Annotated in this window: 29 protein-coding genes and 1 pseudogene; 7 read left to right on the top strand and 23 right to left on the bottom strand. The window is 50.5% G+C overall.

Translation table 11 applies throughout. The annotated features are described in order from the left end of the window. The 6 genes and pseudogenes from BLQ82_RS27985 to BLQ82_RS27960 all read right to left on the bottom strand — a co-directional run. Positions 1 to 1,911 (bottom strand): annotated as a pseudogene (locus BLQ82_RS27985) (HNH endonuclease); the annotation flags it as partial. A 160-nt stretch (positions 1,912 to 2,071) separates the two neighbouring features. After that, entirely contained in the window at positions 2,072 to 3,592 is a 1,521-nt protein-coding gene (locus tag BLQ82_RS27980) for a hypothetical protein (RefSeq protein WP_062521534.1), read from the bottom strand. A 279-nt stretch (positions 3,593 to 3,871) separates the two neighbouring features. Further along, positions 3,872 to 4,663 (bottom strand): glycoside hydrolase domain-containing protein, encoded by a 792-nt coding sequence (locus tag BLQ82_RS27975; RefSeq protein WP_062521532.1) that lies wholly within the window; start codon positions 4,661 to 4,663, stop codon positions 3,872 to 3,874. A 43-nt stretch (positions 4,664 to 4,706) separates the two neighbouring features. After that, the gene (locus BLQ82_RS32445; protein WP_020429235.1) at positions 4,707 to 4,973 is read right to left on the bottom strand and encodes a hypothetical protein; all 267 of its coding nucleotides are present in this window, start codon (positions 4,971 to 4,973) and stop codon (positions 4,707 to 4,709) included. Between the two features lie 110 nt (positions 4,974 to 5,083). Then, positions 5,084 to 11,659 (bottom strand): HYR domain-containing protein, encoded by a 6,576-nt coding sequence (locus tag BLQ82_RS27965; protein ID WP_074648734.1) that lies wholly within the window; start codon positions 11,657 to 11,659, stop codon positions 5,084 to 5,086. 97 nt (positions 11,660 to 11,756) lie between these two features. Further along, the gene (locus tag BLQ82_RS27960) at positions 11,757 to 12,161 is read right to left on the bottom strand and encodes a hypothetical protein (RefSeq protein WP_062521528.1); all 405 of its coding nucleotides are present in this window, start codon (positions 12,159 to 12,161) and stop codon (positions 11,757 to 11,759) included. Positions 12,162 to 12,429: 268 nt separating this feature from the next. Here BLQ82_RS27960 and BLQ82_RS27955 point away from each other — a divergent pair, with 268 nt between their 5' ends. The 3 genes from BLQ82_RS27955 to BLQ82_RS27945 all read left to right on the top strand — a co-directional run bounded on the left by BLQ82_RS27955 (position 12,430) and on the right by BLQ82_RS27945 (position 14,108). Next, the gene (locus tag BLQ82_RS27955; RefSeq protein ID WP_062521526.1) at positions 12,430 to 12,801 is read left to right on the top strand and encodes a hypothetical protein; all 372 of its coding nucleotides are present in this window, start codon (positions 12,430 to 12,432) and stop codon (positions 12,799 to 12,801) included. Then, complete coding sequence (locus BLQ82_RS27950; protein WP_062521522.1) at positions 12,741 to 12,959, top strand: helix-turn-helix domain-containing protein; 219 nt, start codon at positions 12,741 to 12,743, stop codon at positions 12,957 to 12,959. The genes BLQ82_RS27955 and BLQ82_RS27950 overlap by 61 nt, the downstream gene beginning before the upstream one ends. 189 nt (positions 12,960 to 13,148) lie before the next feature. Continuing rightward, the gene (locus BLQ82_RS27945) at positions 13,149 to 14,108 is read left to right on the top strand and encodes a serine hydrolase domain-containing protein (protein ID WP_062521550.1); all 960 of its coding nucleotides are present in this window, start codon (positions 13,149 to 13,151) and stop codon (positions 14,106 to 14,108) included. Positions 14,109 to 14,561: 453 nt separating this feature from the next. Here the strand turns inward: BLQ82_RS27945 and BLQ82_RS27940 are convergent, their stop codons facing one another. The 10 genes from BLQ82_RS27940 to BLQ82_RS27895 form a co-directional block, all read right to left on the bottom strand. Beyond that, positions 14,562 to 14,849 (bottom strand): hypothetical protein, encoded by a 288-nt coding sequence (locus tag BLQ82_RS27940; protein ID WP_062521519.1) that lies wholly within the window; start codon positions 14,847 to 14,849, stop codon positions 14,562 to 14,564. Positions 14,850 to 14,966: 117 nt separating this feature from the next. Further along, entirely contained in the window at positions 14,967 to 15,728 is a 762-nt protein-coding gene (locus tag BLQ82_RS27935) for a CPBP family intramembrane glutamic endopeptidase (RefSeq protein WP_062521517.1), read from the bottom strand. A gap of 98 nt (positions 15,729 to 15,826) precedes the next feature. Further along, the gene (locus tag BLQ82_RS32220; RefSeq protein WP_157243777.1) at positions 15,827 to 15,994 is read right to left on the bottom strand and encodes a hypothetical protein; all 168 of its coding nucleotides are present in this window, start codon (positions 15,992 to 15,994) and stop codon (positions 15,827 to 15,829) included. 775 nt (positions 15,995 to 16,769) lie between these two features. After that, positions 16,770 to 17,693 carry a copper amine oxidase N-terminal domain-containing protein gene (locus tag BLQ82_RS27925; RefSeq protein ID WP_062521513.1) on the bottom strand — a complete coding sequence of 308 codons (924 nt, stop codon included), beginning with the start codon at positions 17,691 to 17,693 and terminating at the stop codon, positions 16,770 to 16,772. A 117-nt stretch (positions 17,694 to 17,810) separates the two neighbouring features. Continuing rightward, positions 17,811 to 18,416, bottom strand: coding sequence for a hypothetical protein (locus BLQ82_RS27920; RefSeq protein ID WP_062521511.1), 606 nt, complete (start codon positions 18,414 to 18,416; stop codon positions 17,811 to 17,813). 191 nt (positions 18,417 to 18,607) lie between these two features. Further along, positions 18,608 to 19,159, bottom strand: a complete 552-nt coding sequence (locus BLQ82_RS27915; RefSeq protein ID WP_062521509.1) for a hypothetical protein — start codon at positions 19,157 to 19,159, stop codon at positions 18,608 to 18,610. Between the two features lie 215 nt (positions 19,160 to 19,374). Further along, a complete protein-coding gene (locus BLQ82_RS27910; RefSeq protein ID WP_244281035.1) occupies positions 19,375 to 21,363 on the bottom strand; it encodes a chemotaxis protein CheA in 1,989 nt (662 codons plus the stop codon). 15 nt (positions 21,364 to 21,378) lie between these two features. Further along, positions 21,379 to 21,807, bottom strand: coding sequence for a chemotaxis protein CheW (locus BLQ82_RS27905; protein WP_244281033.1), 429 nt, complete (start codon positions 21,805 to 21,807; stop codon positions 21,379 to 21,381). A gap of 19 nt (positions 21,808 to 21,826) precedes the next feature. Beyond that, positions 21,827 to 23,413: a methyl-accepting chemotaxis protein gene (locus BLQ82_RS27900; protein ID WP_062521504.1), complete on the bottom strand. Its 1,587-nt coding sequence runs from the start codon at positions 23,411 to 23,413 to the stop codon at positions 21,827 to 21,829. Positions 23,414 to 23,679: 266 nt separating this feature from the next. Continuing rightward, on the bottom strand, positions 23,680 to 24,525 hold the full coding sequence (locus BLQ82_RS27895) for a GNAT family N-acetyltransferase (RefSeq protein WP_062521502.1): 846 nt from the start codon (positions 24,523 to 24,525) through the stop codon (positions 23,680 to 23,682). A 216-nt stretch (positions 24,526 to 24,741) separates the two neighbouring features. Here BLQ82_RS27895 and BLQ82_RS27890 point away from each other — a divergent pair, with 216 nt between their 5' ends. Then, positions 24,742 to 25,779, top strand: coding sequence for an asparaginase (locus BLQ82_RS27890; RefSeq protein ID WP_062521500.1), 1,038 nt, complete (start codon positions 24,742 to 24,744; stop codon positions 25,777 to 25,779). A 52-nt stretch (positions 25,780 to 25,831) separates the two neighbouring features. Here the strand turns inward: BLQ82_RS27890 and BLQ82_RS27885 are convergent, their stop codons facing one another. Both BLQ82_RS27885 and BLQ82_RS27880 read right to left on the bottom strand, forming a co-directional pair. Continuing rightward, positions 25,832 to 27,196, bottom strand: coding sequence for a sensor histidine kinase (locus BLQ82_RS27885; protein ID WP_244281031.1), 1,365 nt, complete (start codon positions 27,194 to 27,196; stop codon positions 25,832 to 25,834). Then, positions 27,193 to 27,909 carry a response regulator transcription factor gene (locus BLQ82_RS27880; protein ID WP_062521499.1) on the bottom strand — a complete coding sequence of 239 codons (717 nt, stop codon included), beginning with the start codon at positions 27,907 to 27,909 and terminating at the stop codon, positions 27,193 to 27,195. Before BLQ82_RS27880 ends, BLQ82_RS27885 begins: the two co-directional genes overlap by 4 nt. 158 nt (positions 27,910 to 28,067) lie before the next feature. Here BLQ82_RS27880 and BLQ82_RS27875 point away from each other — a divergent pair, with 158 nt between their 5' ends. Continuing rightward, positions 28,068 to 28,760 carry a hypothetical protein gene (locus BLQ82_RS27875; RefSeq protein WP_062521497.1) on the top strand — a complete coding sequence of 231 codons (693 nt, stop codon included), beginning with the start codon at positions 28,068 to 28,070 and terminating at the stop codon, positions 28,758 to 28,760. A 192-nt stretch (positions 28,761 to 28,952) separates the two neighbouring features. Here the strand turns inward: BLQ82_RS27875 and BLQ82_RS27870 are convergent, their stop codons facing one another. Continuing rightward, positions 28,953 to 30,065 (bottom strand): NADH:flavin oxidoreductase, encoded by a 1,113-nt coding sequence (locus tag BLQ82_RS27870; RefSeq protein ID WP_062521495.1) that lies wholly within the window; start codon positions 30,063 to 30,065, stop codon positions 28,953 to 28,955. A gap of 239 nt (positions 30,066 to 30,304) precedes the next feature. Here BLQ82_RS27870 and BLQ82_RS27865 point away from each other — a divergent pair, with 239 nt between their 5' ends. After that, positions 30,305 to 30,922, top strand: coding sequence for a TetR/AcrR family transcriptional regulator (locus BLQ82_RS27865; RefSeq protein ID WP_062521493.1), 618 nt, complete (start codon positions 30,305 to 30,307; stop codon positions 30,920 to 30,922). Continuing rightward, entirely contained in the window at positions 30,919 to 31,479 is a 561-nt protein-coding gene (locus BLQ82_RS27860) for an AAA family ATPase (protein ID WP_062521491.1), read from the top strand. Before BLQ82_RS27865 ends, BLQ82_RS27860 begins: the two co-directional genes overlap by 4 nt. Before the next feature lie 521 nt (positions 31,480 to 32,000). Here the strand turns inward: BLQ82_RS27860 and BLQ82_RS27855 are convergent. The 4 genes from BLQ82_RS27855 to BLQ82_RS27840 all read right to left on the bottom strand — a co-directional run bounded on the left by BLQ82_RS27855 (position 32,001) and on the right by BLQ82_RS27840 (position 41,608). After that, positions 32,001 to 33,434 carry an amino acid permease gene (locus BLQ82_RS27855; protein ID WP_074648732.1) on the bottom strand — a complete coding sequence of 478 codons (1,434 nt, stop codon included), beginning with the start codon at positions 33,432 to 33,434 and terminating at the stop codon, positions 32,001 to 32,003. A gap of 121 nt (positions 33,435 to 33,555) precedes the next feature. Further along, the gene (locus BLQ82_RS27850; protein ID WP_062521487.1) at positions 33,556 to 38,979 is read right to left on the bottom strand and encodes a diguanylate cyclase; all 5,424 of its coding nucleotides are present in this window, start codon (positions 38,977 to 38,979) and stop codon (positions 33,556 to 33,558) included. A 13-nt stretch (positions 38,980 to 38,992) separates the two neighbouring features. Continuing rightward, on the bottom strand, positions 38,993 to 40,159 hold the full coding sequence (locus tag BLQ82_RS27845; RefSeq protein WP_062521485.1) for a hypothetical protein: 1,167 nt from the start codon (positions 40,157 to 40,159) through the stop codon (positions 38,993 to 38,995). Positions 40,160 to 40,504: 345 nt separating this feature from the next. After that, positions 40,505 to 41,608 carry a winged helix DNA-binding domain-containing protein gene (locus BLQ82_RS27840; protein WP_062521484.1) on the bottom strand — a complete coding sequence of 368 codons (1,104 nt, stop codon included), beginning with the start codon at positions 41,606 to 41,608 and terminating at the stop codon, positions 40,505 to 40,507. Positions 41,609 to 42,135: the final 527 nt, after the last annotated feature.

Below are 42,135 nucleotides of genomic sequence, written 5' to 3'. Positions count from 1 at the left end.
GCCCTTTTTCTCTTCCTTCGCTTTTTCTTCCTCGTGTTTTCCGTCTGCTTCCTTCTTGGCTTTGCTGTAGGCCCGGGTGGCTTCCCGTTCCGCTTCGGACTGCTTTGTCTGCGCTTCGCGCTCTTTTTCCGCCCGGACGCTGTTGATCTCGCCTTTTTTCTGCTGTGCTGCGGCTCCAGCCTGACCGGCATAGTCGGCTTCGGCCGCATCCAGCTCGTTTTTCCATTCGCCGCGCAGCTGATCCACTTCCGCCTTCGCCCCGGCCTGCTGGTTAAGCTGCTTGTCCTTGGCCTCGGCCTCCGCCTGCTGGATTTGCGCGTGGCTGTCTGCTTTGGAGAGCTGCACCTTGCTGTCGAACTTGGCTTTCTCCTTGCTGTATTCAGCCTGCTTGGCACCCAGCTGTTTCTTCATTTCCGGAGCCAGGCTGTGATTCAGCCCGGCAGTCATGTCCGCCGGCACTCCCAGTACAGGCAGCTTTTTGGCTCCGGGAGCATGGCCGCCTTGCAGCTCTGCGGAAGCTTTCAGTGTGGAGCCGTCCGGCTCGGGGTAGATGTCATTTTCACCAAACGGGTGGTTAATCTGACCCAGCTCCGCCCGCTTGGCTGCTCCTACCTGCTGGGATGCCTCCTGGCTGAAGCCTTCGAGCTGGGACGGGTCTGCCTCGCCGGTCAGGCTGATTTCCGGCGACACCGCCGCAGCGGAACGAATTTCGCCCAACATGGCTTCCGGATTTCCGTCTGAACCTGAGGACCCGATGTCCATTCGTCCAAGATTCCCTGGTTGCGCGTTTCCGCCAGACCGTTCGCTTTTATAGCCGTCCGGAACGTCATGTTTCAGCGGCGCTATTTTCCTCCGGGCTTGCAGCGCTTTTCCCTTCAGTCCCGTGGGAGCGGGAATCACCGGCATTCCCTGCTTGGTCTTCTGCTTCTGCTTCGCCAGTGCTCCTGCGGACACATCTACAGCCTGGGCGTAAGCATCCCCTATCTCGGTGGGCTGAACATGGGTCAGCTGATCGAGAATTTGCCCCGGATCCTCCCCGCGGATGTTCACCTTCTTAGCCTTGGCCGGCTCTTCCTTCCCCTCTCCCGCCAATGCGCCCAAGGCATCTCCCAAGGATGGTTCCTTCGGTGCTCCCTTCTGTGCGGATTCCCCTTGGAAATCCTCCGCCTTAGAATTCTTTTCTGACTTTGTTTCCTTTTCCCCCTTAGACTCTTTGCCTTCGTTCACATTCTTCGCATCTTGGGCTTCGGCCACTTGCTCTTTCTCAGTTTCTTTAGCCTGAGAAGCTGCTGCTTTCTCTTTTCCGTCGGGCCGCTCTTCATCTGCTTTTCCTTTGCCCGCTTCAGCCCCCGAAGGTGAACTTTTCGCCAACGGTTTGCCCTGCTCTTTGAGTGTAGAGCTAACCTTTGCTATATTGCTGGGCTTTTCATTCTGCTGCGCTTTCGATTCAGTCTGAGCGCTAAGTGGTTTTACCTTTGCTTGTGCCGGTTCCGGCTTCTGCTCCTGAGGCTGCATCTGCTTACTTGCACTCGGCTCCGTGATGACTGAGGGCGTCGCTGGAGCCGGTTCCGCAAAAACAGGCTCCTGCTCAGCCGGAATATTTTCCGGGCTTCCTTGTCCTTGTTCGCCTTGCTTCGCCTCAGAAGAATTATCCGTCTTCTTCTCTTCCTTACGGCTATCCTTCAGGCTGGATAACAATTGAACTACGGCACGGTTGCCTAAGGTACGCTGGAGCGCCAGCTTGTCCTCCCGGCTCAAAGAAGCCGGATTTTGCCGGACACGCCGGATAATCTCCACCGGGTCCGGCATCTTTGTTGCTACTGGCCGTACGAACGTCAGTGGATTGGTGTATGGTTTATGGCTGCCCGATGTTTTCTCTTTCTCCTTGGTCGCGGTTGCTTGGGTCTGCAAACGGAGTCCCCCCTCTGTAAAAAATCGATCCTATAGAAGATGTAAAATCTATAGCGATTTTTACAGCCGGGATGACAAAGAAAACTATTTTTATTTTTAAAAAAATAAAGCCACCCCAAGTGGCCGTAAGCGGGCATATTTATCTATAACTGATTTCGGACTAAATCCGGGTAATAATCAAATAATTAGTACTTCCACCCAGCAAAGTTGTGTCATTAGCAGATAACATTCTTAAATCCATTTTAGACCCTGCATTAACTTTTACTTCTACTGAACCGGATACAGCTCCTCCTCCTGCAACAGGACTCGTTCGGTCATCCAAAAAAGTCCAAGGTGTTCCTCCCGTTGAATCGCCCGTATTTAAAAATAAAGCAAGCTGAAGTCTGTTCCCAGCCTGTTGAACACCTGTCATCTGCAGCGATGTAATGCGATAGTATCCGGTATGTTTTGCTGTCCATTGATAATTGACGTTATCAAATTCTCCGAGCTCATCAAAAGCGCTCTTATCTAATGCGATCCTTGTCCATAAGCTGCCTGTTACACGTTGAGCCGAACCAGCTTGAGCTTTTATTCTGGTAAGCCCCATTACAGTTTTGCCGTTCTCATCGTATTGCTCAATGAAAATAGCAGCTTTTCCAGTCCCATTCTCGTCATGGTATTTCCCATCAGAATAGGGAACCGTATTGGCTAACTTTATATATACATCTTGGATTAAAGCTCCTCCTGAAAAGCCCACTAATTTTTTCAAATTTCTCAGATAACCGCCTGCTTCATCTATCACTATTGATCTGCCTGTAACAACTTCTACAAAATAGTTCACTTGTGGTACGGTCCCGTTGATTTTATCTCCAATGGCTAATGTACTTGAACGAATTACAATATTTCTGCATTCTGAACTTGCGCCTAGTCTTATATATGCAGGAACTGTTGCCCCATAATTTCCTGTGGATTCATACCAATTTCCGGCAAACAGCATTGAGAAGCATCCGTTAAGCTCAACCGGATAGGTACCTTGAGAACCTTCCTTAACAAATTGACAATTTAAGAACCTACCTCCGGTACAATTAACCATAGTAATCGTATTATCGTTACCGAAAGTATATAGCCCTTCGCCTAGAAATTGATCGCTTCTTTCTTCCATATAAATTGCACACTTATTATAAAAAAGCTGGAGATTGTTAAACCGGTTTATATCACTTTGAGTTCCCCATACCCCGTATTCAAAATGTTCAATTTGAGCATCAATTAACTTTATCCCTCCGCCTCTCCAATCCCGTATTCCATAGGTTCCTGTTCCATACCATCCGTTTGATGCACTCACAGCGAACGGATTTTTTAAATTACCTCTTCTTTGACCTTTATAGAATAGAGTAATCTGTCTTAAAGTAAATCCCTGCTGACCAGAGAAACTGGGATTAGATGAATCTCCAAGACAAATAAACTCACCTTCTCCATAAAACTCAAGAATGGTGGCGTTTTCCTGACTTCTTCCATTGTTGTGACCGATAAATTCTACAGCCCGATTATTAATTTGAATTTTTCTATCGACTCTTATGGTGCCTTTTGGAAAAATAAACTTAGTGTTGCCCGAAGCAAGCGCCAGATTAATATTTGCTGATTGGTCCTCTCCGTTTGGTTTAACTCCATATTGTGAAATATACACGCCTAAAGTATCGTCCATGGGTTAACCTCTTTCTTTTTTATAGACTTATAAAAAATAATTACTATATAGAGTAAACTTAAGATATGTACATTAGGGACTTCGTCGGGACTACGGAGAATGTTTGGACTTCCAGCCGCTGTTGTCTGCAGATTTCTTGATTATAACCGCTGTTCGCGGTGGAAATCCGCAGACAAAGGCGGACGCTACCGCTCCTACAGTTCCAAACTTCCCCTCCATCCCTTTTCCCTTTTGTTAGTTTTTTTAGTTCACTCTATATAACAAATAAACGCCAGCCTCCTACTTCTCCCCGTCCACTGCTTGTCCCGATGCTTTGCGCAGTTCGTCTGCCAGGCGGTGGAATTCTGTTCTGGACTCCGCACTGCCTGCAGCCATGTAGGCGGCTTGAATAAAGGCAATAATCTTGTTGGCATCCTCTTTATTCAGCATGTAATCAATCACCTCCCCGGCCCAGCCGTCCGGCTGTTGGATCGTAGTCAGCGTGTTCCACCACCCCACATCGCCGCTGGACTGATTCAAATCCACATTCACACCATTAATCGGCTGCCCCAGTCCTTTGGGGCCATTGTCGTACTGATAGATGTGGATCCCCTCGGCCTTCCGGCCCCTGCTCCAGGCATAGGTCTGCCAGAACCCTGTGCAGGCTTTGGCCGCCATCGCAGCCTCAACAACTGCCGCGCTGCCGTAAACGCCAGTCCGATAATTTCGGGCGGCTTCACCTGCTGCCTTAAGATACTGAATTATCGTGTCCATCTGCTCCGCTGAAGCATCGAAATCTACAGCAAAGTAGATCCGGCTTCCTGCAGGCTGACCTACAGCTAGCGCCGTTTGAGCAGCGGCCGCTCCGTCAGCCAGACCCGCAGCGCGGCCTCCCAGCGCACGGCTCACGGTCGTTTCAAACACAGAGACTATTTGCAGTCCCCCTGCGCTGATGGCCGCCGCCTCTGACTTGGTAAGCCTTTTCCAGCCCGACGGCACGAGGTAACGGCAGGCGAATTCATATCCGCCCTCCCGGAACTGCTTCGCTAATGTCTTCGTCAGCGGTGCCGCGCAATCAAATCCCTTGGCCATTCTCCACCATCTCCTTTTCACATCATCTGGCTGTCTTTCCCTGCTATCCGATTATTATTTTCAGCAAAAGCCCGGCAGCCGCAATAAACAGCCCCGCACTGCTGATGATGGTTCCCACCAGCCACCGCTGGCTCTCCCCTTGCCGTACCTTCAATCTGGCCAGCTCATCCCGCATCTCATCCACACGCAGATGCGCCGATTTACTGCTCTGCATCGCTTCAAGTGCGATATCCCTGGCGCTGTTCATAATATCGAGCTTTGTTTCTACGCGGGTCAACCGTTGAAGAATTTCGTTCATGTCGTCTGGCATATCGTACCCCCGAACTGGAGCTGGTTGATCTCTCTGAATATAGACTCCAGGCTGCAGCCATTTGTGCAGGGCGGCAGCCTGGAAGCTGTTACAATAATGCACTTACACGCTTACGGTTCCATACCTGCAATCAGCTTGCCTGAGGAATAAACCGTGATTTTATTGGTGTCTGTATAATCTGTAGCCCATGTGTTGAAGGAATAATCGTTAGTCTGCGTATAAGCTGAATAATTTGATTTCCAGAACGTGCACTGGATTTGCACTTTTTCACCCGGCTTCAGGCTTCCGGCACCGCTGGAGAAGCTGATCTCCAGATAATAATCGCTTCCGTTTTTGCTTGCAGTCTTTTGAAAGCTTCCTTCGGTGTAGGATAGAATGTTTCTGCTGCCGGAGCCTGATACCCGTGAATAATCGGAATAGAAGCCCTGCATTCTCTCTCCATCAATGGTGTAGTAATATCTGAGCTTAATGTTTGACAGCTGGATGGTGCTGCTGCTAGTGTTCTCGAAGGAGATTCTTGGAGAAATCTTACTCGTGACACTGTTTCTGTTGCCGTTATACGATTGGACTTTGAATGCCTGAGTAACGGTTACGTACTGGACTGCCGTAGATACATTTCCGTTTGCATCGGTAGCGGTCCAGGTGACAGCTGTTTTTCCAATCGGGAAACCATCCGCAGGAGCATCATTCTCTAACGTGTACCCGAAAATATCGCTCACTGTCGCCTGACCCAAGGATACAGGAGTTTTGATCCCTGTCGCCGCGGCAGCTATGTCTGCTGGTGCTTTCAGCACCGGCTTCGTAGTATCCACCACCGTAATCTTCTGCACGCCTGTGGTTACATTGCCGTTCGCATCAGTTGCTGTCCACTTCACTTCTGTAGTGCCCAGCGCATAATCCTCTGGAGCATTGCTGGTGACGGTTACCTTGAAAATGTCCGTTCCTGTCGCCAAGCCAATGTCCACCGGAGTCTTAACCCCGGTCGCCTCGACTGTCTTATCGACCGGTAAGATCAGACCCGGTTTCGTGGTATCCACCACCGTGATCTTCTGCACGCCTGTGGCTACATTGCCGTTCGCATCAGTTGCTGTCCATTTTACTTCTGTAGTTCCCAGGGCATAATCCTCTGGAGCATTGCTGGTGACGGTTACCTTGAAAATGTCCGTTCCTTTTGCTTGGCCAATGTCTACCGGAGTCTTAACCCCGGTCGCCTCGACCGTCTTATCGACCGGTAAGATCAGACCCGGTTTCGTGGTATCCACCACCGTGATCTTCTGCACGCCTGTGGCTACATTGCCGTTGGCATCTTTTGCCGTCCAGGTGACTTCCGTTGTCCCCAGCGGGTAATCCTCAGGAGCGTTGCTGGTGACCGTCACATCATAGATATCTGTTGCAGTTGCTTGGCCAATCTCAACGGGTGTCTTCACTGCAGTGGCTTCTAAAGTGATATCTGCCGGCAGCTTGAGCACGGGCTTGACCGTATCCGTTATGGTTACTGTCACGATTCCAATTATGGCATTTCCGTTGGCATCCTTAGCCGTCCAAGTGACCTTTGTTGTCCCTAGCAGGAACTTCGCTGTGATGTGATCCCCTGAAGTGACCGGATGTTGATCGCCATATCCTGGAGCATCTGTAGTTAAAGTGAATGGAAACAGTTCCTGCACCTCAGGCACTTCCAGCTCCACTGGCGTTGCCAGGGCGGTTGCTTCCTTGGTCAGATTCAGGGAGCCTTTGAATTTCAGCACCGGCTGTGTGGTATCCACAACGGTAATGCGCTGCACCCCTGAGATCTTATTTCCGTTCTCATCCGTAGCCGTCCATGTGACCTCCGTTGTACCCAGCGGATAAGCTTCCGGGGCATCATTTACAAGCGTATATTTAAAAATATCCGATGCCGCCGCCAGACCAATCTCCACTGGTGTCTTGACCGCCGTAGCTTCCACGGTTTGATCCTCCGGCACAATGAGCACCGGCTTCGTCGTATCTACAACCTTGATCTTCTGCACCTTCGTGGACACGTTTCCGTTCTCATCCGTAGCCGTCCAAGTGACCTCGGTTGTACCCAGCGGATAGGCTTCCGGGGCATCATTTACAAGCGTATATTTGAAAATATCCGATGCCGCCGCCAGACCAATCTCCACTGGAGTCTTGACCGCCGTAGCTTCTACAATCTGGTCCTCCGGCACAGTCAGCACCGGCTTCGTCGTATCCACGACCTTGATCTTCTGCACCTTCGTGGACACATTTCCGTTCGCATCCGTAGCCGTCCAGGTGACCTCAGTTGTACCCAGCGGATAGGCTTCCGGGGCATTATTTACAAGCGTATATTTGAAAATATCCGATGCCGCCGCCTGACCAATCTCCACTGGAGTCTTGACCGCCGTTGCTTCCACGGTTTGATCCTCCGGCACCGTGAGCACCGGCTTCGTCGTATCCACGACCTTGATCTTCTGCACCTTCGTGGACACGTTTCCGTTGACATCGGTCGCGGTCCAAATGACTTCCGTTACCCCCAAAGGATAGGCTTCCGGAGCGTTGCTGGTAATCGTAACTTTATAAATGTCTGTCGCTGTCGCCTGACCAATCTTTACAGGAGTCTTCACTGCCGTGGCTTCCACCGCCAGATCCTCCGGCACAGTCAGCACCGGCTTCGTGGTGTCTGTCACTGTAATCTTCTGCACACCTGTGGACACATTGCCATGCTCATCCGTGGCCGTCCAAATGACCTCGGTTACACCTAAAGGATAGGACGCGGGAGCATTGCTTTTTACAGTAACAGCGAATAAATCCGTCGCCGTAGCTGTCCCGGTCTCGACAGGTGTCTGCAATGCCGTAGCCTCTGCCTGCACATCCTTCGGCACGCTCAGAACCGGCTTTGTCGTATCTGCCACAATAACCTTCTGCATGCGGGTCGACAGATTGCCGTTCTTATCCTTAGCCGTCCAAGTCACTTCTGTAACACCGATTGGAAATGCAGCCGGAGCGTTACTGGACATGGCAGCAATTCCGAAAATATCCGTTACTTCCGGCACCGCGAGCTGAACCTGCGTTTCCCGTCCGCTTGCCTCTACCGTCAGATCCGCGACTTCGGCAATCGCAGGGGCGGTTGTATCCGCTATGGTTATGGTCTGTGTTCCGCTGCTGATGTTGCCATTCGCATCGGTGGCTTTCCAGGTCACAATCGTTTTGCCCAGCGGATAGCTTGCCGGCGCATTGCTTGTAATCGTTACTGCAAACAAATCGGTTGCCGTCGCCTGTCCGATGTTGACAGGTGTGTTAACCGCTGTGGCCTCTTTGCTGATATCTGCCGGAACCTTCAGCACCGGAAGTGTTGTATCGGCAACAGTCACTTTTTGTTTGCCTGCAGTCACATTTCCGTTGGCATCCGTGGCCGTCCAGGTGACTTCAGTCGTACCGACCGGATAATCTGCCGGCGCATTGCTGGTTACCGCAACCGGAAAAATATCCGTGGCCGTGGCGATGCCAATCTGGACCGGTGTTCTTACGTCAGTGGCTTCAACCCGGACATCCTCAGGCACATGGAGTTTTGGACTTGTAGAGTCTATAACCTTTACATTCTGTGTGCTTATAGCCACATTGCCGCTTGCATCCGTAGCCATCCAGGTCACCTTGGTAACCCCTACCGGAAAGTCAATTGGCGCATCATTAATTACAGTAACTTTGAACAGATCAGTTACAGCGGGCTGACCGAGGGAAACTATGGATCTGACCGCCGTCGCCTCTACGGTGAGATCCGCAGGCGCTGTGAGCTTAGGTTTGGTCGTATCTACTATCTTGATCTTTTGCGTGCCTATGGTCGCATTGCCATTCTCATCGGTAACCGTCCAGGTCACTTCCGTCGTTCCCAGCGGGAAATCCGCGGGTGCATTATTGGTTATGGTTACCGGGAATATTTCCGTCACCACCGGCTTACCGATGTCTACCTTTGTTCTTTCCCCGGTCGCTTCTGCCGTCTTATCGCTTGGCAGCGTAACCAGCGGCTTGGTGGTATCAGTGATGGTAACTGTCTGCGTTTTCTTGGTGACGTTGCCATTCTCGTCGGCAGCTGTCCAGGTCACAATCGTTTGTCCGACAGCATAGCTATCCGGGGCATTATTGGTAACAATCACCTTAAAAATATCCGTAGCTGCCGCCTCTCCCAGTTCCACCGGCGTCTTAATTCCAGTGGCTTCTGCTGAGACATCCTTAGGCACTGTGAGCACTGGGTCAGTACTGTCAATAACGGTAACATTCTGAACCGCACTCGTGATATTGCCGTGCTCGTCAGTAGCCGTCCAGGTCACCTTGGTAACCCCTACCGTAAAATATTCCGGGGCATCATTGACAAGCAGCACATCGAATAAATCTGTGACCTGAGCCTTTCCAATCTCCAGCTCCATCCGCGGGCTGGTTGCCTCGATGGTGATGTCCTGCGGAATGGCCATTACAGGCTTGGTAGTATCTTTAACCGTAATCAATTGCTTGGCTGTAGAGACATTCCCGTTCTCGTCTTTAGCCGTCCAGCTGACCTCGGTCGTTCCTACCGGAAAGTCTGCCGGTGCATTATTCGTGATATTCACTTTAAAAATATCTTCCGCTGTCGCCGTACCAATGGAAACCGCAGTTCTTCTGCCTTCAGCTTCCTTGGTGATGTTCGCAGGTATTGTCAGCACAGGCTTGACCGTATCGACAACAATAACCTTTTGGGTAGCTGTAATGATGTTGCTGTTCGCATCCGTAGCCGTCCATGTGACCTTTGTCGTGCCGATAGGGAATTCCTTCGGAGCATCATTTACCACAATGACCGGGAAAATATCGGTTGCCGATGCCCCGGTGACCACAACCGGTGTTTTTACAGCAGCCGCTTCAACCACGATATCCCCCTGCACAGTAAGCACAGGTTTGGTTGTATCCTTCACTGTGATTTTCTGCACCTGTGAAGAGGTGTTCCCTACCGGGTCCACTGCGGTCCATTTCACGGTTGTTGTTCCGAGCGGATAATCCGCCGGGGCATCGTTTGTGATGGAAACATCAGGGACCGAAATATCCTTCACGGAGGCTTGCCCGATATCGGCAGACGTTCGAATCCCCTTTGCCTCAATCGTGATATCTGCCGGTACTGTGACTACCGGAACCGTTTTGTCTATCTTCACTTCAGTCTTTTGTACAGGAGTACTATTCCCCGCCTGGTCTACAGCCCAGAACGCAAGCGGTGTGATCCCTTCAGTCTGGACAGCAAACGCTGCCGTTGTTCCCGTTACAATCTTCTCTTCCCCGGCTGCACCCAGGATGTAGTGAATTTCCTTAACCCCCGAGTTTACATCCGAGGCCGTGAGGGAAACCGTAACATTGGTGCTGTTCCAGCCTTTTGCATTCGCCTCAGGGCTAAGAATGCTGGACATGACCGGACCGCTTTTATCGATTTTAACTGTTGCTGTCTGGGCAGCTTCGGCATTCCCGGTTTTATCCACAGCCCAATAGGTGACCGTAGTTGTTCCTTCTTGGCTAATCTCAACATCTGCACTGCTGCCTGACGTTTTCACGGCGTCATTCTCACCCAGCTTATAATAGAGGGAGTCGACACCTGAATACAGGTCCTCTGCGGCCAAATGAAGCTTCACCTTATCAAGGCTCCAGCTGCCGGATTCCGCCCCCGGCGCACTTACCGTTGTAACCGGGGCGCTTTTATCAATGTTAATGGGTCCAAAGGCCGTGATGGAATAATGGTTCTTATCCTCATCACTCGAAGCTGCGCTGTCCACAGCCTTACCCGTTGCCATCTGGCCCGCTCCTTCAGCGGTAAAGCTCTGATCGGAGGTCAGTGATTTAATCGCGGATAACGTATCGGTTGCCGTGTAATGAACCGTCACGGAATGATTGGTCCATGTTCCGGCAATGTAAGGAGCTCCGGCATCGTTTCGCGCCGTTGCCATAATCGCGGGCGGCGTGGTGTCGATCAGGTTGGAGCCCACGGCACCGATTTCCACCTTGAAGGTGACCGGCGGCAGACCCGGGACCGTAGCTTTTACATCCAGGGTCTTAATGACACCGGTACTCTTCGAGTAGACCTGATACCCTTCCCCCGCATAACCCGTGAAGGTGTTGGCGGCAGAGGCATACCCGTTGGCATCCGTTAAAACTGTGATTCCAGTACTGTTAAGCCCTCGCATAACCGCTGTAATCGTGCTGTCTTCAGAAGCTGTAAAAGTAACAGGAACCCCGGCAAGCGGGTTGCCTGCCAGATCCTTGACAGCTACCACCTGCGGGAGCATAAATCCGCGTCCGCCCGGAATGACCCCCGAAGCCTGGGACAATCTGATCTGCTGGAGCAGTGGTGACACTTCGGTCATTGACCCCTCCACATCACTTACGGCAAGCAGGTTCATCTGATAGGCCGCGTGGTGCAGGATGACTCCGAGTGTCGGGTCCAGCCCATACACTGAATCATATACGGATTGGTAGACAGAATTTCTGACCGTCTGCTTAGCGGGAGGTTCGGTATCATACACCGCCGCATACACTTTTCCTGCCCCGGCACCCGCCGGGTCGTCCAGGAACATTTTTCCCGATCCAAACACAGCCCCGGGAGCCAGCAACAAGATCAGGAGCAAAAGGCACAACCATTTGGTGATGATGCCTAACCTTCCTTGCTGCACATGCTTTACTTTTCTTTTTGAATGTTTCATCATGCATCCCCTAACTTTTTTTGTGTGTGATGAGCGTATCTATCTTGGCGAAGATTTGCCCCTCCTTTACTAATCAAAGGGAAATCCGGACAGGTTTTTACAACTGTTTATTCCGGTTCACATAAACTTCTATTTTGGTTTCAATCCAGGCTTCGAAATCACCGAGGACAAGGCTCAGCTCCGTTTTGGCCGTTTCCCCGAGCAGGGTCACAGCCTTTTCTTTAGCCAGCATGAACGCCTTCTCCATCGCCGCCGCATCAAAAGAACCCTGCTGCTTCAGCGCCTCCACGAACGTCTGGTTCACCGCAATCACCGCGGACTCAATGACATCCCCCGCCCGGTTCAGCAGCGTGTTCACGGCCTCGGCTCCGATCTTTTCTTCCAGGTGGGCTATTTCGCGTTTGGTATATGCCACAATAGCTTTTGCCATTAAACCCAGCAGCGGAATAACCAGCACAGTAAGAATGGTATTGATGATTTCCGGTGTAAAGTAATCCTTCATCCCCAACGCCTCCAAAAATGAAATTTCGACAATCAAAACTTATTCACCATCGTAAATAATGGTAATTCAAAGATTATTTTTACAACTATTCGAATAAAAATAGTAATCATGTAAATTTATGTTTTTGATAGTTGTGGAATCTATGGAATATTCTACTTGTTATATAAGGAGAGAAATCAGTCGATTCGCCCACACGGAGGATCGGGCCTGGGGGAACAGGCTGCACTGGCCAATCTGTTTTTGCAAAACTGAAAATGGGGGAGTAGTCATGATTACCTATGATGACGAGCTAGTTGAAACCTGCAGAAAACTGTTAAAACGCTCAGCATGGAGAATCCAGTACAAAACTCGCATTCAGCTGATCCGGGAAAGCAGCCCGCTGTATGACAATCAGCTGTATGACAGCAGCTCTGACAGCAGCTTTGAGACCATGGTGATTTCAGAGCTGTTTGTGGACGAGCTTCTGGAAACGATTCCTTGGGAGAAGTGCAGGTATATCATTAAAAAAACGGTGATAGAAGGCATGGCAGAACACGAGGTTGCGAGAGAGTTACATATGACTCAACAGGGGGTTAGCAAATGGAAGCGCAAGGGGCTAGAAATCCTGAAGGAATATCTCATCATTTCGTCGAAACAGTGAAAAAAGCGCAAAACGGTGACAAAGAATCCATGGAGGATATCCTAAGTCTTTTCTCAGTAGATATCGAATATTTGTCCAGGTTCATCATGCTGCCCCGGGAAGAGGCCATCCAGACCTTGAAGATCGAACTTATAAATATTGTTTATCAGGAACTATGAAGCTAAAACAAGAATATTCATTTCGTACACACTCTCCACATGAAGCTGTCAGTGCGACTGGAAATTGATTATACAAAGCTGCCAGGATTTGCTCCGGGCAGCTTTTACTGTGATGCCGGTTGTCCGCAAGCCAATTTGGGGTATGATATGAACCAATGGTATGATACGTCTTATGAAAGGATGAGCCGGATGAATCAGATGACCTTACAACAAGCTATTGCCCCGCTGAATCTGAGAAGCTGCCTAATCAGCACCCATGGCGAGCTTAGGTTTGAGCATTATCGGGATGACCGCACCGCTTCCGAGATTGCCAAGATCAATTCCTGTACCAAAAGCGTGCTTTCCTCGCTGATCTGCATTGCAATGGATCAAGGCCTGCTGCCGGCCCCTTCGTCAAGCGCTGCCGAATTTCTCCCGCAGCTCCGCCGGGACAAGGACACACGTAAACAGGAGATAACCTTGGAACATCTGTTGACCCTGTCTGCCGGTTTTCGCTGGAGCGAATTCGGCGGGCTCAATTCCTTCCCCAAGATGACCCGCTCCCCCGATTGGGTGGAGTATGTGCTGGAACAACCGCTTGCGGATGCTCCTGGGACACGCATGGAGTACAACTCCGGGATATCGCAGCTCTTATCCGCCATTCTGGTTCAAGGCTCGGGGATGACCACGGCACGGTTTGCCGAGCAATATCTGTTTGGACCGCTTGGAATTGAGGAATATCAATGGGAGGCTGATCCTCAAGGCATTCATACAGGCGGGTTCGGGCTTAAGCTGACGCCGTCAGCTCTGTTGAAATTTGGACAGCTCTATTTGCAGCAAGGGTGCTGGGAGGGGGCACAGCTGATTTCGCGGGAGAGGCTTGCACGTTCAGTGACAACGGCCATGCATGCGGAAGCTCCCCGCCGCGGAGGGTACGGCTGGCATTGGTGGACAGATTCCTATCCTCATGCTGCTGGTGACGGGGAGCCTCCAGCCGCCATTCCATTTTATTACGCCAGGGGGTATGCCGGACAATTTGTGTACGTATTGCCGGAGCCTCAGACGGTCGTCGTTCTGACTCAGGATAACAAGCACGGCAAAAACAATCCGCCTGCGGATGTCTTCAGCGAACACATTGCGCCTCTGCTTGTGCATCCTGACTGGCTGTAGATGCCTGTATACGCTGTTTCCTTTGGTTATTCCTCACTATGTACGCATAAATCCCCGTTAACCTTAAGTATAAGGCAACGGGGATTATGTGCTAACTCCTGTATCCAATTCTATCATTTCCTCCAAGTAACAAGCCATATCCCTGACATGGTGATTGTTCTCAAATTCAACTTACTTTTACCCGTACTCTCCTGTTCGGAGCATTAATCCATGTCCTGCATATGGGGGTGAATTCCCGCGTACACGATTCCACGAAAAACGTTTTCACCGGCGTTTTTCCTGTTGTGAATATCGTATTCGTACGCTTCGCTAACCTTTTTCAACGGAATCACGCTCTTTCTTCCGCAAGATGGCTCTTGCTTGAATGAATAGCTTTTTCCCTTACAAAAGATTTGCTGCCCTGGTTACCCGCATCCCCACGGTCTGCCGAAAGATGTTGTCACGTCCACCCTTCTACCCGCAGCCGATTCCGGCATGCTTCGCTAACTCAGTACATTGGATTCTCTCCTTTCCTACATTCATTGCTAAATTTAGGAATGAGACAGTCACCCGGGTAACCCCTGATCTTTGCTTAGGTAGGTTCCTGTGGTGATGTCTACATTCTAACGCATAAAGGATAAAATTTAAAACTTCAAAAGCCTGTATATTCCCGCCTATTTCCTGAAAATTCGCCATTTCCTTGCCTGATCTTCCCAAGCCTAAGAATTGCTGAGGATTATTGCGTTTTGTTTGCGTTTTCATTTCCAGCTAACCCTTTTCAATTCCGACGGCCTTCGTTAAGAATAGGGATGTGGGGATGTTGTCCAGAAAAAACGGCCAGCCCGCAGGAATACTCCTGTTGGCTGACCGCTTCTTTTTTTACATAGACAAGCTCTGGGCTTTGTTTCTCCGCAACAGCACGGCAACTAGATAGATTCCATACAGCAGATACAGGATATTTAATACTGAAACCACCAGAATCTCCTGGTCCAAATTTTCATTGCTGACCATAGCGAGCGCATCATAAATAAAATGAAATGTAATCAAAGGAATGATGTTGTCCGTTGTTTCAATTAACAGCGCCAGGATACAGCCCAGCAGCAGCGCATTGATCACCTGAAGAACAATATGTATAAGATCGGTTCCGTTCAGCGCATTGGCCATATGCAGGATGCCAAAAAACACTGAAGAAAAAACAATATAAAACACAGGTCCCTTGAACCGGAGCTTCTCCCGGATGATCCCCCGGAAAATCGTTTCTTCTGTAAAACCGACACAGACGGTCAGCAGAAGAATGCTCCCCACCTCAATCCAGGAAAGCTTAGTGTTAATCCCGGCCATTGCCGGCTGAAGCAGCGCGATGACCAGCAATGGAATGTAGTAAAGCGCCCGCTTTTCCTTTGCCCCCTCGAACCTTTTGAATCCATAGCTGCCACGCGGCCTGCGGCTTCTGCTCATATACACCGTAACTATCACGGCCATGAGGAAAAAGGCGCAAGCCTGGGCGAACCGGATTCCCGTGTCGTCAAGCTCCATGATGCTCGCTGCCGCTGAAGCTGCCGATACCAGCAGAGTCAATACTATGCCCAGCATGAGTGAAAATAAAACCGGATGTCCTTTTTTTGCCAAGTGCTCTTTCATAGCTCGTCTCCCTTATAATCATTTGCTGTTTCCATTGGCCCATGAGGTCAATAACGGATTAATTGTAATACTTCTGTTGGAATTATTCTATTAAAAAGTCAAGAAACGGGCAGTGATTGCCTGTTTCTTGACTTGCCTAGTGGCTGGCCCGCTTCGACACTGATATCGATCTTATGCCCGACCTCAGTGGTGACATACACTTTCCAGTGTCCGGTCACCCCGCTGCCGTCAGACATGCGAGAGGTTCTTGTCAGGCTTTCAGGCATTTTCAACCTTCATATAGCTAATTTGGAATCCAATCGGAAATATACCCCGCAAGGATTTTGGAAGTGATAGCAAAATACATGCGAACAACACATCCCGGACCGAATTTCCCCTGGGGGAATTTAACAACTCCTAGCTTACGATCGATCCGCGGCTGATGCGGACAGGAAATCCCTTAATGGGGAGGATTCCTCCATTCCGCAACACAAACGGACTGAGATTCCGCTGTTTGGCTTTTTCTCCCCTCATTTTAGGCATATCAAACGAAATAACGGCTTCTGAGTCCGAAACAACCAGAAAAGAAGACTTTTTCACAAAACTTCACTCCGCTGGTAGAACCTAATCCTCCTGCACCGCCTATATCTTCTGAAGCTTCCAAGATATCCGCATTGTTTCCGCATTGCCTAATTCCCTAAACAGTAAAATAACCGGAAGGATAACACAGCATTTCACTGTCTCCTTCCGGCTATTTATCTGATATCTGCAAGTGATCATTGGAGGTCTTTCTATAAAGAGAAAAATAAATAGGTCAGACTCATAATAAAACCAGGTGAAGGTTGTAAATTCTACTTTTTTACAGATGATATTCAAACTCTTTGCTTGTACCAAGTCAGAAAATGAGACCTTACACTACGTGCAGCTATCCTTTGGGTATACCTCTTTGAGAGTGTCCTGTACGCCTATGTTAGTCCTAAGATGAAAAAACAGACTTCGGTATATAACCGCGCGCTGTTCACTACCAATTAATGTTACGTACATTTTATAGTTCTAAAAGTGTTATTCATTAGGTATTGTAAAAAAGTCCTCTATTGAAGTGATATCATCATTAGTCCCCAGTTCAGTAACCTTGCCTTCCGAATTGACTAGTCCGTACCTTGCAATCCCGCCCATAATAGCCATGTTATAATATACGTACTCACCAGTAATTTTAGGCCGTATCCCCTCTTCCGATACAACACCAACATTTCCTTTAAAAGCCAAGCCTTCTTTGTTATTTATGAGCTGAATAGAATCATTCGAGGTACCAATCTTAGCCTGCCAAGTCTTGTAATCGATGTTGTTTTTTATTTGATGATATTCGATTACATCACCATATAAATAAAAGTATTGATTAGATTCACCTTTTGGAAAATAAAAAACGTCATTGTTATTTACCTTACGATCAGCAGAAGGAGAGGTAAGGGCATCAACTTTGGGTGTCTCAGAAACTGCAGCTTTCCTTCTAACGGACAAGTTGCCCGACTCCAAATCTTGAATTGTTTGATTAGTTGGTTTGGCAATATACACAGTCTGCTTTTGTTGTTCCCAGACGACAACAGCTCCAGATGCTTCACTGATAACCCGAAGCGGAACAAGGACTCTGCCATTAATAATAGAAACAGGAACCTGAATTTCTTTGCGCTCATTACCAATCATGACATATTTGCTGTTTAATTTGAATGTTGACGTCTGCAGCGTTATCTTATTGACTACAGTAACTGTCTTTGATGCATTGTCCCAGGATATTGTTGTATTGGGAAGTTCGCCTATGGTTTTTACAGGGACTAATGTAACCCCATTTTTAAGTATTGGGATGACCTCTGTTTTTACAGTTTTACTATTAACGATAATTGAAGGAGTGTTCGCAGCAAATACATCAGTTAAAGGCATTAAGCTTAAAAATGCAGCAAGAGTTCCTGATAGGATTTGTCTTTTATTCATAAAATGAGCCTCCTTGTTTTTAATGTCACTTTTTATTAGACGCTTATTTATGGTAAAAAGTTTCATTAAATAACAATACCTGCACATTCTTGTGCAGGTATTGTTATTATTACTTATTTAGTTTGCGTTTAAGGACGCACTCAGTGGGACATAAGAGTTCAGATTAAAACTTGATGCCGAACCGCTGGGCAATGGAGTATAAGGAACGCTGCTATTCCAATCAATCCAAGTACCATCCGTCTTCTGGAGTTTAAGCAATGTGAAGCTTCCTTGGCTATAGCTGGAAGCCCCTTGGTCATCAAGACCGAAAACCATTTTAGCAGTGCTGGCACTCCCCAGTACGTCATTACCATGTGAATCAAGAATTGAAATGGAATTCCATATCTTTACACCATTAATCCAGACAGAAATAGTATGATTCACTCTGTCATGCAACAACTGAATAGGAACGGTAGCACCTGGGGTAATACCAGTGATATCATCTTGACTTGTACCAATTATTGGTTCTCCGCCAGGAGATGTAATCTTAATGGGAGTACGGAATTTGGTACCTGTATACGAAATGCCAGCCTCTACGATTGCGTTCCCAAGTCCAAAATACCAATCGACATAACCTCCTGAAACATTCAAGGTTGTTGGAATCTTTATACTGCCTTTGATGCCAATATAGCTAGCGTTTGTAGCAAATACACGAAGTGTTGTCTCGGGTCTGGGTGTTGACATATAAATTCCTCCATAATATGAGATGAGGATTAAGGACAAAGCAACGATTGTGTGTCCTCACTTTCGTTACCACTAATCATCCTCTCACTTATTAGGGGAATTTTAGTAATCATAATACAACCTACTTTTTTGCTGGCACTTTACAGGATTCACCTCTAAAAGGTAGAGGAACTGCCCGCTTCTTGACTTGCTTAGTGCTGGCCCGCTTCGACACTGATATCGATCTTATGCCCATCCTCGGTGGTGACATATACTTTCCAGTGCCCGGTCACCCCGCTGCCGTCAGACATGCGAAAGGTTCTTGTCAGGCTCTTACCAGGCTTCACATCCACAAAGCCGTATTTGTACGAGCCACGGGTTACATTTGCAATAACCGTTCCCTGGCTACCGTTATTTGTAATATTTATCACTAACTCCTTTCCGTAATCCGGAACGGTCTTGAAAGTATTCGTAAAGCCGCCGCCTCCCCGTTGTCTGGTCTCCCGGATAAACAAAACACCGTCATGAGGAACTGGACCAGAACCATTCTCCATTTCCAGCGCTTCACCCGCAACCTCCGTTAATCCGGTGTCAGCGGATATTTTCTCTTCCGCCACATTCCCTGCGGCTCCTGCCGTCTCTTTGTGTTTTCCTGCCGGTTCCCAGGCAAATATTAGAACCAGGAGTATCGCAATCACAGAGGTTGTCACAATGACATAGATACGGAACCATCTTTTGCTCATAATCCTATTGGTTTCAGGCATATTATCCTCCTTACAGCTAATTTGGAATCCATAGGTAAATATACCCCGTATTTAATTGTTTTTAAGTTCATTTTATATCATAATAGTATAATTTCGGAAATGATAGCCGAATATGTACGAATGACACCCCCATAAAAAACAATAGCCGGAAGGATAACACAGCATTTCGCTGTGTCCTTCCGGCTATTTTCTGATAGCTCCAAGGGTCTATTGAATTAATGGCTTACCAGGTAAGCGGCATCCAGGATGAGCGCAACCCGGCCATTCCCAAGAATAGTCGCTCCCGAGAGATGGTTCAGGGTTCCCAGATAAGCTCCAAGTGACTTAATGACAACCTCCTGGTTGCCGATAATTTCATCCACGGCAAAAGCGGCGATCTTATCGACAGACCTGACGATGACCAGCGGAATGGTCTTGGTGTTCCGCTCCCCCCGGGGATAATGCAGTTTGTCCCTCAGCCAGGAGAGCGGCACAATCCGCCCGTGGTTGATTATAGCCTGCTCTCCTTGAACGACCTGAATCTCTTCCGGGACGATGCGCACAATTTCGGCGACATTGTACATCGGAAGAATTAGGACCCGGCCGGCAACCTTCACAAGCAGTCCCTTGATAATAGCCAGCGTGAGCGGGAGCCGGATCGTAAAGACGGTCCCCTTGCCCGGCTCTGTCCCGATATCGATAATACCATTCAACCGTCCGATCTGACTGCGAACAATATCCATGCCGACCCCCCGGCCGGAGACCTCGCTGACCGCTGAGGCCGTCGAGAAACCGGGTTCAAAGATCAGATGGACCGCCTCCTGAGCGGTCAGGTACCCGGCCTGTTCTTCGGTAATGATTCCTTTACCGAGTGCCGAAGCTTTGATTCTCCCGGCGTCGATGCCTTGCCCGTCGTCTTCCAGGCGGATAACCACATGATTCTCTTCATGAAAAGAAGTCAGGGTAATCCTTCCCTTAGCCGGCTTCCCTCCAGAGACACGTACTGCGGGACTCTCGATCCCGTGGTCCGCGCTGTTGCGGATCAAATGGATCAGGGGATCGCTCAGCTCTTCAATGATCATCCGGTCCAGTTCGGTTTCACCGCCCTGGATCAGCAGCTCAATGTCCTTGTCCAGCTTCTGGGCCAGGTCCCGGACAAGCCGGGGGAAACGGCTGAACAGCTGATCAATGGGCAGCATTCGCGTCTTCATTACACCTTCCTGGAGCTCCTTGATAATACTGCCCATGTGATCCGACACGCTGCCTATGTCCGGAAGGACTCTGGCCGGATCTGAACGCTGCCCGGCAGTGCTCAGATCGGCCAGGGAGGTCTGCTGTATCAGCAGCTCACCCACTAGATTCATCAGATGATCCAGCCGCTCCACGTTTACCCTCACCGTTGGGGTGCCTTTTCCACGTTCTTCGGCCTTCGGGTTCGCCTGCTGGGCGGATACCTCAGGAGTATCAATCATCCTTTCTGCTTCTTTGGAAAACTTAATCTTATATGGAGCAATGTGCAGACGCTGAATATCAGAATCATCACCAAGCTGGTCCTGAATCACCTGCAGCTCCTTCGTAGCGGCAGCCACAACGGTAAATTGGCCGTAACGTTCATCTTCATCTGCACCCTGAGTTACCGCCGGGAAAAGAGAGACAGATATGACCGTTCCACACACAGCCTCGATTCGCTGCAGCAGGATAAAATGTCTTGCGGCCTTCATCAGACAATCTTCTTTCAGCGTAATGCTTACAGCAATCAACTGCTCTCCTGCGCCCACAGCCGCCTCCGCCAGAAGCGTCTCCGCAGCGTTCAGAGCCGGGAGCGTGTTCCGCTCCGGTCCGGCAGGCTTGCCGAGGAGTGCCTTGATCTCGGACACTACACTGCTGCAGTTGGTATATTCACTGCCGCTGATATACTCTGTCCGCAGCAGCTTCATCGCATCCAGCGCACGGAACAAGGTGTCAATCAGCATGGAGGTGATCTTGGGTTTCTTTTCCCGTACCCATTCCAGAATATATTCCACTTCGTGAGTCAAGTCACTCATTTCCTTGAAACCCATGGTGGAGGAAGACCCTTTAATGGTATGCGCAGCACGGAAAATAGTCTGGATCAGCTCTGAGGACGGCGATTGCTCCAAGGCCAGCAGCGACTGGTCCATCCGTTCCAGCTGATCGTTCAACTCTTCGATAAAAATATCGCGGTAGGCAGACAGCTCCATCATCATCAATCGTTCTCCTTCCTAACCGCCCAATATTTCCTCAAGCTTCAGAATGCCGATCAGCTGGTCCTCGCGTTGACCGATGCCCAGAAATACCCCTTCCCGGCCCCGGCCTTGTCCAGTGGAAGGAGGATGGATCTCTCCATAAGTGGTGACTTTATTCACCTTGTCTACAATGAGTCCCACAAATTCATCCCGGTAACGGACCACTACAATCCGTGTGGCCCGGGTATACGGCTCATCAGACATGCCCAGCAAATTACGCAGGCTCATTACGCAGACCACCTTGCCGCGGAGATTGACGACCCCCTTCACTTCATTCCGGCTGAAGGGAATATCCGTAATACTGAGCATTTTGATAATTTCATGCACTTCCTCAATGCGGATGGCGCAAGTTTCCTGGCCTACGGCAAGCTCTATATATTGTTCCTTCTGCAGTGTTGACATCATAACACCTTCAGTCTGTAGGTTAGTGGGTTTTGAACGCGGCTGCGGACTGGGCAAGCTCCTCGGCAAGCTGGGCCAGGGACTGGCAGGTCGCTGCCGTCTCTTCCGATGCGGCGGCTGATTCTTCACTAGAGGCCGCAATGGATTCAACCGAATTCATCACTTCGGCCGCTTGAGCGGATTCCTCTTCGCAGGCCGCAGCAATTTCATTGACTTTGAGTGAAGACGTATTCACCATGCTGATTATTTGCTCAAAAGCCTGACTGGTCATCGAAGATTGCTCAACACTTTCGGCAACAGCCCGGACACTTTGTTTGGTGTTCTCCTGCATGGCTTTAATGATCTTGGTGATTTCCTTGGTTGCGTCACTGCTTCGTTCCGCCAGCTTGCGTACCTCGTCGGCAACAACCGCGAAGCCTCGGCCCTGCTCCCCGGCACGGGCAGCTTCAATGGCTGCATTCAGTGCCAGAAGATTGGTCTGCTCGGCAATATCGTCGATAACCTCAATGATATCGCCGATTTTGCGGGAGTCTTCTTCGAGCTGTGTCATCTGGTGATTCACGGCCTGCATTCCCTGCAGCGAGGTTTCCACCACATTACCGCCTTCGCGTGCTGTTCTTACCGTGTCATTGGACAGCTCGGCTGCTTCCTCCGCACTTACTGCTACTGAGTTGATGGCCAGGGACAGCTCTTTGAACAATTCGGTAATACTTGCGGACGCCGCGGATTGGCTTGTGCTGGTACTGGCAATTTCTTGTGTACTCGCGGAGATTTCCTCGGAAGAAGCGGCAACACTCTGCGAATTCATCACAATGCCATTAATCAGATCCTTCAAATTATTGACCATCCGGTTCAGCGCACCCGCCAGTTGTCCCACTTCATCCTTGGTTGTGATCTCTGCCTGTTGGGTCAGATTGCCGTTTGCCACCTCGGAAGCCAATCCCAGCATCACCATTAGAGGTCTTGAGATCGATCTGGCAATAAAATAACCAATAAGAATACTGACAATTACCGCGCCGATTACTACAGAGATGGTCAAGATCAGCGCGGACGAATACGCGTCTTGGGAGTGTTTGTTCGTTTCGTCTGCGAGCCGCACATTCTCATCAGTTAAACCATTCATATAGACAACGACTTTTTCTCCTTGCTGCGCCAGCTGCAATCTAAATCTATTAAATTCAGTGGGGTCGTCTTTCTCTGCTAAAATCAGCCCCTGGCTAAACATTTTCATGTAAACCTCATACTCTTTATCAAAATTACCCAACAGTTCCTGTTCTTTCGGAGTAGTAGCAAGCGTCCGGTAATTGTCAATGTACTTCTCAATTTCCCCGATTGCTTTTTCAATCTGTTCCTTGTATCCGGATATTTCTTCAGCCGCTGTGGCAATGCTCATATCCCGCAGGAATACTCTAATAGCCTGGTACTTGATTTGGGCAGCCGATAAATCCCGGACTGAAATCAGATTGTTGTTGTACATCTCTTTCATATTCCCGTTCGAACTGCGCAGCGTAAAGATCGAGAACACGCCAAGTCCCGCAAGAATCAAGGATACAATCAAAAACGCGGAAATGATTTTTGTTGCTGTTTTCAAATTACCGAACCATTTCATTTGAACTCCCCCTAAGGTTAACATCGTTTCGTCCAGCTGATGGACATGCCTGCCTGCTTACCCCAGCGTGCCATCAAGACATCTTAGCTATCTTTCGACATTTTTCGCGATACTATTAATAGTTAATTTTTACTATGGTAAAATCAATTCAATTCCCCCATTTAACCTATTGTGCATCCCATATGTATATTGTAAGCGATTACAATTAAACCAAACAAATCCCCTTTAGCATGCTGCAACATCCTAAAGGCGATTCGAGAAGCTCCTTACCTATGCACCAGCCGGTAATAAGGCAGTGTCAGCGACGGCTTGAAGCCCAGCTTCTGTGCCAGATGATAAGACCCCTGATTCTCCAGGCGGCAGGCCCATACCGGCTCCAGACGATGGTCGAGGCAATAATCGATCAACGCGGCGCATACGGTAAATGCATACCCTTTTCCCCGTGAAGCTTCCGCTGTCTCTATCCCGATTTCGAGCTGATCCGCCGTGATACAGGACGAAAACGCAGTAGAAGCAACTCCGCCATCCTCCAGAATACTGTAGCCGGCGCCTTCAGCCACAAAATGTTCTTCATCCCGCCAAAAAAAACGCGGAAGCACTGAACCGGTCTGAGCAAAAAAATGCTCTTTTCCCGTTCGTACCAGGTCTGCTTCCTGCTTGAAGAACTGCGCGCGGGCTGCGAAATAGGCTTCATGGTCTAAACGGAAGTTCACTCTGGTATTCTTCTGTATTGCCCGCTGATCGTCCTGTTGAGCCCCCCTGCCGCTTACCGGCAATGCGCTGTTATGCACAGCAGCTATAGCATCGATCCGTTCACTCCATGCTCCGGCCGGATCACCCTGCAGCCACTCCGCCTGTACCCGCTTTTCCGCTCTGTCCGTTATGTAATCCGATAACCAGTGATAAAAGTCCGGGGCCGCAGCATTTCCATAGACCAATGACATTCCATAAGGGTGGACCACATAGAACGCACCCGGCTTAGCTTTGCTGTCGGCATACACTTTCCCCGGAATATGCTGCTCCAGCACAGCCCTGGCAAAAAGTGTGTTGATTTTCACTTCATCCAGCGCGGGCAACCCTTTGTAATAGTCTTGAACCTCCAGTTCAATCATCTTTTAGCCCCTTCCAAGAAATCAATAATTTTCCTCAGTATACTATAATCTTATTTGCACTATGAGTTGGAAAGTTTGGCGAAACACGTCTCATATCTAGCAATAATGGGATTAAAAAACAGCCTTACACCGTTAATCGTATGTTATAATACATTCAGCAATTTCTATGAATTTAGTTCTATTGAAAATAAGATCTGACTTGAAAGGATATACGCGATGATTATTCCAGCTCCAGAAGTGAATTTTACAGCTTCCCCTTTGTATAATCCCAGCCTCAAAAATGTGGTCATTCTCGCCACCGGCGGTACCATTGCCGGCAGCGGCGAAGCGCATAAAACCTTAAATTACGAGCCTGGTGCTCTGTCGATACAGGATTTGCTGGACAGTGTCCCCCATCTTGAACGTGTAGCCAATTGTGCAGGAGTACAGGTCAGCAATCTGTGCAGCGCCGATATAACCAGTGAACACTGGCTCACCCTGGCGGCCCTGATCAACACCCTGGCACTCCGTGAAGATGTGCATGGTTTTGTGATCACACACGGCACGGATACTCTGGACGAAACGTCGTACTTTCTTAACCTGGTGATCAAAACGGACAAACCGGTCATCATCACCGGCTCCATGCGCCCGGCTACGGCTATCAGTCCGGATGGACCGCTGAATTTGTACCAGTCGGTAGCTCTGGCGGCCAACCCGGAAGCTTCCGGCCAAGGAGTCATGGTTGTGTTTGCCGAAGGGATCTACAGCGGCCGGGATGTGCAGAAGGTCAACACCTTTAAGGCTAATGCCTTTGATGAACGGGATTTTGGATGTCTTGGCTATATGCGGGACAGCGAGGCTTTTTTCTACACTAGATCGCTCAAAAAGCATACCACCGCCGCCCAGTTCGATATTTCTGCCCTGGAACAGCTGCCGCAGGTGTCCGTGGCCTATTTCCATGTCGATGCTGATCCGGGAATTCTGGATTATCTGGCTACCCTCTCCAAAGGCATTGTCATTGCCGGAGCAGGCGGAGGCATCTACAGCAAGCCCTGGATCGACAAAGTCGGCGAGCTCAAAAATAACGATATCCCCGTTGTCCGCTGCTCGCGGATTTCCAGCGGCATTACGCTGAAGGATTCCTATATCGACCTGTCTGCCAATTCGATTCCCTGCAACAGCCTGGTGCCGCAAAAGGCACGAATCCTGCTCTCGCTGGCGCTGACCCAAACAACGGGTTATGAGGAAATCGCTGCCATGTTCAACGAATACTAAGCTCTACAACAGCAAACCGCCCGTGAACGCTCACGGGCGGTTTGCTGTATATTCACGCAGAATGTGCAGCAGGAAATTCAAGTGAGATGAGGGCTCCCCCGGAATTGCGGTTGTCCGCCTGTATCCTTCCGCCTCCGCGCTCCACAATTGCCCGCGAGATCGCAAGACCCAGGCCGGCTTCCCCATCCTTGCCTTTGACAAAACGGTGGAACAGCGCAGGCAGCAATTCCTCCGGAATCCCTGGACCATCATCCGCAACTTGCAGAATAATCCTTCCGCTTGTTCTGGCAGCTTGAATTTCAATAGAACCGCCTGCATACCGTGCAGCATTGTTGAGCACATTCAGAAGGGCCTGCAGCAGCTTGTCGCGGTCGGCAGCAACTATCAAAGGTCCTCCAGAATATGCAGTACGCAGTACGAGATTCCTTTTAACCAGCAAAGGGTTGATCCGCTCTACCGCATCCTCCAGCAGCTCCTGCAGACAGACCTCTGCGGGCCGGTAAATATCCTCTTCACTATCCAGCTTAGCCAGCAGCGTCATCTCTGTAACCAGATTCCGCAGGCGGCTGGTCTCACCGAGGATAATATCCAGTCCTTTCACAACCGCTTCGCCTTCAAATACGCCATCCCGAATCCCTTCCGCATAACCCGAGATGGACATCAGCGGAGACTTTAGCTCATGGGAGGCATTCTGAAAAAACTGCTTCTGCACCCGGTTGAACCGGTTCAGCTCTCCGGCCATTTCATATACGGTTTCTGCAACGGCTCCGATCTCCCCGCCGGCCTTGATCAGTCCGACCTCGGAGAAACGGCGGCTTTTAACTTTTTTGAGTTCCTCACGCAGGCGGATCAGCGGATTAATCATTTTGCGAGTAATGAACAGGCTGAACAAGAGCATCAACGCAGCGCCTGCAGCAAATACGAGAATCATTCTTTTTAGGAGCGCCTGCTCAATCGTCTTTATTTTGCTCATAGGCGTCAGCAGTGTCAGCTTGCCTTGCGGAATCGCATTGACTTGAACAAGGAACCGGGAATCCTCGCCGCTCCATATACTCTGCATGTTTGTTGTCTGGACAGCCCTCGCTTGAGCTGCGATTCCGGACGGAGCAGCCAGCGCAGGGACGCTGCCGGATACAATATTCCCCTGCTGATCGCTGACAATCGCCGCCACGTCCGTAGAAGCTGCAGGATAGGGAACAGAAACAGCTGAAGCAGGTACCGCAGTCTCCAAATAAACATCAGGCTGAGTTGCCAAAGTGGCTGTCATTGATGCGCCCAGCGTACGCAGCCCTTCCCGCTCCACGCCTATAAAATGATCCAGCAGAACATAATGAATCAGCACAGCGGTAATGGAAAGAACAAGGATCATGGACGCTGCAAAAGCCAAGTTGATCTGATGAACCAGCTTCATTTTCATTCCTGCACCTGCCCTTCCCGCATGCGGTAGCCATGTCCCCAGACGGATTCCAGCGGCAGGCCGTCAATCTTTTTGCGCATCCGTTTAATGAGATGATCCACTGCCCGGTCGCTGCCGAAATAATCATCCCCCCATACATAGGACAGCAGCTCCTCCCGGGTAAACGCCCGGTTCGGATGCTCCGCGAACACCTTCAGCATCTGGAACTCCTTGCTCGTCAGCTCTACTTCTGTCTTGTCCCAGAACACACGCCGCTCCTCCGGCATGATCTGGAGCCTGCCAAGCATGATCTTCATCTCTTCCGCCCGTTTGCCTGTATCGAGTCCTCCGTCTTGACCCAGCTTGTCCCAGCGCTCCAGCTGCCGCTTGATGCGGGCCACCAGCTCCCGGGGACTGAAAGGCTTCACCAGATAGTCGTCGCTGCCCAGCTCGAAGCCGAGGATTTTATCGACCTCGTTATCTTTGGCAGAGATCATGATGATCGGCACTTCAGCTTCATCCCGAATTCTCCGGCACAGCTCGTAGCCATCCATACCCGGCAGCATAATATCCAGCACCCACATATTCGGCGGGCTGCTTTTCCAGAACTCTAGCGCCTCTTCAGCACTTCCCAGGCCCACAGTACTGTAATTCTCCTTGTGCAAATATGCCTCGACTAAATGGCGTATATTCTCATCATCCTCCACAATCGCAATCACGGCATTGTTGTTCATCGCATAGACCTCCAGGGGTTTCTCTGCTTCATTATATCAAGCCCTGCGGGCAGGGAGAGGAATGCCATTCTTTTTCCACAAAGCCACCAATATTGTGCCACAGCCGCCCGGTATAGTTAGGCCTGTAAGACAAACCACAAACAAGGAGTGTTAAGAACATGAACTACAACTTGAAGCTGAGAAAAATCGCCCTCTCCACCCTGCTGCTCTCCGCAGTAGCCAGTCCGGTATTCGCAGATGCAGGTAACGGAACACCAACAGACGGATCAAAGAGCACGGAAACCTCTGTTACAGCGAGCGCGGTTAAACCAGTCGATTCGATTTTTATCACAGCTGCATTTCCGGGACTGCTGGACCTGGTCGCAACCTATGCACCGGATACCGCGCAAGAATGGAAGGATGTTCTGGCCAAATACGAAAAAATTACCGGGCTTACCGCGGTTGTTACTAATCACCCGCAGGTTGTGCATGCGATTCCGCTGCCCGATGGGGATGCTTCGTCAAATCCGCAGGCAAAAACTATTGTTATAGGTCAGGCAGTTGCTGCGACTCCTGGAGTGAACCCGGATAATCTGATCCCTGCCCCTATTGCCCTAGAGCGTACTGAGAATGGTAAGCATAAAGCGGTGTCTGCTGCCATCGATGTAAGTGAAAGGGGAACTGCAACAATAATTGAGGCCGCAGCACCTTCCGTTGCAGATATTGCCTTCATTACAGCACAGACTGAACTGTCCGAAGCCATTGAGTCCAAGGATGCCGCTGCGATTAAGCAATCCCTGAATGAGCTGCTGAAACAGTACAAAATACTGGTCAGCCAGCTTGAAGGTATCGAGCCCACGAGTAAGAGCTAAGCCATTTAAAAAAACAAAAGCAGATTAAGGCCGGGTACCTTAATCTGCTTTTTGTGCTATTAACAGCTGCTGCTCTCCTTTCCCCTGCTATGCTGCATTCCACTATCCAGGCCGCCTCTATTTCCCTGGCCGGATCATCCGCATCTGCTGCGTCAAAATCCGGCGAATTTCAGACGCTGATCTGCGTACAACTTAGAATAAAACAGCAGTTGCTTCCGGTGTAAAAGCCTTAATCTCGTCTATCCGTCCTTCGCGTATTTTCTTGGCCCAAGCCGGATCGCCGAGGAGTGCACGGCCTACGGCGATAAGATCAAATTCTTGACGCTCCAGCCGTTTCAGCAGCTCTTCCAGCCCATGCGGGGCCGCCTCTCCACCTTCTACCGGGTCGTCCTCCATCCCGACGGAGCCAACTGTAATCGTTGTTTTCCCGCTAAGTTTCTTTACCCATCCGGCCAGGCTAAGCTCTGAACCTTCGAATTCCGGGTCCCAGAACCGCCGCGCCGAGATATGGAATATATCCACCCCTGCCTGGACCAGCACATTCAGGAATTGCTCCAGCTGTTCCGGGGTATCCACCAGCTTCGCAGCGTAATCTCCCATTTTCCATTGGGACAGCCGCATAGAGATCGGATAATCCGGCCCCACAGCAGCGCGGACGGCCTGCACAACCTGAACAGCGAATTGGGTACGCTTGAGGAAATCACCGCCATAGCGGTCTGTCCGCTGATTGGTTTTTTCCCAGAAGAACTGGTCGATCAGAAAACCGTGCGCACCATGAAGCTCAACACCGTCAAAACCAATCTCCTTGGCATTCGCTGCCGCATTGGCAAAAGCCTGAATAACGTCCGCAATTTCTTCTTCTGTCATGGGCTCACTCACTTGATTTCCTTCCATATCCAGCCCCGAAGGGCCAATAGAAGGTGCTTCCGGGAAGGGCTCAGCTCCCATTGGACGAATCATTCCCATATGCACAAGCTGCGGAACAATAGTCCCTCCGGCTTCATGCACCTGCCGGACAACTTCTCTCCAGCCGTTCATAGCAGCTTCCCCATAGATGCTCGGCAGTCTCGGTTCACTGCTGGCGGCCGGGTGGTCAATAACCACGCCTTCCGTGATAATAAGCCCCACCTCATTCTCCGCGCGGCGGCGGTAATACGCGGCGACATCCTCTCCGGGAACACCCCCGGGTGAAAAAGCCCGCGCCATCGGCGACATTACGATCCGGGTAGGTATAGTCAATCTATGAACCTTATACGGTTCAAACAAGGCTTTCAGTGAATGAATGTGCTGCTGCTGGTTGCTCAAGGACAACGCCTCCTAAATGTTTTGTATGCCTAGGCATCAATGCAATAATTGATTCCCGGCGGGATATGAAAGCAAGTGTAACAAGCAGCTGACCGCCCTTCAACCAACAATCCGCCGGATTTGTCGCTTAAGCAAAAGCTCAAAGAAACTGTCGCACGCAAAGAAATCAATTGTTGTCCAAACCACAGATGTTTATAATAAGGAGGGATATTTTCCAGTATGAAAGGAGGGTTCAGAAGATGGCCAGTGTGCTTCCTCCCAACCCCAAAGATCCGCGCGTCATCCGGACACGGCAATTAATTCTGGACGCCTTCATCCGGCAGTTAAACAGCAAGGACTTCAACTCCATAACGATCAGTGATATAACCAGCAGCGCTACTATTAACCGTGCTACGTTTTATGCGCATTTTCCGGATAAATATGCACTGCTTGAAGCCATGCTCTTGGAAGCTTTCAGCCGGCTTGTGCTTGGTAGAATTGATGCAGAGGCACCTTTGACAGAGGAGTCGCTTCAGAAGCTTATCATTGCCTTGTGTGATTATCATGAATCAAGCCGCCATTGCGTTAAGAAATACGATTCAGTAGCCCTGATGATTGAAGAAAATATTAAGCTCCAGCTGGAGAATCTCCTGCTTCAACTACTCTCTAGAGCAGCAGACACTGCGGATCTGAAAGAGATAACAACGGCAGCAACCATGATAAGCTGCTCGGTTTATGGCTTAACCTACCGCTGGAATTTGGAAGGAAGACAAGAATCCCCGGCAGCCTTGGCCCAAAGAATAGTGCCGATGATTTCGGGTGGAGTCCCCTTCCTGTATCCCCTGGGCAATCATGCGGGAATGCAGAGGTACGAATGAAGAGATTAGTGATTATTACTGTCGGGAAAACACATAGCGGGAAAACTACTTTTGCCCAAAAATTAGAGCAGCAACTGTACAACTCAGTCGTAATTGACCGGGATACCCATGCTGAATTTATCAACACCTTTTATAAGAGCATGCTGCCAAAACAAGGTGCCAATACGCTTAAAAACGCCATCTCCCGGACGATTGTTGATTATGCAGTCCATGAAACCGGTTTGCATCTCATCTTATGCAACGCTAATCGCGGCCGCACAGGCCGTTTGGATTTGCTAGAATATTTTCAACTCAAAGGTTTTGTGCGTATACTTGTTCATTTTGATATTCCCGATCAGGTTCTTGAAGCCCGAATAGCCTGCAGTCAGCGGAGTACAGCTATTTTCAGGAGTGCTTCTACTTTTGAAGAAGTCCTTCTCCGGCAGCAAGCCGAGACAGATCATGGCGATGTTATTGCACCGGCAGAAGACGAAGCGGACTATTTGTTTGTGATCAGGGATAGTAATGAAGTTCCGGCTACTTTGCAAAAAATTGTGGATCTTGCTCAAAGGTTGTGAGGGAGGGGCGCTTCCCCATTCCATCCATCTCCCTCAGCTCCGTCGTGGCATATCCAAGTGGAAAAAGGGAACTTAATTACTCCCTATCCCGTTTCCCGACAAGCTTTAGTGGGAAAAAGGACAACTAATCCGGCCGATTTCTCACCGAACCGGTGAATTCACTAAAAATAACTCTACTAATTCCCACTATTTCCTCTGTTGAGCGCTTATGAGGCAAATTTAAGCTCACTAATTCCACTTCACTTTCCCGCAGATTCCTGTCTCCTCCCCTTCAACCTTTCGAACACCAAGGCCCTCTGCAAATCACAGGTAACAGTAAATCATGAGTTCCTAATCAGCATAAAAAAGGCACGCACATTTGTACGCACCTCTTACGCTGACCATGCTCCTGCCCCCCACCTTTTTACTTTACTTGCTTTTTTTCCACACCTTCTAATGTCCCACTCCTTTTGTTGTCCCCGCTCTTTCTACTGTCCGCACTCCTTTTACTGTCCCCACTCCTTTTACTGTCCGCGCTCCTTCTACTGCCCCCGCTCCCTCTTCCCTTCCAGCTCTTCTGCGGCCTCCATCTGCACCCTTGCCGCAGGCACCTGCAGTGGCCGTCTCCGATACCTGCCGGATGCCCTGGCCTTCCGTAGGGCTGCGAGCGCATAGATTCCTGCAAACAACACAACAAACATCACCCCCGCAGCGAGTCCTCCGCCCTGTCCGGGGATCAGCGGCATGCTGGCCAGAATCGCCACCAGGCTTAATATGGCAATCCATGAGGTGTAGGGATACCCGCGCAGCCCATGCTGATTGATCAGCGGACCGCCATGGCGCTTGCGCAGCCGGTAGTGGCTGGCCATGATAATGACATAGGAGAACAGCAGCGAGAAGCCGCCGGAGCTGACCAGAAAAAGATATACGCCCTGCGGCAGCAGCATTCCGAGCCAGAGTCCTGCCAGCATCGCGCCGCCGGAGATCAGGATTCCCCGGTAGGGAATGTCTGTATGATCCCGCATCCAAGCGGGAGTATGCCCTTCTTCTGCCAAGGAGCGGAGCATCCGGCCCAGGCCGAATACCGAAGCCAGCATGGTGGACAGGATAGCGGATACCAGGACAATATTCATGGCCGTCCCGGTCCAGCCAAGTCCGTATAGGCTTAGCGCCGTCACGAATGGACTAACCTGCTCGGATACCTGTGCGGGGGGCAGCAGCAGGAACAGGGCAATGATGGCTGCCAGATATAATCCAACCAGGAGAATAATGGTATACCGGATCGCCCTCGGGATCGTTACGCCCGGAGTCCCTGTCTCCGATGCCGCCAGTCCAAGCACCTCGAAGCCTGCGTAGGTAAACATGACCATCAGCATGCTTCCGGCGATTCCGGCAATCCCGCCCGGAAATAAGCTCTGCCCGCGCACAACATCAAGGCCTACCGCGCCAGCGCCTCCCGTGCCGAAGCCTGCGATCAGAGCCGCAGCAATCAGCACAAAAGCGGCAATGGCAAGCAGCTTAAATGCAGCAAGTCCGCTCTCCAGCCTGCTCAGCCGTTTGGCGCCCAGCAGGTTGAGCAGCGTCACCCCCGCGATGATCCCCGATCCAAGCAGCACAAGCGGCAAAGCGGGAAACCAGCCGCGCAGCAGGATGGACACCGCCGTAGCTTCACTGGACATTGCAAGTACAAGGCCTGTCCAGTAGACCCATCCGACCGTGAAGCCCGCTCCCCGGCCAAAAGCCTGCTCGGTATAGGTCCGGAAGGACCCCGACACCGGATTCGACACCGTCATCTCCGACAGTGCGGACAGGATGAAATATACGAGTATGCCTCCAATGACATAGGACAGCAGCACAGACGGCCCTGCCGCCCGGATCGCCACTGACGAGCCCAGAAAAAATGAGCCGCCAACCACCGTTCCCAGCGCAAGCATCGTCAGCCCCCACACCGATAGTCCTTTTTCCTCTTTCCCCATACAGCTGCCTCCCCGCTCTTTTTATGGAGAGTATCTGCAATAAGCGGGGAAATTACCCATGGAAATTTACAGCTGCCGGCTCGAAGACGTTATGTCCATAAGAAGTTTTGGCACCTTCAGGCTATTGAAACATCGTTACGCAGTTCCTGCCTTGAGCTTTGGATTGGTACAGCGCATCATCGCCAAGCTTATAAATATCCTCTTCACGGACATTATCCACATAGACGGCAGCGACACCAATCGATACCGTGATGATTCCATAATCCGTGCTAAGCGCATGCTCTATCCGCAGGTCGGCAATGCTCCTCCGGATGCTCTCGGCATATTCACGCGACTGGCGGGGGGTGAGGCCGCTGACGATGATACCGAATTCCTCACCGCCGAGCCGGAAGGCATACCCATTGGCACGCGCAGCCAGCTCCTGGAGCAGGGTTCCGACCCGCCGCAATACCGAATCGCCTTCATAATGGCCATAGGTATCATTGTATTTTTTGAAATAGTCAATATCGAGCATCAGATAGGTCAGATGCCGCTTGTACGCTGCAGCCTGCTCCACTTCCTCCAGGAACAGCTTGTTGAAATATCTGCGGTTATACAGGCCAGTCAGCTCATCGGTGATGGATATCTGTTCGATCAGCTCAATGTACTTATTCAATTCCTCGTTGTTCAGCTCCAGCTCCCTGGTGCGCTCTGCGACCAGCTCCTCCAGATGCTCTTTATGCCGCAGCAGCTCCTGCTCCGCCTTTTTCCGTTCCGTGATATCCTTGACGGTGCCCTGTATGGCCGGCCGGTTATTATAGTTGATCCGTGTGACCTTATGGATGACAATCACCTCACGGATCTGATCCTTGTGGAGTAATCTCGTTTCATATTCAAAAGGGACCTGCTTCCCTTCCACCCGGCGGGTATAATAATGTGTCACCTTCTCCCGCTCCGCAAGACTGACGAATTTCTCAAAAGGCTGCCCCACCATTTCTTCAGCCTCATAGCCGAGCATCTGCGCCAAAGCCTCATTGACATATCTGCAGATTAAATCCTGGGTTATAAAAATACCGTCCTGCATGTTATTGACCAGCTCGCGGTATTTCTCCTCCGACCGCTCCAGCTCGGAATACAGCGTCGCATTTTCCAGTGAAAAGACCATTTCCCGGGACAGCAGGTTGATAATCTTCATCCGCTCCTTGGTGAACACGCCCGTCACCAGGTTGTTTTCCAGATAAATGACCGCAATGGTCTTGCTTTGGTTGATCAGAGGCATGCAGACCACCGATTTAGGCCGGTGTTTCACAATATAAGGTTCATTGACGAATGGAGTTTCAGAAAAAGCATCGTTGTAGATCACACTCTCACGGCTCTCTTCCACCTGCTTCAGAATAGCATAAGGCAGATGATCGTACCTGGTCCGGTCGTGCACCGCTACGGTGATTCTGTCCTCCTTCGGACGATATTCGCCTTCCACAAGCAGATTCGTCTTGGAGGTCATAAGGATGCAGCCTCTTTGCGCTCCGGCATTTTTGATGACGATTTCCATCAGGGCCTCCAGCAGATTGCTCAGCCCGATTTCCTTGGAGATGGCCTGCGAGGCCAGCAGCATAGAGTTAATGTCCAGACTTTCCGTATAATCCGTAACGGTCCGGCCATGCAGGAACTCCTTGGTGCTGATCCTTCTGATCAGATCCGGGTACTGCTCGTGCATAAAGGCAATTTTCCCCTTCGCCCCCCAGACCGAATAATAATATTCTGACTGCCTCAGCAGATAGCCGGCGAATTCCTTGAAGTCCTTCTGGTAATAAAACCGGGCGGCCAGCTCACTGGTCAGCGCCTTGTACCGCACGAAGCTGCCCTGCTCGCTGGCCTCGATGGCACAATCGTAATACTGTCCCGCTTCATCGTCCCTGCTAGCGATCCTTGCCCATTCCGCCTTCATCAGCATCTCGTGCTGGCGGAAGGTTTCCGGGGCGTGTCTGGCCCATTTACGGACCCTGCGGTATTCCTTGCGCATTCTGGCCTTGGCCTGTCTCTTCCGGCTGGCGCCTAAATCCTTATAGGCATATGCCAGGTTCAAGAAGGTGTAGAGGGCGAACTCCTCCATAAAAGCAGAACCGGCAAGCGTGCCGATGATCGGGTAAGCTTTGTCGATACAGGCCAGTGCCTCGCTATAGTTCTCATAGGTGAAGAGAAGCTTCATTTTATAAATATAATAAATGGCAATTCCTGAATAATATTTGGCGGCTTCCAGCTCCCTCAGATAGGACGCTTCACTAAAATCTGCGCTGTCAAAGGAAAGGCGGTTATCCAGCTCCCCTGCCAGATTCAGCAGATATTGGCGGGACAGCTGCGCGGTCGCCAGGGACTCTTTGTATTTCGTATTTTCGATCATGGCGATCATTCTGGAGCTTTCCTGCAGATTCGCCGCAATATCCATCCCCGGATTCCAGAGATTCACATAGAAGCAGGAATGGGCCAGATAGAGGAGATCTCCAGTCCGCAGGCTGGCATCTATAGAGGTGGTAAACCACTCCTGCAGGGTGTCCCAAGGCTCAGTCCACGTGTGGCAGAACAAGGTGTATAATACATACGCTGCCCCTTTCCACTGCAGATCATTGAACTTGTCATTGATGCGGATCCCCAAACGCCCATAGTCAAAGGCTCCCTTGGAATCTCCAAAACCGGACAGCAGCATCGCATAGCCGATAAACGCAAGCGCTGACTCCGGAGCATTCCCATACTTCAGCGTCAGCCCCACCTTCTTCAGAACAACCAGCCCGAACAGGGATGTTTCTCCGGAAATAAAGGCCGGCGGAATAAAGTTGATCAGCAGCCGCATCACCAGCTTCATCTCCGGATCTTTCATCTCACCCGCTTCGAATATGTTCTCGGCGGTTCTTCCCCGCAGCGCGGTTTTGATCTTCACTAGCTCCCCCAGGACAGACGCCATCCCCACACGGGCAGGAATGGGAACACCCATTACAGCCAACCCCAGCCGGCCCGATGCTATAGATTCTTTCATCATTCCCAGGTACATATAGTGATTGGCCTGCATTTCGTAGATTTGGGCGAGGGCAAGCCGGTCGCTCGTATGCCGGATCAGCAGCGCACACGCCGAATCGGCCGCCTCCACCTGATGGGTCAGGTATCCGCATTCCGCATACAGCTGATAAATCTCCATCGTTTGCGGCCCATTCTCTTCCCAGGCTTCCTCCTTAAGGAGGCTGATATTCACTTCCAGCAGCTTAAAAGCCGAGTCATAACCAAAAGCTGCCTTAGCTTTCCGGGCGGCTCTTAGATTAACCCCGATGACTTGAGCGAAATCCTCCTTTGAGACCAGTCTGTCCAGTCCTTTATTCAGATGTGCGGCGATATCGACAAGAAAACCGTCCGCTTCCCCTGGAGCCAGCCGCTCCAGCAGCAGCCGGCCTATAGCCAGATGCAGAGCGCCGCTTTCACCGCTGTCAAGCATTTGGTAGAAGGCCTGCTGAATCCGGTCATGGGCAAATTTGAACCGGAGCTCCAGATTCCGCAGGGCTTCCTCCTCCGGCTCTGCCAGGAAGCCGGAAATCAGGCCATAGCGATGCTCTTCGGGTACAATGAATTCCTCCTCAACGGCTATTACAATGGCCTGGGCAACCACTGCAAGGGGTTCATCAGCAATCAGCGCCAATAGACCAAAATCAAATACATTTCCTACAGCAGCGCACAGCATCAGAATTCTCCGCACGTTCCCCGGCAGCTCCTGCTGCTTCAGCATCAGGAAATCCACAACGCTGTCGTTAACCGGCAGGCTGATGATCTGCTGCAGCTGCCAGTTCCAGCCTCCTGTAACCTCATCGAAATACAAATAACCGTTCTTGTACAAATCCTTCATAATTTCATTTACAAAAAAGGCGTTGCCTTTGGTCCGCTTAAAAATAACTTCTGTAAGCTCCTGCACGCGGAGGGGCGTAGTATAGAGGGTTTCAGCTACAAGGCAGCCTACTTTTTCTGCGCTCAAAGAATTCAAGACAATTTTGGCAACCTCGTGATTTTTCTCAACAGCAGCGATGACCCCGAACAGCGGATGGCCCTCATGGATTTCATGCTGGCGGTAAGAGCAGACGATAAGCACTTTGTGCAGCTGAGAGCCAAGCACCAGCTTCTCGACAAGCTGCAGACTGGAATAATCAGCCCACTGCACATCATCCAGAAACAGGACCAGCGGCCTCTCCTTATGGGTGATCCCTTCGATGAACCTGGCAAAAGTAAGATAGAACCGGTTCGTCTCTTCGGCCGGATTCAGCGGCTCCACCTCCGGCTGAACGCCAATCCAGCCAGCCAGCTCGGGGATCAGAGCGGCAATCAGATTGCCATTTCCGTCCAGCGCTTTGGTTAAGGAACGCTGGATATGCACCTTATACTCCTCATCCGGACTATCCATCAACTGGCTGATCATCCGCCGGAAAGCCTGGATAATTGCGCTATAGGGAATGTTTTGGTTGTACTGGTCAAACTTCCCCTCCGCAAACAGCCCCTTCTCCTGGCTGATGTGCCGGTGCAGTTCATGCACCAATGCGGTTTTGCCCACACCGGCCTCACCTGTCACCAGCATCAGCTGCGAGCTGGCCCTGACACTCCGGCGGAAAGCTTCCACGAGACGTCCAAGCTCCTGCTCCCGCCCGTATAATTTCTGCGGAATCCGGAAGATATTCATCCGGTCTTCTGCACCAACCACAAAGCTCTCCCGGCCAGCCAGACATTTCATCAGGTCGGCCTTAATGCCATATGCGCTGCGGTACCGGTCCTCCGAGGACTTCTCCATCAGCTTCATAATCACTGCCGACAGACTCTTTGAGACCCTGCCTCCGCTGGTCTTGTGAGGCGGCACCGCTTCTTTGGCGATAATGGAGTAGATCTGCTCCAGCATCTCACCGGCATCATAAGGCTTCGTTCCCGTCATCATCTCATAGAGAACGACTCCGAGGGAGTAATAATCGCTGCGGTAATCGATATTGCGGTTCATTCTGCCCGTCTGCTCAGGTGAAATATACAGCAGGCTTCCCTCCAGCACACCGCTGTTCTGGTAATCCCGTTTTTCCCTGGACAGCTTCACGGCAAGATCAAAATCAATGATCTGTACACGATCTTCTTCCCTGTTCCAGATGATATTGGAAGGTTTGATATCCTTGTGAATGACGCTCCGTTCATGGATCGCCCCAAGAATATCTACGATTCTCACCGCAAGCTGCAGCAGCGCCTCCTGATCCGGGGACTCCTCCGCCATAATCCGTTTCAGCGACCGGCCGCGGATATCCTCCAGCACCATGACATAAGATCCGTTGTGCTCCTCCAGCCTGCAGGGTCTGATGACACCCGGTATATTTGCACTAAGCTCCATAAGGAGCTTGTATTCCTGCTTAAAACGCATCACTTCTCCAGTTCCGCTAAACTCTGACTTAAGAACCTTCAGGATGACTGATTCACCGGTTAAGGGGTCGATGCTTCTGTAAATGGATTTTATATATTGATCGGAAATCGTTTCCACTATCTCATAATGGCCCAACGCAACCATACCCACTCCACCTTTAGCTCTGATCTCCCGTCACATCAATATCCGCATTAAATTTAAATATATAGGCGGCAATCAGCCAGATAATCCAGCAGTTCAGTCCAAAAAAGAGATACCCGAAATAGCCCAGAACCGGCATCTCGGAGAAAATATGAAATTTGTCCAGATAAGGGACAGAATATTTCCAGTAGTTGGGATTGGTCGGCAGGGAATCATGGAACCACTCGCTTCCGAAGTTCCAGAACTCCCAGAAAAATCCGTTAAACAACGTAGCAAGTCCAATCAGAATGACACTGGACCAGTCCCCGTTCTTGACCGGAGTAAAGGGCGTCCAGTAACCGGCAAGCGCCATGGCGGCAGAGAGCATTGGGACCAGCGCTACCCACAGCACCCAGAACAGCACATAAGGATAATACCCCATACCAAAGGCCAAAATCAGACCCAGCACATAATAAAGGATCAGAAACGCCCGGGAGACGTTAAATTTCGGGCCATTTTTGTAGCGGTTCCTGAATGCACTGAAGGTCTTGAGCAGCAGGTACCATTCAAAGATTGCAGGGAGCACCGTTGTATAGGAGAGAGAAAACCAGAACACATTGCCAAAGCCCGAGAATACTTTATCATTCGGGTAATACCAGTTCTCGATCACAAAAAAATTCAGATATTCAAAAGCAAACCAGCTGAAGCAGGACACTACAGCCAGCAGCTGCATGACATGAGGCTTGCGTGAAATGATGGACGCACCTTTATTTCTTTTGTACACCAGCCCGTCCAGAATTAAAATAAATGACCACCATAAGGGTACAAAGGTGTAATATTCGAGGGAAATGACCAGCTTGACCCGTGCCCACATCAGGAACCAGCTCAGAGCAAACACAGGCAGGCTCCACCAGAACCAGACCGGGAATGGGGTTGCAGCACCTTTCGGGGCAGCATTCTCGGTGATCCTTTTAAAGCCGAACCAGCGGGGAAACACCAGAATCAGCGTAATGACCAGCGCGACAATACAAGCCAGGGAAAAGTACAGCAGGCTGAAGCCAGGGTCGGCCTCCACTTTTTGTGCGGGAAAATCGCCATAGCCGGGCGGAAGCCCCTTCCACTTGGACAAGCTGCCAATCAAGGGGAGCAGAAAAATCAAAGCAAACGTCACAATCAGGAACAAGATCTTGTTTTTTCTCAGCATGGCCATAACCCCTCTTATGTAGAAAAAGTCGAGTTTGTTGATAACCGGAACTATTCGATGTCTGTCCAGATTATTCCTGCCTGGTTAGTTTGCCTTTCTACCCTTTTTCCGGCGGACCTGGCAGCAAACAAGCAAAAGACGCTCCAGATGCCAGGGATATGGCTGCGGAACGCCGGTTATATATGGGTTTGGTCCGATAATTCACCCAGGGCTGGCGCCATGAAACACTTCAGAATTAGCAGTATTTCCGGGTGCCCGAAGCAGTTTCACAGCATCGTCCCGGCCGGATGACCGCAGATGGCAGCTTTCACTAAATCGGCCCATCGTTACACCTCCACCACAGGATCACCGGGCTGTGTGCTCTTCTTCACATTCAGTCTTTAACACCGGGAGTCCTAAAAAGGCGGCATACCGTTCAGCGGCCTGCATAAGCTTCTCTTCCCATTTGTATTCCAGCGGTTCAAACGGGCTGAACTGTAGCTCAATGCCCTTTGTCTTGACGGTCCGTTTCCAGGTGCCGAGGATCTCGCCGCCCGCAGCAATCGTCGGCAGAAATACACCGTTATTGCCAGGAACAATGCGCGGTGCCGTCTCCGGTTCAAGCACAGCACTGCGGTCATTGTAGCCAAGAATATATTCATCAAAACCCGGCAGCAAATGAACCTCTTTTGAGGGGAGTTGTGTCCCGGCCGCAGGTGCCGCCGGCATCCAATACTCAGTGCCTGTAATGATTTCAGATAGGAGTTCAGGCTTTACTGCCTCAAGCCCTGCCCTGGCCTCCGTTAGCGTGATTCCGGCCCACCAGGCCAAATCCTTGACGGTCGCCGGTCCATGGGCTGTGAAATAGCGCAAGGCGAGCTCCGACAGTGATTCCCCGAAGGACAGCTCCCGGGAATGCTCGACCCACTTGTCGAGCAGGACAAAGGTCTGCTGTTTGCCGCTCCGGGGGCCGAAGCAGATCAGACCGCTGTACGCGCTGTGCCACAAAATATGATAGCCCCGCTGCCCATCGGTGCGGATGCCTTCGCCTTCAAGCAGGGCAAGCACATCGGGGCGCCGTATACTTCCGCCGTTCTTGAGTGCGTTATAGATGATTTTTCTCGACCGTTCCAACGCCCCTTCATCCAGCTCCAATTGCTCCATTCTTCGCACAGCTTGCTTGAGCAGGCGGGGCCCGCTCAGCTGAAGCAGCCATTTCACATCCTCCGGCGGCACACAATGAATCGTTCCGCGGAGTGTCCAGGTCAGCACAATCTTCCCTTCCGCGATCGCCCGTTCAACCCCGGCCAGCGTTGCTGAAGGCGTGCGCAGGCCGACCGCCCATACTGCCTGCAGATAATCCTGCGCCTGAAGCGCACCCAGTCTCCGGACAACTTCCTCCGGCTCAAGAGAGATCGGGCTGTTGATCAGCTGGTTAGCCAGCCTGCGGTGTGCGATGTTAGTATTCATCCTTCTAATCCCCTTTACCGGATACAGCCTAAGCTGGAATGGCCGCTTTCCGTACTATCCAATACTTTCCTCCAGTATATTGAAACCATCCGCAGCTTGTCCATCGGAAATCCGGCTGAAACCGATAAAGTTACAGCCGGGTACAGTTATACAGTTTAATTCAAAGAGCAGCGGGTGCCTGAAGTGATTGCACTTAGTGCAATAGATTGCTCCCATTCCAACGTAAAATCTCATTCTGTTGTATTTCGTATAATTGAATTCCAAAATTCCGGGCACAAAACACCTTTTTAGGAAATTCTGCTGTACTAAATGCAGCAGATGTGATTTCAAGGTAAAAATCAGTGGAATCTGCTGCACAAAATGCAGCAGATTTCGTCCAACTAAGTCCGCACGGACTCTCAGCAAGCGCTTGGCTCCACCACCGGGTGATGCGGACCGCCTGAGCCAAAATCAAAGGTACTTTTACCTCTCATCCCGCCAGTTCGCCCGCCTGCGCCAATATCAAAGGTATTTTTACCTCTCATTCC

Origin of the sequence: Paenibacillus jilunlii (assembly GCF_900102965.1) — a bacterium.
In the GTDB taxonomy this organism is placed as follows: domain Bacteria; phylum Bacillota; class Bacilli; order Paenibacillales; family Paenibacillaceae; genus Paenibacillus_AQ; species Paenibacillus_AQ jilunlii.
The sequence above is the reverse complement of the archived record's forward strand: the minus strand, read 5'-3'. Positions and strand labels throughout refer to the sequence as shown.

What these genes read in the sequence shown, in the direction of transcription:
- BLQ82_RS32445 (WP_020429235.1), bottom strand. Translation starts at nt 4,973, where the DNA reads ATGCCAGACGACATGAACGAAATTCTTCAACGGTTGACCCGCGTAGAA.
- BLQ82_RS27950 (WP_062521522.1), top strand. Translation starts at nt 12,741, where the DNA reads ATGGAAGCGCAAGGGGCTAGAAATCCTGAAGGAATATCTCATCATTTC.
- BLQ82_RS27940 (WP_062521519.1), bottom strand. Translation starts at nt 14,849, where the DNA reads ATGAAAACGCAAACAAAACGCAATAATCCTCAGCAATTCTTAGGCTTG.
- BLQ82_RS27890 (WP_062521500.1), top strand. Translation starts at nt 24,742, where the DNA reads ATGATTATTCCAGCTCCAGAAGTGAATTTTACAGCTTCCCCTTTGTAT.
- BLQ82_RS27945 (WP_062521550.1), top strand. Translation starts at nt 13,149, where the DNA reads ATGAATCAGATGACCTTACAACAAGCTATTGCCCCGCTGAATCTGAGA.
- BLQ82_RS32220 (WP_157243777.1), bottom strand. Translation starts at nt 15,994, where the DNA reads ATGCCTGAAAGCCTGACAAGAACCTCTCGCATGTCTGACGGCAGCGGG.
- BLQ82_RS27910 (WP_244281035.1), bottom strand. Translation starts at nt 21,363, where the DNA reads ATGATGATGGAGCTGTCTGCCTACCGCGATATTTTTATCGAAGAGTTG.
- BLQ82_RS27885 (WP_244281031.1), bottom strand. Translation starts at nt 27,196, where the DNA reads ATGAAAATGAAGCTGGTTCATCAGATCAACTTGGCTTTTGCAGCGTCC.
- BLQ82_RS27880 (WP_062521499.1), bottom strand. Translation starts at nt 27,909, where the DNA reads ATGAACAACAATGCCGTGATTGCGATTGTGGAGGATGATGAGAATATA.
- BLQ82_RS27850 (WP_062521487.1), bottom strand. Translation starts at nt 38,979, where the DNA reads ATGGTTGCGTTGGGCCATTATGAGATAGTGGAAACGATTTCCGATCAA.
- BLQ82_RS27980 (WP_062521534.1), bottom strand. Translation starts at nt 3,592, where the DNA reads ATGGACGATACTTTAGGCGTGTATATTTCACAATATGGAGTTAAACCA.
- BLQ82_RS27865 (WP_062521493.1), top strand. Translation starts at nt 30,305, where the DNA reads ATGGCCAGTGTGCTTCCTCCCAACCCCAAAGATCCGCGCGTCATCCGG.
- BLQ82_RS27875 (WP_062521497.1), top strand. Translation starts at nt 28,068, where the DNA reads ATGAACTACAACTTGAAGCTGAGAAAAATCGCCCTCTCCACCCTGCTG.
- BLQ82_RS27900 (WP_062521504.1), bottom strand. Translation starts at nt 23,413, where the DNA reads ATGAAATGGTTCGGTAATTTGAAAACAGCAACAAAAATCATTTCCGCG.
- BLQ82_RS27935 (WP_062521517.1), bottom strand. Translation starts at nt 15,728, where the DNA reads ATGAAAGAGCACTTGGCAAAAAAAGGACATCCGGTTTTATTTTCACTC.
- BLQ82_RS27925 (WP_062521513.1), bottom strand. Translation starts at nt 17,693, where the DNA reads ATGAATAAAAGACAAATCCTATCAGGAACTCTTGCTGCATTTTTAAGC.
- BLQ82_RS27955 (WP_062521526.1), top strand. Translation starts at nt 12,430, where the DNA reads ATGATTACCTATGATGACGAGCTAGTTGAAACCTGCAGAAAACTGTTA.
- BLQ82_RS27965 (WP_074648734.1), bottom strand. Translation starts at nt 11,659, where the DNA reads ATGAAACATTCAAAAAGAAAAGTAAAGCATGTGCAGCAAGGAAGGTTA.
- BLQ82_RS27920 (WP_062521511.1), bottom strand. Translation starts at nt 18,416, where the DNA reads ATGTCAACACCCAGACCCGAGACAACACTTCGTGTATTTGCTACAAAC.
- BLQ82_RS27915 (WP_062521509.1), bottom strand. Translation starts at nt 19,159, where the DNA reads ATGCCTGAAACCAATAGGATTATGAGCAAAAGATGGTTCCGTATCTAT.
- BLQ82_RS27960 (WP_062521528.1), bottom strand. Translation starts at nt 12,161, where the DNA reads ATGAAGGATTACTTTACACCGGAAATCATCAATACCATTCTTACTGTG.
- BLQ82_RS27840 (WP_062521484.1), bottom strand. Translation starts at nt 41,608, where the DNA reads ATGAATACTAACATCGCACACCGCAGGCTGGCTAACCAGCTGATCAAC.
- BLQ82_RS27905 (WP_244281033.1), bottom strand. Translation starts at nt 21,807, where the DNA reads ATGATGTCAACACTGCAGAAGGAACAATATATAGAGCTTGCCGTAGGC.
- BLQ82_RS27845 (WP_062521485.1), bottom strand. Translation starts at nt 40,159, where the DNA reads ATGCTGAGAAAAAACAAGATCTTGTTCCTGATTGTGACGTTTGCTTTG.
- BLQ82_RS27855 (WP_074648732.1), bottom strand. Translation starts at nt 33,434, where the DNA reads ATGGGGAAAGAGGAAAAAGGACTATCGGTGTGGGGGCTGACGATGCTT.
- BLQ82_RS27975 (WP_062521532.1), bottom strand. Translation starts at nt 4,663, where the DNA reads ATGGCCAAGGGATTTGATTGCGCGGCACCGCTGACGAAGACATTAGCG.
- BLQ82_RS27895 (WP_062521502.1), bottom strand. Translation starts at nt 24,525, where the DNA reads ATGATTGAACTGGAGGTTCAAGACTATTACAAAGGGTTGCCCGCGCTG.
- BLQ82_RS27860 (WP_062521491.1), top strand. Translation starts at nt 30,919, where the DNA reads ATGAAGAGATTAGTGATTATTACTGTCGGGAAAACACATAGCGGGAAA.